Source organism: Acidimicrobiales bacterium (genome assembly GCA_035547835.1).
Taxonomy (GTDB): Bacteria; Actinomycetota; Acidimicrobiia; order Acidimicrobiales; family Iamiaceae; genus DASZTW01.
Map to the genome: position 1 here is coordinate 57,672 of DASZTW010000012.1, position 57,671 is coordinate 115,342.

45 protein-coding genes (2 of these 45 cut by a window edge) are annotated in these 57,671 nt (G+C 70.1%); 26 read left to right on the forward strand and 19 right to left on the reverse strand.

Annotation, left to right across the window (positions count from 1 at the left end; translation table 11 throughout):
* The 3 genes in view from VHA73_10735 to VHA73_10745 are tightly spaced (at most 14 nt apart) and all read right to left on the reverse strand, a layout consistent with a single transcriptional unit that may run on beyond the window.
* Positions 1 to 661: the beginning of a CoA transferase gene (locus VHA73_10735; protein ID HVX18495.1), read on the reverse strand. The gene continues 854 nt to the left of window position 1, outside the view; the window shows 661 of its 1,515 coding nt (coding positions 1–661); it begins with the start codon at positions 659 to 661; its stop codon lies off the left edge, out of view.
* The gene (locus VHA73_10740) at positions 654 to 1,481 is read right to left on the reverse strand and encodes an enoyl-CoA hydratase (protein HVX18496.1); all 828 of its coding nucleotides are present in this window, start codon (positions 1,479 to 1,481) and stop codon (positions 654 to 656) included. Before VHA73_10740 ends, VHA73_10735 begins: the two co-directional genes overlap by 8 nt.
* A gap of 14 nt (positions 1,482 to 1,495) precedes the next feature.
* On the reverse strand, positions 1,496 to 2,677 hold the full coding sequence (locus VHA73_10745; GenBank protein HVX18497.1) for an acyl-CoA dehydrogenase family protein: 1,182 nt from the start codon (positions 2,675 to 2,677) through the stop codon (positions 1,496 to 1,498).
* A gap of 187 nt (positions 2,678 to 2,864) precedes the next feature.
* On the opposite strand from VHA73_10745, the gene VHA73_10750 reads away from it, so the two are divergent.
* From VHA73_10750 to VHA73_10810, 13 genes are all read left to right on the forward strand, one after another.
* Positions 2,865 to 3,956 carry an acyl-CoA dehydrogenase family protein gene (locus tag VHA73_10750; protein HVX18498.1) on the forward strand — a complete coding sequence of 364 codons (1,092 nt, stop codon included), beginning with the start codon at positions 2,865 to 2,867 and terminating at the stop codon, positions 3,954 to 3,956.
* 181 nt (positions 3,957 to 4,137) lie between these two features.
* A complete protein-coding gene (locus tag VHA73_10755) occupies positions 4,138 to 5,139 on the forward strand; it encodes an ATP-binding cassette domain-containing protein (GenBank protein ID HVX18499.1) in 1,002 nt (333 codons plus the stop codon).
* Positions 5,136 to 5,924 (forward strand): ABC transporter permease, encoded by a 789-nt coding sequence (locus VHA73_10760; protein HVX18500.1) that lies wholly within the window; start codon positions 5,136 to 5,138, stop codon positions 5,922 to 5,924. The genes VHA73_10755 and VHA73_10760 overlap by 4 nt, the downstream gene beginning before the upstream one ends.
* Positions 5,925 to 5,993: 69 nt before the next feature.
* Positions 5,994 to 6,842, forward strand: coding sequence for an acyl-CoA thioesterase domain-containing protein (locus VHA73_10765; protein HVX18501.1), 849 nt, complete (start codon positions 5,994 to 5,996; stop codon positions 6,840 to 6,842).
* An 89-nt stretch (positions 6,843 to 6,931) separates the two neighbouring features.
* On the forward strand, positions 6,932 to 7,942 hold the full coding sequence (locus VHA73_10770; protein ID HVX18502.1) for an acyl-CoA dehydrogenase: 1,011 nt from the start codon (positions 6,932 to 6,934) through the stop codon (positions 7,940 to 7,942).
* Positions 7,939 to 9,105, forward strand: coding sequence for an acyl-CoA dehydrogenase family protein (locus VHA73_10775; protein ID HVX18503.1), 1,167 nt, complete (start codon positions 7,939 to 7,941; stop codon positions 9,103 to 9,105). The genes VHA73_10770 and VHA73_10775 overlap by 4 nt, the downstream gene beginning before the upstream one ends.
* A 64-nt stretch (positions 9,106 to 9,169) precedes the next feature.
* On the forward strand, positions 9,170 to 9,610 hold the full coding sequence (locus tag VHA73_10780) for a VOC family protein (protein ID HVX18504.1): 441 nt from the start codon (positions 9,170 to 9,172) through the stop codon (positions 9,608 to 9,610).
* A 90-nt stretch (positions 9,611 to 9,700) separates the two neighbouring features.
* Positions 9,701 to 11,077: a MauE/DoxX family redox-associated membrane protein gene (locus tag VHA73_10785; protein HVX18505.1), complete on the forward strand. Its 1,377-nt coding sequence runs from the start codon at positions 9,701 to 9,703 to the stop codon at positions 11,075 to 11,077.
* Entirely contained in the window at positions 11,070 to 11,852 is a 783-nt protein-coding gene (locus VHA73_10790) for a phospholipase A2 (protein HVX18506.1), read from the forward strand. Before VHA73_10785 ends, VHA73_10790 begins: the two co-directional genes overlap by 8 nt.
* Entirely contained in the window at positions 11,849 to 14,671 is a 2,823-nt protein-coding gene (locus tag VHA73_10795; GenBank protein ID HVX18507.1) for an Ig-like domain repeat protein, read from the forward strand. Before VHA73_10790 ends, VHA73_10795 begins: the two co-directional genes overlap by 4 nt.
* A gap of 25 nt (positions 14,672 to 14,696) precedes the next feature.
* The gene (locus tag VHA73_10800) at positions 14,697 to 17,498 is read left to right on the forward strand and encodes an RHS repeat-associated core domain-containing protein (GenBank protein ID HVX18508.1); all 2,802 of its coding nucleotides are present in this window, start codon (positions 14,697 to 14,699) and stop codon (positions 17,496 to 17,498) included.
* Between the two features lie 135 nt (positions 17,499 to 17,633).
* Positions 17,634 to 18,029: a hypothetical protein gene (locus VHA73_10805; GenBank protein ID HVX18509.1), complete on the forward strand. Its 396-nt coding sequence runs from the start codon at positions 17,634 to 17,636 to the stop codon at positions 18,027 to 18,029.
* Positions 18,030 to 18,452: 423 nt separating this feature from the next.
* Complete coding sequence (locus VHA73_10810; GenBank protein HVX18510.1) at positions 18,453 to 18,959, forward strand: hypothetical protein; 507 nt, start codon at positions 18,453 to 18,455, stop codon at positions 18,957 to 18,959.
* 103 nt (positions 18,960 to 19,062) lie between these two features.
* On the opposite strand, the gene VHA73_10815 is transcribed toward VHA73_10810, so the two are convergent.
* From VHA73_10815 to VHA73_10825, 3 genes are all read right to left on the reverse strand, one after another.
* A complete protein-coding gene (locus VHA73_10815; protein ID HVX18511.1) occupies positions 19,063 to 19,548 on the reverse strand; it encodes a MerR family transcriptional regulator in 486 nt (161 codons plus the stop codon).
* The gene (locus VHA73_10820; GenBank protein ID HVX18512.1) at positions 19,545 to 21,332 is read right to left on the reverse strand and encodes an MFS transporter; all 1,788 of its coding nucleotides are present in this window, start codon (positions 21,330 to 21,332) and stop codon (positions 19,545 to 19,547) included. The genes VHA73_10815 and VHA73_10820 overlap by 4 nt, the downstream gene beginning before the upstream one ends.
* A gap of 62 nt (positions 21,333 to 21,394) precedes the next feature.
* On the reverse strand, positions 21,395 to 22,765 hold the full coding sequence (locus VHA73_10825; protein ID HVX18513.1) for a phosphotransferase family protein: 1,371 nt from the start codon (positions 22,763 to 22,765) through the stop codon (positions 21,395 to 21,397).
* A gap of 63 nt (positions 22,766 to 22,828) precedes the next feature.
* Here VHA73_10825 and VHA73_10830 point away from each other — a divergent pair, with 63 nt between their 5' ends.
* On the forward strand, positions 22,829 to 24,325 hold the full coding sequence (locus VHA73_10830; protein ID HVX18514.1) for an MFS transporter: 1,497 nt from the start codon (positions 22,829 to 22,831) through the stop codon (positions 24,323 to 24,325).
* A gap of 51 nt (positions 24,326 to 24,376) precedes the next feature.
* On the opposite strand, the gene VHA73_10835 is transcribed toward VHA73_10830, so the two are convergent.
* Complete coding sequence (locus tag VHA73_10835) at positions 24,377 to 25,219, reverse strand: enoyl-CoA hydratase-related protein (protein HVX18515.1); 843 nt, start codon at positions 25,217 to 25,219, stop codon at positions 24,377 to 24,379.
* A 48-nt stretch (positions 25,220 to 25,267) separates the two neighbouring features.
* On the opposite strand from VHA73_10835, the gene VHA73_10840 reads away from it, so the two are divergent.
* A complete protein-coding gene (locus tag VHA73_10840) occupies positions 25,268 to 25,786 on the forward strand; it encodes a DoxX family protein (GenBank protein ID HVX18516.1) in 519 nt (172 codons plus the stop codon).
* Between the two features lie 70 nt (positions 25,787 to 25,856).
* Here VHA73_10840 and VHA73_10845 read toward each other — a convergent pair whose 3' ends face one another.
* Together VHA73_10845 and VHA73_10850 are read right to left on the reverse strand one after the other, a co-directional pair.
* Positions 25,857 to 27,047, reverse strand: coding sequence for an acetyl-CoA acetyltransferase (locus VHA73_10845; protein ID HVX18517.1), 1,191 nt, complete (start codon positions 27,045 to 27,047; stop codon positions 25,857 to 25,859).
* A 9-nt stretch (positions 27,048 to 27,056) separates the two neighbouring features.
* Positions 27,057 to 28,487: an OB-fold domain-containing protein gene (locus VHA73_10850; GenBank protein HVX18518.1), complete on the reverse strand. Its 1,431-nt coding sequence runs from the start codon at positions 28,485 to 28,487 to the stop codon at positions 27,057 to 27,059.
* Between the two features lie 69 nt (positions 28,488 to 28,556).
* Between VHA73_10850 and VHA73_10855 the strand changes: the two genes are divergently transcribed.
* Positions 28,557 to 29,807: a CoA transferase gene (locus tag VHA73_10855; GenBank protein ID HVX18519.1), complete on the forward strand. Its 1,251-nt coding sequence runs from the start codon at positions 28,557 to 28,559 to the stop codon at positions 29,805 to 29,807.
* 62 nt (positions 29,808 to 29,869) lie between these two features.
* Here the strand turns inward: VHA73_10855 and VHA73_10860 are convergent, their stop codons facing one another.
* A complete protein-coding gene (locus tag VHA73_10860) occupies positions 29,870 to 30,217 on the reverse strand; it encodes a hypothetical protein (protein ID HVX18520.1) in 348 nt (115 codons plus the stop codon).
* A gap of 113 nt (positions 30,218 to 30,330) precedes the next feature.
* On the opposite strand from VHA73_10860, the gene VHA73_10865 reads away from it, so the two are divergent.
* Positions 30,331 to 31,881, forward strand: coding sequence for a sulfatase (locus VHA73_10865; GenBank protein HVX18521.1), 1,551 nt, complete (start codon positions 30,331 to 30,333; stop codon positions 31,879 to 31,881).
* 88 nt (positions 31,882 to 31,969) lie between these two features.
* Here VHA73_10865 and VHA73_10870 read toward each other — a convergent pair whose 3' ends face one another.
* Together VHA73_10870 and VHA73_10875 are read right to left on the reverse strand one after the other, a co-directional pair.
* The gene (locus tag VHA73_10870; GenBank protein HVX18522.1) at positions 31,970 to 32,608 is read right to left on the reverse strand and encodes a TetR/AcrR family transcriptional regulator; all 639 of its coding nucleotides are present in this window, start codon (positions 32,606 to 32,608) and stop codon (positions 31,970 to 31,972) included.
* The gene (locus VHA73_10875) at positions 32,605 to 33,807 is read right to left on the reverse strand and encodes a family 1 glycosylhydrolase (GenBank protein ID HVX18523.1); all 1,203 of its coding nucleotides are present in this window, start codon (positions 33,805 to 33,807) and stop codon (positions 32,605 to 32,607) included. Before VHA73_10875 ends, VHA73_10870 begins: the two co-directional genes overlap by 4 nt.
* Before the next feature lie 262 nt (positions 33,808 to 34,069).
* On the opposite strand from VHA73_10875, the gene VHA73_10880 reads away from it, so the two are divergent.
* From VHA73_10880 to VHA73_10905, 6 genes are all read left to right on the forward strand, one after another.
* Positions 34,070 to 35,374 carry an ABC transporter substrate-binding protein gene (locus tag VHA73_10880; protein HVX18524.1) on the forward strand — a complete coding sequence of 435 codons (1,305 nt, stop codon included), beginning with the start codon at positions 34,070 to 34,072 and terminating at the stop codon, positions 35,372 to 35,374.
* Positions 35,375 to 35,383: 9 nt separating this feature from the next.
* A complete protein-coding gene (locus VHA73_10885) occupies positions 35,384 to 37,570 on the forward strand; it encodes an MFS transporter (GenBank protein HVX18525.1) in 2,187 nt (728 codons plus the stop codon).
* A 4-nt stretch (positions 37,571 to 37,574) separates the two neighbouring features.
* Positions 37,575 to 40,481 (forward strand): branched-chain amino acid ABC transporter permease/ATP-binding protein, encoded by a 2,907-nt coding sequence (locus tag VHA73_10890; protein HVX18526.1) that lies wholly within the window; start codon positions 37,575 to 37,577, stop codon positions 40,479 to 40,481.
* Between the two features lie 61 nt (positions 40,482 to 40,542).
* Entirely contained in the window at positions 40,543 to 42,330 is a 1,788-nt protein-coding gene (locus VHA73_10895; protein ID HVX18527.1) for a hypothetical protein, read from the forward strand.
* 19 nt (positions 42,331 to 42,349) lie between these two features.
* Positions 42,350 to 43,879 (forward strand): sulfatase-like hydrolase/transferase, encoded by a 1,530-nt coding sequence (locus VHA73_10900; protein ID HVX18528.1) that lies wholly within the window; start codon positions 42,350 to 42,352, stop codon positions 43,877 to 43,879.
* A 52-nt stretch (positions 43,880 to 43,931) separates the two neighbouring features.
* On the forward strand, positions 43,932 to 45,428 hold the full coding sequence (locus VHA73_10905; GenBank protein ID HVX18529.1) for a sulfatase-like hydrolase/transferase: 1,497 nt from the start codon (positions 43,932 to 43,934) through the stop codon (positions 45,426 to 45,428).
* A gap of 178 nt (positions 45,429 to 45,606) precedes the next feature.
* Here VHA73_10905 and VHA73_10910 read toward each other — a convergent pair whose 3' ends face one another.
* From VHA73_10910 to VHA73_10930, 5 genes are all read right to left on the reverse strand, one after another.
* On the reverse strand, positions 45,607 to 46,929 hold the full coding sequence (locus VHA73_10910; GenBank protein HVX18530.1) for an inositol-3-phosphate synthase: 1,323 nt from the start codon (positions 46,927 to 46,929) through the stop codon (positions 45,607 to 45,609).
* 44 nt (positions 46,930 to 46,973) lie between these two features.
* Positions 46,974 to 48,203, reverse strand: coding sequence for a phytanoyl-CoA dioxygenase family protein (locus tag VHA73_10915; GenBank protein HVX18531.1), 1,230 nt, complete (start codon positions 48,201 to 48,203; stop codon positions 46,974 to 46,976).
* 104 nt (positions 48,204 to 48,307) lie between these two features.
* The gene (locus VHA73_10920; protein HVX18532.1) at positions 48,308 to 49,822 is read right to left on the reverse strand and encodes a class I adenylate-forming enzyme family protein; all 1,515 of its coding nucleotides are present in this window, start codon (positions 49,820 to 49,822) and stop codon (positions 48,308 to 48,310) included.
* 58 nt (positions 49,823 to 49,880) lie between these two features.
* Positions 49,881 to 50,681 (reverse strand): enoyl-CoA hydratase/isomerase family protein, encoded by an 801-nt coding sequence (locus VHA73_10925; GenBank protein HVX18533.1) that lies wholly within the window; start codon positions 50,679 to 50,681, stop codon positions 49,881 to 49,883.
* Positions 50,682 to 50,697: 16 nt separating this feature from the next.
* Positions 50,698 to 51,891 carry an amidohydrolase family protein gene (locus VHA73_10930; protein HVX18534.1) on the reverse strand — a complete coding sequence of 398 codons (1,194 nt, stop codon included), beginning with the start codon at positions 51,889 to 51,891 and terminating at the stop codon, positions 50,698 to 50,700.
* 114 nt (positions 51,892 to 52,005) lie between these two features.
* Here VHA73_10930 and VHA73_10935 point away from each other — a divergent pair, with 114 nt between their 5' ends.
* The 3 genes from VHA73_10935 to VHA73_10945 all read left to right on the forward strand — a co-directional run bounded on the left by VHA73_10935 (position 52,006) and on the right by VHA73_10945 (position 56,330).
* Positions 52,006 to 53,985 carry a glycoside hydrolase domain-containing protein gene (locus tag VHA73_10935; protein ID HVX18535.1) on the forward strand — a complete coding sequence of 660 codons (1,980 nt, stop codon included), beginning with the start codon at positions 52,006 to 52,008 and terminating at the stop codon, positions 53,983 to 53,985.
* 72 nt (positions 53,986 to 54,057) lie between these two features.
* Entirely contained in the window at positions 54,058 to 55,662 is a 1,605-nt protein-coding gene (locus VHA73_10940; protein HVX18536.1) for a FadD3 family acyl-CoA ligase, read from the forward strand.
* Entirely contained in the window at positions 55,662 to 56,330 is a 669-nt protein-coding gene (locus VHA73_10945; protein ID HVX18537.1) for a TetR family transcriptional regulator, read from the forward strand. The genes VHA73_10940 and VHA73_10945 overlap by 1 nt, the downstream gene beginning before the upstream one ends.
* A gap of 53 nt (positions 56,331 to 56,383) precedes the next feature.
* On the opposite strand, the gene VHA73_10950 is transcribed toward VHA73_10945, so the two are convergent.
* Both VHA73_10950 and VHA73_10955 read right to left on the reverse strand, forming a co-directional pair.
* Positions 56,384 to 57,076, reverse strand: a complete 693-nt coding sequence (locus VHA73_10950; GenBank protein HVX18538.1) for an acetoacetate decarboxylase family protein — start codon at positions 57,074 to 57,076, stop codon at positions 56,384 to 56,386.
* A 37-nt stretch (positions 57,077 to 57,113) separates the two neighbouring features.
* Positions 57,114 to 57,671 carry the 3' portion of a TIGR03619 family F420-dependent LLM class oxidoreductase gene (locus VHA73_10955; GenBank protein HVX18539.1) on the reverse strand. Its footprint extends 330 nt past the window's final position, so only the last 558 of its 888 coding nucleotides appear in the window; the start codon falls outside the window, past its right edge — the gene reads right to left on this strand; the stop codon is at positions 57,114 to 57,116.

Consider the following 57,671-nt stretch of genomic DNA (forward strand, 5'->3'; position numbering starts at 1 on the left):
GGTCGCAGTCGTCCGGGCCGACGTGCCACCGCTCGACGGTGCCGGGCCGGAAGTTCTCGCACACGACGTCGGCCGTGGCGGCGAGGCGACGGAACAGCGCTTGACCTGCGGGCTCGCGCAAGTTCAGCGTGACGCCCTTGCGGCCGCGTCCCTCGACGGCCCACCACAACGAGTACCCCACCTCGCCCGCGCCGGCCGTCTTGCTCGCATCGCCTGCGTCACCGGACGCGGAGTCGGTCGCCGGCCGGTCGCCAGGGGTGACGAACGGGCCGATCGTGCGCATGAAGTCGCCGCCGGACGGGTCTTCGACCTTGATCACCTCGGCGCCCATCTCGCCGAGCAGGCCGGCGCAGAACGGCGCGCCGATGCGCGTGCCCACGTCGATGACCCGCAAGCCCGCCAGCGGCAACTCGCCGCCGGCCGTTGCCGCGCCGCCGGCCGTCGCCGCCGGCCGCGCGCCGGACGCCGGGCCCGGGCCTGGGCCGGACGCGGTTGGTGCGCCGGACGCGGTTGGTGCGCTGGACGCCGGCCCCGGGCCCGGGCCGGACGCGGTTGGTGCGGCGGACGCGGACCCCTCGCCGCCGGCCGTTGCCGCGCCGCTTGGCGTTGCCGCCGACGCGATTGGTGCGCCGGACGCCGGGCCTGGCTGTGGCTCAGCCATCGCGGTGCTCGGCGAACACGTCCTTCATCGACGTCTTCGCCTTGCGGGCCTCGAGCGCCTGCAAGGCGGTCGACGTGTTGTGCATCCAGTGATGCGCCATGAAGTGGTACTTCCACGACGCTTCTTTGCCCATCAGCGTGGCGGTCTGGTTGATGGTGTCCTTCACGACCTGCGCAGTGGTGGGCGGCACCAGGGCCACCCGCTCGGCCAGCTCCGCGGTGCGCTCGCGCAGCTCGGCTGCCGGCACCACCCGGTTCACGAGCCCGAGCCGCCAGGCCTCGGCGGCATCGATCTTCTCGCCGGTCCAGAGGAACTCCTTGGCCTTGCGGATGCCGAGCTCCCACGGCTCGACCAGCAGCTCCACCCCGGCGCCGGTCATCCGCAACACCGGGTTCTGGAAGACGGCGTCGTCGGCTGCGACGATCAGGTCGCACATGCAGGCGAGCATGAGGCCGGCCGCCACGCACGAGCCTTGCACCGCGGCGATGGTCGGTTTGCGGAAGTGGTACAGCCGCTGGCACCGCTCGAAGTACATGACCTGCTCGTGGCGGAACTTGCCTTCGGGTGTCTCGCGCAGCTTGCGCCACTCGTCGGGTTCGGTGTCGCCCACCAGCGCCTTGAGGTCGTGGCCTGACGAGAAGTGCCTCCCTTCCGCAGCCAGCACCACCACGTGGATCTCGTCGTCGGCATCGGCGCGGTCGAGGCCGGCGTCGAGCTCGTTGATCAGGCCGGTGTCCTGCGCGTTGGCGACCTCGGGCCGGTTCAGCGTGAGCCAAGCGACGTTGCCGTCGACCTCGTAGCGCACTTTGGGATCGGTCATGACAGGCCCTCCGGTCACTTCGGGGGTCGGGGCAGGCCCAGCACCCGCTCACCGATGATGGTCCGCTGGATCTCGTTGGTGCCGGCGAAGATCGACGACGCCTGGTAGTAGAGCCACGAGCGCTGCCACGTGCCGTCGGCCGGGTTGCCGTCGGCGCCCCGCCACAACGGTGCGGACGGGCCGAGCACCGACATGGCGGTGGCGTGCATCCGCTTCGACATCTCGCTCCAGTACAGCTTCAGCGCGCTGCCCTCGGGCCCGAGCGCGTCGCCCCTTGCCAAGCGGCTCACGCTGCGCAGGTTGTGCAGCTGGAACAGGCGCACTTCGGTGTACGCGTCGGCGAGCCGGGCGGCGAGCACCCTGTCGTAGAACGCGCCGTTCGACTCGGCCAGCGCCAGCAGCTCCTCGAGGAGCTGGATGTGGATCACGAGCTGCCGCGGGTTCATGCCCCGTTCGTGCGACAGCGTGGAGTTCGCCACCCGCCAACCCTCGTTCTCCGGCCCGACGAGCTGGTCGTGGGGGACGAACACGTCGGTGAAGAACACCTCGTTGAACTCGCGATCGCCGGTGAGCTGGCGCAGCGGCCGGACCTCCACGCCGGGCGCGTGCAAGTCGACCACCAGGTACGAGATGCCTTTGTGCTTCGGCGCGTCGGGGTCGGTGCGGGCGAGGCACACACCCCAGTCGGCGAACTGCGCGTAGGAGGTCCACACCTTCTGCCCGTTCAACAGCCAGCCGCCGTCGGTGGGGGTCGCGCGGGTGGTGACCGACGCGAGGTCGCTGCCCGCTCCCGGCTCGCTGAACAGCTGGCACCACAGCTGGTCGGCCCGCAGGATCCCGCCGAGCCACCGGGACTGCTGCTCCGGCGTGCCGTGCGCCATGATCGTCGGCCCTGCCAGGTTCACCCCGATGCGCCCGACCAGCTCGGGTGCCCGTGCCCGGGCCAGCTCCTCTTGCACCAAGAAGTGCTCGACGGGCCCTGCGCCCCGACCGCCGTGCTCGGCGGGCCAGGCCACTCCAACCCATCGACCGGCCGCCAGCTTCGCCTGCCACTCGCGACCGAAGGCGACTTCCTCGGCCAAGTCGTCAAAGCGCGGCGGCAGCCCCTTGCCGTACTCCCAGGGCAGGTGCTCGTGCAGCCACGTGCGCAGCTCGTCGCGGAACGCCTGCTCATCGGCGGTGGGGCTCAGATCCACGGCCTCACGATAAGGGACCCGCTCACGGCCAGTCGGCGCCCCCACCTCAGGGGCGGCGCCAGAAGCCCGTTCTGGGCTGAGAATTACGCGCTCCAGCGCGTAAAAACCAGCCCAGAACGGCGGGGAGGGGGGGTGGTGGGGTGACGCACCCGGTGGTGACGCGGTCGTCGTACAATGCGCCGCCGACATGGACTTCGCCCCCTCCGCCGCGCAAGACGAGCTGGCTGCCGCCGCTCGCCAACTGCTCGAGGGTCACGCGTCGCCCGCGCAGGTCCGGGCGCACGTCGAGTCGGGCGAGCCGTACGACGCCGGCCTGTGGGACGCCATGGTCCAACAGGGCTGGGTCGGGGTGGCGTTGCCCGAAGCGGCCGGCGGACTCGGCCTGGGGTGGGTCGAAGCCGCGTTGTTGCTCGAAGAAGTCGGGCGCGCCAACGCGCCGGCGCCGTACCTCCCCTCGCTGCTCGCGGCCGCCGCCCTCCATGAAGCCGGCGACCACCAGTCCGACGTCGACGCGCTGGTCGCCGGCGACAAAGTGGCTGCCATCGGTTGGTCGCCTGACCCGGGCGCGGTGGTGGCCCGGTCCGACGGCGACCGGTGGCACCTCCAGGGTCGGCCCGACCTGGCAGAAGGCGCGGCGGTCGCCGACTTGGCGGTCGTGGCGGCCGACGACCCCGACGGCGACCTCGGTCTGTTCGTGGTGGATCTCCACGCCAGCGGACGGCCAGCCGCGCAGCCCGCGATGGACCACACCCGCTCCGTCGCCTGGTTCGATTTCGCCGACACCCCGGCGGAGCGGATCGGCGGCTTCGACGAATGGGCCCGGCTCGCCGATCGCGGCGCGGTGGCGACGTCGGCGGAGCTGCTCGGCGGCGCGGCCCGAATGCTGGAGCTGGCCACCGCGTACGCCACCGATCGCGTGCAGTTCGGCCAGCCGATCGGGTCGTTCCAAGCGGTGAAGCATCGCTGCGCCGACATGCTCGTGGACGTCGAGGGCATGCGCTCCGCGGTCTGGCACGCAGCCTGGTCGCTCGACGCGGGCGACGACCCCGCCGTCGCGGCGTCCACGGCCAAGGTGTGGTGCGCCCCTGCCGCGGCCCGCACGATGGCGTCGGGCCTGCAGGTGCACGGCGGGATCGGCTTCACGTGGGAGCACGACGTGCACCTGTACCTGAAGCGCTCGCAGCTCACCCAGCAGACGTTCGGCGACGCCGACCACCACCGGGCGCGCCTCGCCGCGCTGTTGCGGGCCAAGGTCCGCGACGGCGAGCGCGTCATCTGACGCCCCCCGCCCCGCCCCGCCCGGCCGGCGGCCCGCCAACCAGCCGCGCGCCCCCGAGTGTGACATCGGTCCCGTGCCGGTTAATGGGTGGGTCGCGAGACGGGGCCTTCCGTAGTGTGGTCCGTCGATCTGGCGCGATGAGATCAGCGGCTGGGGTCCGTCTCTGTCGAGGATGAGCTCAATGACGAACTCGTACGGAATCGAAGCGCGCGGCCTCGTGAAGCGGTATGGCGGCAAGGTTGCGGTTGCCGGGATCGACGTCGTGGTCCCCACCGGCACGGTCACCGCAGTGCTCGGTCCCAACGGGGCCGGCAAGACCACGGCCGTGCGGATGCTGACCACGCTGACCCGTCCCGACGAAGGCTCGGCCACCGTCGCGGGCTTCGACGTGCTCGCCCAACCCACCGAAGTGCGGCGGCGCATCGCGCTGGCCGCGCAGGACGCCACGGTCGACGAGCTGCTCACTGGCCGCGAGAACCTCGTGATGTTGGGCGAGCTGCACCAGCTGCGGCGCCGCGACGCCAAGCGCCGCGCCGGCGAGCTGCTCACCGAGTTCTCGCTCGACGACGCCGCCGACCGGGTGGTGTCCGGTTACTCGGGCGGCATGCGCCGCCGCCTCGACTTGGCGGCCACGTTGGTGGCTGGGCCCGAAGTGCTGTTCCTCGACGAGCCCACCACCGGTCTCGACCCCCGGGCGCGAGCCGAGCTGTGGGGCGTGCTCGACCTGTTGGTCGACCGCGGCACCACGCTGCTGCTCACCACCCAGTACCTCGAGGAGGCCGACCGCCTCGCCGACGACATCTTGGTCGTCGACCACGGCCGGATCATCGCCCAAGGCGACGCCCGTGGCCTGAAGCGCCAAGTGGGCGGCGATCACATCGCGGTGGTGGTCACCGACGCCAGCCGTCTTCCCGACGCGGCGTCGATCCTCGCGTCGGCCGGGTCCGCTGAGCCGACGGTCGACGTGGCCGCGCGCACCGCCGTGGTGCCGACCGCACTCGGCGTCGCTGCGCTCGGCGAGGTGGCGCGCGCAATGGAAGCGGCCGGCGTCGAGGTCGAGGACCTCGGCATGCGGCAGCCCACGCTCGACGAGGTGTTCCTCACCCTCACGGGCTCACCGCCCGACGACGAATCCATCGACGGGGCCTCGGTCGCGTCGCGGTTCGAGGAGGTGCCGGCGTGATCCACGACTCCTGGGTCCTCGCCCGGCGAGGTCTCATCCACATGCGGCGCCAGCCCGAGGCGCTGAGCGACGCCACCATCCAACCGATCATGTTCGTGGTGATGTTCGGCTATGTGTTCGGCGGCGCCATCCACGCGCCCAACGGCGGCAACTACCGCGAGTTCCTGATGGGCGGCATCTTCGCCCAGACCATCGTGTTCACGGCGTTCGGCGTGGCGATGGCGCTGGCCAACGACCGCAAGAACGGTGCGATCGACCGGTTCCGCTCGTTGCCGCTCGCCCGCGGCGCGGTGCTCGGCGGCCACGCCTTGGCCAACTTGCTCAAAGCCCTGCTGCCGATCGCGCTGATGTCGATCTGCGGGCTGCTGGTGGGTTGGCGGATCCGCGGCAACGTGCTCGACACGTTCGGCGGCTACGTGCTGCTGGTCGCGTTCGCGTTCGCCATGATCTGGATCGGCGTGCTGCTCGGCAGCATCGTCGAGACGCCCGAAGGGGTGCAGGGCATCGCGTTCGTGGCGCTGTTCCCGATCACCTTCGTGGCGAGCACGTTCGTGCCGGTCAAGAGCATGCCGGCAGGACTGCGCACGATCGCCCAGTGGAACCCCGTCACCACGTTCTCCGACGCGGTGCGGATCCAGTTCGGCAACCCGACCACCGCCGTGGGACCCCATGCGCCCTGGCCGGCGGCGCACCCGCTCGCCTACACACTCGTGTGGATCTTCGCCATCGTCGGCATCGCCGCGCCGCTGGCCGTGCGCGCGTACCAACGCTCGATCGATTCCTGAGGAGTCGGTCGGGTCCTGGTCCCCATCGATTGCTGAGGGAATGGGCGGGGGAGCTACGGTCCCCCGACGATGGCAGAGCAGCTCGACCAGGTCGTCGCCACGCTCGACGTCGCGCCCGGCGCCGACGGCCGGTGCCTCGCCCAGAACCTGGCGTCGCCGGGCGCCGTGGTCTTCGGCGGCCAGATGATCGCCCAGGCAATTCTGGCCGCCACCCGCTCGTTGCCCGACAAGTCCGTGCGCTCGGTCCACACCGTGTTCGCGCGCGGGGCCGCGGTCGACACCCCGCTCGAGCTCACCGTCCAACCGCTCCACAGCGGCCGGGCGGTCGGCAGCGTCAACGTCACGTTCGCCCAAGGTGACCGGCTCTGCGCGCAGTCGCTGTTGTTGCTCAGCGCGGAGGAGCCCGACTTCGTACGCCACGACGCGCCGTTCCCGTCCGGCACCGCATCGGCCGCCGACTCGCCCGAGGGGCACGACGAGGGTTGGTGGCAGACCCGGATCGTCGGGGGTGTCGACTTCAACGACCCCGCCCTGGTCGGACCGCCCGAGCTGCAAGTGTGGTCGCGGGTCGCGGGCACGCCCCCTGACGACCAGGCGTTGCACCAGGCGTTGCTGGCGTACGGCACCGAGGGGTTCCTGATCGCCACGGCCATGCGTCCCCACGAGGGAGTGGGCCAGGCGCTCGCGCACCGCACGGTGTCGACCAGCGTCCTCACCCACACTGTGACGTTCCACGAGGCGGTGCGCGCCGACCAGTGGAACTTGCTCGACATGCAGAGCACGCACGCCAGTCGCGGCCGCGCGTTCGGGCGCGGCCAGGTGTTCGACTCGGACGGCAACCACGTAGCGTCGATCCAGCAGGAGAGCCTCTTGCGGGCGGCGCCGGAGCGTTCGGGTGATGCGCCGCTGAAGTACTGAGAGGTCGGTCGACGAGGTGCGGCTGCGCCCGAGCAGCATCCCGTCGACCGTCTTGGAGGCATCGACCGGGGGAGCCAGTGGACTTACGGATGACCGATGAGCAGGCCCAGCTCGTCGACGCGTTCTCGGCCTTGTACGCCAAGGAGTCGGGCACCGAGGCCGTGCGCGCCGCGGAGCCCGACGGGTTCGCGCCGTCGCTGTGGGCCAAGGTGTCCGAGCTGGGCGGGGTGGCCATGGCCGTGCCCGAAGCGGCGGGCGGCTGGGGTGCGTCGATGCTCGACCTCGGCCTGGTGGCCGAGCAACAGGGCCGGGCGCTGGCCTCGGTCCCCCTCATCGAAGGCCAAGTGGCGGCCCGTCTGCTCGCCCGCGCCGACCGTCCCGACGCCGCCCCGGTGCTCGCCGACCTGCTTGCCGGGGCCGCCATCGGCACCGTGGCGTTGCACGCGCCGGTCGGCGGCGAGGTGCGGATGTTGCCGGCCGGTCTGGTGTCCGACCATGTCGTGGCCCTCAACGGCGATCGCTTGGTGCTGGCACCTGTTGCCCACGGCCAGCGCACCCGCGTTGCCAACCTCGCGGCCATGCCGGTTGCCGACGTGCGGCTCGACAACCCTGTCGAGCTCGGCTCGGGGACGGGCGCGGTCGAGGCGCACGGGCGCGCGGTCGACGAGTGGCTCGCGCTCACCGCGTGCGCGCTCGTGGGAGCCGGCGCGCGGGGGCTCGAGATCGGCGTCGACTACGTGCAGCACCGCGAAGCGTGGGGGGTCCCGATCGGCTCGTTCCAGTCGATCGCCCACCGCCTGGCCGACGCCGCGGCCGCGGTGGACGCCGCCCGCTTGCTGGCTTGGGAAGCGTGCTGGGCCTTCGACGAGGAACCCGACCGGTCGGCCGAGCTCGCGGCCATGGCGTTCGGGTTCGCGTACGAGACGGCCCGCGACGCCACGTACCTCAGCTTGCACTTCCACGGCGGCTACGGCTTCATGATGGAGCAGGACATCCAGCTGTACTTCCGGCGGGCCCGCGGCTGGGCCAACGTCTACGGCGACGCTCGGACGGCGTATCGAAGGGTCGCGGCGCACCGGCTGGGGGAACGTGGGGCATGACGATCGACTTCAGCCTCGGCCCGGAGAGCGACGACCTGCGCGAGGAAGTGCGGTCGTTCCTCGACGAGCACCTCACCCGCGAGATGGAGCAGCGCATCGACGAGACCGGCGTGCACCACGACGCCGGTTTCGTGCAGGCCATGCGCGAACGCGATTGGCTGGCGCCCGGCTGGCCCGCCGAGCTGGGTGGCCAGGGCATGGACCCGGTCGACGTGCTCCCGATCCGTGAGGAGTTCGCCCGCCGCAGCGCGCCGTACTACGGCATCGGGATCACGGCGATGGTGGCCAAAGTCCTCGCGGCGCTCGGCACCGAGGAGCAAAAGGCCGAGATCCTGCCCAAAGCGCTGAACGGCGAGGTGCTGATGGCGCTCGGGTTCACCGAGCCCGAGTGCGGCTCCGATGTCGCTGCGGCGCGCACCAAAGCCGTGCGCGACGGCGACGAGTGGGTGATCAGCGGCCAGAAGATGTTCACCACCAACGGTCACATCGCGGATTACGTGTTCCTGCTCGCCCGCACCAATCCCGACGCGCCCAAGCACAAGGGCCTCACGGTGTTCCTGGTGCCGGTCGACCAGCCGGGGTTCGAGGCGCAGGCGGTGTACACGCTGTCGGGCGAGCGCACGAACATCACTTTCTACAACGAGCTGCGCGTGTCGGACCGGTGGCGGATCGGCGGCGTCGACAAGGGGTGGGCGGTGATGACCCACTCGCTGCAAGACGAGCACTCCAACGGCTTCGCGTTCCGGTCGCTCGCCGTGCTCGACCACCTCGAGCGCTGGGCCTCGGCCGACGGGCCCGACGGCACCCGTCCGGTCGACGATCCCGTGGTGGCGGTGGAGGTGGGCCGCATGGCCGCCGAGATCGAGGCCGGCAAGCTGCTCCAACGGCGAGCGGTCTGGATGTCGACGGTGGGCGAGGTCCCCGAGGCCGAAGGCCCGATGGCCAAGCTGTTCACGTCGGAGGCCTTCCAGCGTCACGCCCAGACGGCCGCCGAGCTGCTCGGCCCCGACGGCCTGCGCCGCTACCTCGACCCGAGCGCGCCGGAGGACGGTCGCATCGAGGAAGCCGTGCGCTTCTCGCTCGGCACCACGATCTATGCCGGCACGTCGGAAGTGCAGCGCAACATCATCGCCCAGCGCGGCCTCAAGCTGCCGCGGTCCTGATCTGGCTGCGGGCCCCGTCGTAGCCGGCCGGGCTGGTGCACAGCGCCGGTGGTAGACCACCGGGATCGAGCCGTCACCTGCCGTCGTCAACCATGTCGGGCTGTGCACCGCCGACCTCGAGCGCTCCCGCGCGTTCTACGTCGCGGTGTTCGGCTTCGAGGTCGAGCGTGAGCTGACCGTCCCCGACCAGGCGGCCGCAGAGCTGCTGGCGGTCGTACCACCGGTGGGCTTGACCGCCGTGTACCTGCGCCGGGGCGAGCTCGTGCTGGAGCTGTTGTCGTTCGACCGGCCCGGCAACCCGCCGTGGGCCAGACGGGTCATGAACGAGCCCGGCCTCACCCACTTGTCGTTCTCGGTCGACGACCTGGCTGCCGCCGCGGCGTCGGTCGTCGTCCACGGCGGCGAAGTCGTGTACGAGTCGCTGCACGCGTACATGGTGCGCGATCCCGACGGCCAGCTCCTCGAGCTCCTCCCCATGTCCTACCGGGACCGGCTCCCCTCCTGACGGAATTTTGGGGGTACCCCCCTCATGCACGCGCGGTGAGTGGTGGCGTACTGATGAGGTGAGCGGTGCGACCCTGGAGGGAGCGGGCGAATGGACGTCTTGGTGTTGGCCAGCGCGGCCGTGGTCAGCGCGGTGGTGGCGGTGGCGGCGGCGGGCAAGCTGCGCGATCCCGACGGCCTGGTGGGGGCGCTACCCGGCCTGGGGATCTCCGATCGCCACGGCCGTCTGATCGGGAGGTCGCTCCCGGTGGTGGAGCTGGCGCTGGGCGCGGCGTTGTGGGTGCCGGTGACGCGGCGGTGGGCGGGTGCCGGGGCGACGCTGCTCCTGCTCGTCTTCCTGGGTCTGGTGAGCGCCGCGGTGGTGCGGGGGCGACGGGTTCGTTGCGCCTGCTTCGGTTCGCTGAGCGCAGCCGACCTGTCGTGGACGTCGGTCCTGCGCAACGCGGTCCTCGTGGGGCTGGCCGCGATCGTTGCGGCACGGCCGGCCACGTGGGGCGCGGCCGCCCGCTCCGTCGACGGCGGCGGCGTCGTGCTCGCCCTCGGTGGGGTGGTGGGTGCGCTCGCGGTGTCCACTGCGCTGCTCGCCCGCCTCCAACTCGACCTGCTCCGGCGTTACGGCGAGGTCCTGAACCGGCTGGACAGCGGAGCCGCTCCCGGCACGACCACGCTTCGGGAGCCCGACTCGTTGATCGAGGTCGGTGCCGTGGCGCCCGGCGTGACCGTCGGCGAGCTCGACCGCGGGCCGGTGGCGCTGCCGTCGCTGTGGGGCGCAGGCCGCGCCCTGCTCCTGTTCGTGAGCCCGAGCTGCGGTGCGTGCCGATCGATCATGGGGCGCGTCGCCGAGTTCGCGAGCCGGCACCAGGACGTCGCGGTGGCGGTGATCTCGCCGCACAGCCCCCGCAAGACGCGCGACTCGCACCCGGGCGCGCCGATCCGTTGGTTGGTCGACCGCACCCAAGCGGCGTTCGAGGCGTTCGGGGTCACCCGCACGCCGATCGCGGTGTTGGTCGACGAGCACGGTGAGGTGGTCGAGACCGCACGCGGATCCGCACAGGTGGTCGCGCTGCTCGACGAGGTGGCCGTCACGACCTTGTCGCTCGACGACATCGAGCTTTTCGACGAAGCGGGCAACCCGGCCGCGCTCCGCGACGTCGTCGGACCCGAAGGTGCGCTGCTGTTCTGGAACCCGGACTGCGGCTGGTGCCAGGAGCTCCAGCCGCAGCTGCCGACACACGACGGGGCGGTGGTGGGATCCACCGTGGCGATCGTGGCCGGTCCGATCAGAGCCGACGCGGGGCCGGGCAACGGCTGGCCGGTGTTGTTCGACCCGGGAAGGACCGCGGCCCGGGTCGCGGAGTCGCCCGGTACGCCGAGCTTGATCCGGTTGGCAGGCGGGCAGCCGCTCGGGCCCGCCGCGGCCGGCGGCCCGGCCGTCCTCGAAGCCTTGGGGGTGACCGTCGATGGCTGACGATCTCGACCGGCTCGCCCGCGCGCACGCGTCGGGCGACGTCAGCCGCCGCCGAGTGCTGGGGCTGCTGCTCGGCGCCTCGACCACGGCCGTGCTCGGCGGCACGGTGGGCGAGCGGATCCTCCGGAGCCGCAACGGCAACCAGGCCCTCGTGGCCACGACCCGAACCGCTGCGAAAGGAACCGCGCCGGCTCCAGTCGCGCCGCTGTCCGCGGCCAGCGGCGGCGACCCTGCCTGCACGTTGCCGAACATGCGTCGGCCCCTGAACGGCCCCGGCGATTGTCCCGACAAGCGGATCACCAAACAGAACTACACCCCGACCTTCAACGGCTGTGGCTCGGCCGGTCTCGCTGGCTACCTGGTCCCCGATGACTTCGACGGCTACTCGTTCACGCCCGCATGTGACGAGCACGACCGTTGCTACGGCACCTGCAACTCGAACAAGGACACCTGCGACCAGAACTTCCTCAGGGACATGAACCAGATCTGTGACAGCCACTTCCTCGACTACACGTCGGGTCACAAGGACTGCCGCGACAACGCGTACATCTACTACGACGCCGTGCACCTGATCGGCGGTGGGCCGTACGACGACGCACAAGTCGAGGCGTGCGACTGTTGCGAAGAGTTCGTCGAGTGCGTCTACTGCTTCTGCAACGACAAGTACTACGCCAGCGCGGTCGACTGCACCGGGGACTGTCACGCCTCGCTGTCGTGCTTCACCGGCATCTGCGTCCCCGCCGACACCCAAGACTGCTTGCAGGCCTGGCGATGACGCGCGCACGACGCATCCCGGTCGCGGCCATGGTGGTCGTCTTGGGCCTGGCCGTGGCCATGCCCATCGGCACGGCGCTGATGTCCACCGCCACCTCGGCGCCGACGCCACCGCCGACCAACCACCCGATGCCCGTTGCCTCGAACGACCCCGCGGTCGAGACCCCGGCGATGAGCGCCGACGGACGCTACGTGGCGTTCTCGTCACCGCTGCAGACCTTGGTGGCTGGTGACACGAACGGCGCGAGCGACGTGTTCGTGCTCGACCGGACGACCGGCGGGGTCCAGCAGGCCAGCGTCGACAGCTCCGGCACGGAGGGCGACGGCGACTCATACGCGCCGTCGATCAGCGCCGACGGCCGGTACGTCGTGTTCACGTCGACCGCCACCAACCTCGTGTCGGGCGCGCCCGGTGTGCGGGCGGTGTACCGCCACGACCTGCAGACCGGCGCCACGGTGCTGGCGAGCGTGCTGCCCGGCGGTGGCCTGCCGACGCTGCTCCCCGGGGCGAGCACCGGCGGTGCGCAGCAGGCCATCTCTGACGACGGTCGCTACGCCGTGTTCGAGTACGGCAACCCCCGCGGCGTGTACGTGCGCGACCTCGTCGCGGGTACGACCGCGCAGCTCGACGTCGGCAGCGGCGGCGCGGCGCCGGACGGCGCGAGCTTCGATCCGGTGATCAGCGGCGACGGCTCACACGTCGCGTTCGAGTCCGTCGCCACCAACCTCGTGGCGGGCGACACCAACGGCGTCGAGGACGTGTTCGAGCGACCGACGGGTTCCACGTCGATCCAGCTCGTCAGCCAGCAGACGGGGGGCGGCCAGACCACCGACGCGGCCAACCGCCCGTCGATCAGCCAGACCGGTGACGTGGTGGCGTTCGAGTGGGGTGACGCCGTCTTCGTACGTGACGTCGGTGCCGGTACCACCACACGCGTCGCGCCCACCGGGGTGACGCCAGACCTGCGGTCCGGCGACCCGCACGTGACCCGTGACGGTTCCGCGGTGTTCTTCTCGTCCGACGCCACCAACTTGGTCGGCGGCGACGCCAACAGCGCGCAGGACGTGTTCCGCTACGCGCGGTCGTCCGGCGCGGTCACGCGGGTGAGCGTCACGTCGGCCGGCAGCTCGGCCAACGGCTCGAGCGGTGCGCCCGCGCCCGACGGCGACGGAACGATCGTGGCGTTCATCTCTGCGGCCACCAACCTCGGCGGCGGGGTGGCGGGCCGTCCCAACATGTTCATCCGTGACATCGCGGCGGGCACCACCCAGGTCGCCACGCCGGCGGGGTTGCCCAACTTGGTGCAAGACGGCAGCTTTGAGCCCCCGGGCCTCCCGCACGAGAGCTACTTCGACAGCTTCGGGCTCCCGAGCACGACCCACTTGGGCGCCTGGCAGATCGACCGGGGTGGCGTCGACGTGATCCACGACGTCGATGTCCCCGATGGCCTGCAGTTCCTCGACTTGAACGGGAACGGGTACGACCCGGGGAAGATCTCCCAGACCATCACCGTGCAGGAGCACCACCTGTACCTGGTCGGGTTCACGCTGTCGGCGAATACCAACGGCGGGCCCACGATCAAGACCGTCGACGTGTCCTTCGGTGGCGTCACCCGCTCGTTCAGCGCGGACCTCACCGGTCACACCAGCTCGAACCTCGGCTGGACGGGGCATACGTTCGAAGTGGCCGCGTGCGGGCTCACATCGAGCCCTCTGGTGTTCGACTCGACGACGCCGAACGTCGACGGTGGCCAAAAGGGCCCGCAGCTCGACGCCGTCACCGTGTACGACATCACGCCGCCGAGCGGGTTGTCCTCATGCTCGCCGCCGAACCAGGGTGGTGGGGCGACCACCACCTCGGTGACGTCGTCGGCCAACCCCTCGGTCTCGGGGCAGTCGGTCGCGTGGACGGCCACGGTGGGAGCCGACGGCGGCCCGGCCGCGGCCGGCAGCGTCCAGTGGAAGGTCGACGGAGTCGGCTCGGGTCTGCCGGTGGCGGTTGGCGCCGACGGCACCGCGACGCTCGTTCGTGGCGACCTCCAACCCGGTTCGCACCACATCGAGGCCGACTACCTCGGCACCGACGGGATCGATCCGAGCCAAGGCGACCTGACCCAGACGGTCAACAAGGGCGCCACCACCACCGTGGTGACGTCGAGCGCCAACCCGGTGCCGTGGGGCCAGTCCGTCACATTCACCGCGACCGTGAGCCCCCACGCGCCGGCCACGTCGGCCGCCGGAGCCCCCGGTGGGTCGGTGTCGTTCTCGGTCGACGGCGTGGCAGCCTCGTCGGCAACCCTGGCGGGCGGTCAGGCGACCTTTGCGGTCGACCTGCCGCCGGGCACGCACCACGTCGCGGCCACGTACGCGGGCGACACCCGCTTCACCGGCAGCCAGTCCTCGGCGTACGCCGAATCGGTGACGTGTGATCGCACGTACACCGGCAACGTGAGCTCGGTGGTCGTCACGAGCGGCACCGCTTGTGTCGTCGGCGGCACGATCGCGGGCTCGGCGTCGGTCGTGGGCACCGGATCGCTCGCCCTCGTGGGCGCCACGGTCAACGTGTCGGTGTCCGACAACCGGGGTGCCCGGTTGCTGGTGTGCAACACCCACGTGGACGGTTCGGTCGTGGTCCAGGCGTCGCCGGGCCCGGTCACCGTCGGCGACCCGGCGAGCGGATGCGCGGGGAACACCATCGTCAACAGCCTGGTGCTGGTGAACGACACCGGTCACGTGGTGGCCGTCGGCAACCAGATCGGTCGTTCGCTCGTGAACTCCGGCAACCACGACGCCGACGTGCGCGACAACACGGTGGGCTGAACCGGCCCTCGATCCGCACAGGCTCTTGACAGGGATCTCTCCGCGAACCGCACCGCAAGCCGGCCATCGCGCTTCATTCGGCAGCCGGCGAGACCCTGAGCGCGATTCCCGGCGGCCTCGATGGCGTAGAGCGGCGACTCGCCTCGGGCGCACCAGGTCGAGGCCCACCGCAGCCACCGCAAGAGCGGGCAACATCATGGACGCCGACTTCGGGACGCTGCGCCCGCCGGGCATGGCCGCGGGCGGCGACTTCTCGGTGCGCTGGACCGGCGACATCCAGATCCCGACGACCGGCACCTACGGGTTCGGCACCCCGATCGCAGGGTCGAACACCGGCTGGGCCGAGGTGTACATCGACGACCGCGGCGTCTCCGCCGGCCAGGTCACGTCCGGCCCCAAGGGCACGATTGCGTTGACAGCCGGCCGCCACCGCATGACCGTCATGTTCCACACCACCAAGTCCGGGTCCACCACCCAACCCGCCGGCGTGTACGTGCGTTACACGCCGCCGGGCGTGACGGGCCTGTACGCGCCGACCGGCATGCTGGTGCCCCGCTACAACCTGGCGACCTCGTCGAGCGTGGATGACTCGACGGCGGGTTCGCCGCCCGGGTCGACCCGGACGTCATACCAGAATCCGTCGAACCTGTTGGCTACCAGCCAGGCCGTCGACCCCACCGGGTTGGACCTGGTGTCGGGCAGCGACTTCGGGGCGCGTGGCGACGGGAACTTCTACCGGTTGAAGTCGTCGACCATGCCGAGCGGTGAGGCCACGACCTACGGCTATTACGGCGCGTCCGAGACTGTGGCGGCGACGGGTTGTGGGGGCACGACGGCATGGCCGCAGCGTGGCGGCCTCGACACGACCACCAACCCCGACGGCCGGGTGGAACGCCAGATCCGCGACGACCACGGCCGGCAGATCGCGTCACGGACCGACGGCGACGCGGGATGGGTGTGCACCAGCTACGACGACCGCGGCCGACCGACGTCGGTGACCTACCCGGACCGCACCGTCACGTCTGACTACGCGGTGGCCGGCGACCCGTTGGTGACATCAGTGAGCGACCCGGCCGGCACGATCACCACCCGTGTCGACCTGTTGGGCCGCACCGTGTCCTACACCGACGCGAAGAACCAGACGTCGACCACAACCTATGACCAGGCCGGCCGGGTCACCGCGACCGCGGGACCCCAAGGCCCGGTCGCGTTCACCTATGACGCCGGCGGCCGGGAGACATCGCAGTCGTGGGACGGCGCCGTGGTCGCCCAGGTGACCTACGACGCGCACTTCGACCTTGCCTCGGTCGCCTACCCCACAGGGGCCGGTAACGGCGGCAACGGCACCACGCTCACGGTCGGGCGCGACGCCGACGGCCGCACCGACTCGTTGACCGCCACAGGCCCAGGCGGGGTCATCACCTCCGATCAGGTCGCGTCCGCGTCGGGATCGGGATACTCCCAGTCAGGCCGAGTGGTGGCCGAACGAGTCGACGCCACCTCGGGCGCGGCGACCTCCACGTTCGCGTATGACACCGCTGGCCGCCTGACCGACGCGTCGGTCACCACGGGTAGTGGTGGGGGGTCTTCTACGCTGCATTACGTGTACGGCACGACCCCGGGGTGTGGCGCAGGCGCGATGGCGGATCCGGGCGCGGACTCCAACCGGTCGTCGGTGACCATCGATGGCGCCACCACCGACTACTGCTACGGGCCCGGTGACCGCCTCGCCTCCACGTCAGGCGCCACGCCGGTCGGGACCGTAGGCTATGACGGGCACGGCAACACCACCACGCTCGGTGGCGACACCTACAACTGGGACGACGCAGACCGCCACACCTCCACCACCGCCGGGGCCACCACCGTCACCTACCAGCGCGACGCCACAGACCGGGTGGTTGACCGCACCGCCGCGGGCACGACGGTCGCCTACAGCTACGCGACCGGTGGTGACAGCCCCGTCGCGGTCCTCGACAACACCGGGGCGGTCACCGCCCGGATGGTCGGGTTGCCGGGCGGCGTGACCGTCACCCGCCAAGCCAGCGGTGACACGTGGAGCTACCCGAACATCCACGGCGACGTCACCGCCACCACCAACAACACCGGCACCAAGGTGGGCGCGACGCTGCGGTATGACCCGTTCGGCAACCCCCTCACCGGCGTCGCCGACGATCTCCCCGGCGACTACGACTACGCCTGGCTCGGCACCAAAACCCGCCCCGTCGAACACCAAGGGGGGCTACGACCCACCATCGAGATGGGCGCCCGACCGTATGACCCGCAACTCGGCAGATTCCTCACCGTCGACCCCATCCCCGGCGGCTCCGCCAACAACTACGACTACACCAACCAAAACCCAGTCAACGGAACCGACCTGACCGGCATGTACATGCCATGCGGCGCCACCGGCACCGCCAACTGCAACCACGGCCACCAAGGCGCCATCGCCGGAGTTGCTCGGCAGAACGCTCGACTACGCCGCGAGGGAATTGAGAAGTACGTCGGACATCAGGGCGCGCCGTCGCTCCGTGTCGCCGCGATCAGTGCATACACCAGCCCTCACGCCGGCCTGCTGAGCACATCGCGCACAGTAGGGAAGGCAGCATGGGACATGGTGAAGGTCGGAGCGTCGACTATCAGACCGCTGGCCAATCTCATCATCGAGGCGCACGAAATGGCCATCGCCTGCCAAACAGGCGGCGCAGCGGGTGCATATGTAGGACTATACACTGCACTCTATACGGGCCCAGAGGCACCGGTCATAGGCGGAGGTGTCGGCTGTATCGCTGGCGCCGGTTACGTTGTCATTATCCATCGAACGAGGTAGGTCAGCGTGGCCCCACGAACGCGAGGGTGGATTCGAGATTTTCGCAAGGCGACACCACTCCAGGGGCAGGCTGCGGTCCTGGCTTGGTTCGCACTGATCTGCCTTGCGGCAGGCGTCGGGATCTTCGGACTCGTCGTGGGCGTCTGGATCGTTGGTGTCATCGTGTTGCTCATGGCGGTGGCCACGGCAGCGTGGTCGCTCTTGGGGCTTCGCCGGTACGTGGTCGGACTTCGCGCCGAGCGTTCAACCGGGCCGAAGCCGTTCGTCGCTCCCGCAGACCTGGTCGCCTCAACCTCGGAGTCCGTGTCAGACTTCGGCCCTCCCCCGGGACCGCGCTTGAACTCTCCGTCGAGGTTCATCGCCGTGCTGGTGTGCGTTCTCGGCGTCCCATCGATTGTCATCTTGATCGCCCGGCTGGTGAGCGGCGAGCACATCAGCGCAAGCCTGATCGCGCAGGTGGTCTTCACGGTGCTGCTATTCGTGACGATCCTCAGGTGCGTTACCGTCGGCCGACCGGCCCGGTGGCGCTGATCGGCATCGCTGAGCCGGCGCGGGCTCGCTGGTTGAGCCAGCAGGGCGGGATTGCAGTCTGTTCCGTTCGCGGCAGCACTGTTCCTCGGGACCGCGCCGTCCTTCTTCACGAATCGGACCGTGCGGTCGATAGCCAGGACCGACGGGGTGTCGTGGGTGATCGCTCTCGTCCTCCTCGGCGTCGGCACTCTCTGGGGCCCGTCCTGGCTCCGAGTCGGCTGCAACGCCTTCCTCTGGATCCCTGCCACGGGCCTGGTTGTCAGCACCTGCCGCGCCCCACGCCAAGCCTGATCGGCGGTGATCCGGCGGCGGCCACGCTCCCGGCACGGATCTCCTTCTCTTCGGTCAATGTCGACGGCCCGGTTGGCATGGTCTCGAGGCCGCCACTCGACGGGCGGGTGCGGGTGCGGTCAGCCTGGCGAGGTGCGCGACCACATCCTGTTCCTCTGCACCGGCAACGCGGCTCGCTCGGTGATGGCTGGCGCGGCCCTGCGCGCCCACCTCCCCGACGCCGAGATCGAGACCGCCGGCACGCTCACCATCGACGGTCAGCCGATGAGCTGGCGTACCCGCAAGGCGCTCGAGTCGGTGGGACTGACGGTGCCGCGCCACCTGAGTCGTCAAGTGGCACCGGGCGACCTGGCGCGGGCCGCGCTGGTGGTGGGACTGGCGCCGGAGCATGTGAGCTGGGTGCGCCGCGAGCAGCCGTCGGCCGCGGCGCGGACCGCCACGTTGAAGCGATTGTGTCGCGACCTTCCCGGCACGGCCGGGCCGCTCGGCAAGCGAGTGGCGGGCCTGCACCTCGCCGAGGTCGAGCTCGGCGGCTGGGAGGAAGTGGTGGATCCTGGTGGCGGCGACGCCGACACGTTCTCGGCGTGTGCCCGCGAGATCGTGGGGCTGGTCGAGCAGTTGGCCGCGACGTTGCGTTGAGCGGCTGGCGGTGGCGGGCGGTCGAGCAGCTGGCCGCGGCGTTGCGTTGAGCGGGTGAGCAGGTGGCGGTGGTGATCGACCGGGACCACCGCCGCCACGGGCGTCAGGGCTCGACGATGGTGACGCCGAGCTCGTCGGCCTTGGCTCGGTAGCGCTCGGCGGTGGCCTCGAGCTCGTCGTTGAAGGCCTGGAGGAGCTGGAGCTTCTCGCGCACCAGCTCGCGCTGGTGGTGGTTGAGCTCGATGGCCTCGTGGACGATCTCGCGCCGGCGGGTCTGCGACACACCCGCCCGCACCTCCGAACGGAGCTCGAGGATCCGGTCGTCGGCGGCGAGGATCACGCGGATGCGATCGAGGTCGAAGCCCATCACGTCGCGCAGTCGCAGGATCCGGGCGAGCCGTTCGAGATCGGCTTCGGAGTAGCGACGGTCGCCACCGGGGCTGCGGCCGGACGGTTCCAGCAGGCCGACTTCCTGGTAGTAGCGCAGGGTCCGGGTGGAGACGCCGGCTCGCTCGGCTGCGGCTCCGATGCGGAGCGTGGGGTCGGCTGCGGTGACGTCGGGGTCGACGGCGTGCGTGTCGCGGCTCACGCGGGCACCCACTCGTCGGGCAACGACTCGGCGAGGGCCTCCCCGGTGGACTCCTCGTCCTCCGAGTGCACGTACTTCGCGCCGCGCATCCACGACGCCCATGCGGCGATCAGGCACATGATCAGCGACGCGGTGAACGCGATGCGCAGACCGTTCAGGAACGGCTTGCCGATCAGCTTCGGGAAGAACTTCTTGCCGGTGAGCACGGCGAGGTCCTTCGGGTGGTGCTGGTGCATCCACTCGTACGCGGTGGGCGGCGCAGCCTGCCCGGCCACAGGCTTGGTGGCCGGCACCTGCTCGAGCATGGATTCCACCGGGTTGTAGCCGAGGAACGCAGCGAACAGCGATCCGACAGGTGGTTCGCCGCTGATGACCGCGGTGGGCACGGCCGGGACGTTGTGGGCTTCGAAGCCCGCACGGATCGCGCCGGGCAGCGACGCCGCCATGCCCACGATCATCAGGGAGAAGAACACGCCGATCGACAGCACCATCCCGGTGTTCTGGAAGGTGGCGCGCATGCCGGAGGCGGCGCCGCGCTGGTTCGCGGGCACGCTGTTCATGATGCCGGTGGTGTTGGGTGCGGCGAACAGGCCCATGCCGGTGCCGTTGAGCAACAACAACAGGGCGAACACCCAGAACGTGAAGTCGGTGGGGAGCAACATCAGCAGCCCGAAGCTCGCCGCCGCGAGGAACATGCCGCCGGTTGCGAACGGCCGCGCGCCGTAGCGGTCCGACAACCAGCCCGACGCCGGGCCGGACACGAGGAAGCCAGCCGTCAGGGGCAGCATGTAGATGCCGGCCCACAGTGGCGTGTCGACGAAGTTGTAGCCGTGCAGCGGGAGCCAGATCCCCTGCAGCCAGATGATCAACATGAACTGCAGGCCGCCGCGGCCGATCGACGACAGCAGGCTGGCGGCGTTGCCCATCGCGAACGCGCGGATCCGGAACAGCTTCAAGTGGAACATCGGTTGCGCGACGCGGGTCTCGATGTAGCAGAACACCAAGAGCACGGCGGCGCCACCGATCAGCTCGAACAGGACCCACGGGCCGGTCCAGCCCATGTCGCCGCCACCGTGGGGCATCAACCCGTACGTGAGGCCGATCAGGATCATCACGAGCCCGACGCCGAACGTGAGGTTGCCCCACCAGTCGACTTTGGCCTCGGTCGTGGTGCCGACCTCGCGGAGCTTGAGGTACGCCCACACGGTGCCGAACAGACCGATCGGCACGTTGATCCAGAACACGGCTCGCCAGTCGACGTCGGCGAGCAAGCCGCCGACGATCAGACCCACGAACGACCCGGAGATGCCGGCCACCACGTTGATGCCCATGGCCATGCCGCGCTCCGCCACCGGGAAGGCGTCGGTGAGGATCGCCGTCGAGTTGGCCATCAACAACGCACCGCCGACGCCTTGCACGATCCGAAAGACGATCAGCCACATGGCGCCACCGCCGCCGGTCCACGGGCACAACGACAGCGCGAGCGAGGCCACCGAGAAGATCAAGAACCCCGCGTTGTACATGCGGACCCGGCCGTAGATGTCGCCGAGGCGCCCGAACGTCACCACCAACACGGCCGTGACCACCAGGTAACCCATCAGCATCCACAGCAGGTAGCCGATGTTCGAGGGCTGCAGAGGATCGAGGTGGATGCCACGGAAGATCGCCGGCAGCGAGATCAACACGATCGAGCTGTCGAGCGCGGCCATGAAGATCCCGAGGGTGGTGTTCGACAGCGCCGTCCACTTGTAGCGGTCGGCTGGCTGGGCTGCGTCTTGGTGCACGGGTGGCTCCGGGGAGAAAACTTTACGTCGACGTAAAGCTACCGGAGAACTTCACGTGCGCGTCAAATTCGCTCGTAGTCGGGGTGCGCGACGGCGAGCTTGTCGCGCACCGACGCCCACACCGCGGCTTTCACCTCGTCGAAGCGGTCGTCGAGCTCGCCGGCCCGGATCGCGGCGGCGAGCGCGCCGTCGTCGGCGAACCCGAGCGCCGCCAGACGATCGCGGTGCGCGGCAGCTTGCGACGAGCCCATCTCGATCTGGCGGCGGACCTGGTCGACCACGTTGGCGGCCACCCGGGTGTGGAACTGCACCCGGCCGCTGGTGGCGCCCATCACGTCGTCGCGCAGGAAGCCTGCCACTGCGTCGAGGAGCTCGACCGCGCTCGGCACGTCGTGCGGCGCTTCGGGGTGGCCGACCGTGGCGGCGGGGGCGGGCAGGTCCGTGAGGGCCGGGCCGGGCAGCAACGCGAGGAGGTCGTGTTCGTTCTCGCAGACCCGTCGCCCGATCGCAGCCAGCTCGACCGATCGCACGTATCCGCTGCGGTGGCGCGAGGCCTGCGCGATGCACATCACCCCCCACGCAAGCGTCCCGTACGCCTCCCACCACCGCAGGTCGTCGAGCGTGAGGGGCAGCCCGCCGGCGGCCAGGTAGGAGTCGAGGAGCTGCTCGTGGCTGCCCAACCCCGCGGCGGCACCGGCGCCCCCGAACCGCCACGCCCGCACGCACATCCAACCCAGGTCCTCGCCTGGGTCGCCGAGGTGCGCGAGCTCCCAGTCGACCACGGCAGCCAACCCGTCGTCGTCGACGATCCAGTTGCCGAGCCGGAAGTCGCCGTGCACGACACACGGCCCGACTTCGCCGGGCCGGTGCTGGTCGAGCCAGCGCAGGCCCAACTCGAGCGCGGCATGCGGCTCGCCGAACAAGTCGAGCGCGCTGCGGAAGCGGGCCACCGGGTCGGTGATGGTCTGCTGTGGCGCCGTCTCCGTGGGCAGGCGGTGGATGCGCGCCAGCGCGTCGGCCGCCTGGTCGACGACACGCGTCCGGGCCGTGGCGTAACGGTCGTCGCGCAGGATGCGCCGCGCGATCGTCTCTCCGTCGACGTGGTCGCACAGCGCCCACGACGTGCCGAGCGCGCCCGCATCCGCCGGCAGGTCGGGGTCGCCCGACGCGGCGAGCACCTCGGCAGTGGGCACCCCTGCGGCGTGCGCGGCCCGCACCAGCGCCGCTTCGCCGGCCATGTCGACGCCCTGGGAGCTCATGCCGCTCGGCGTGCTCGTGCGCTGCAGGATCACCCGGCGATCGCCGCTCGCGGTGCGCACCGTGGCGGACCAGGTCTCGCGCGACGCGCCACCGGTGAGGCGTGCGAGGCCGGTCACCTCGCCCTGCATGAGCGCGGCGAGCGCGGCGGTGAGCGGGGCGGTGTCGTCGGCCATGGTTTGCAGCGTAGGCATGTCGCGAGTTCCGGCGGCGGTGCCCGAAATGGCACACTTTCGCCCGTGGGGACTCGGGGGAGGGACACCAGCGTCGACGCGCCGTGGCCGATGTGGCTGCTCGGGCTCGTCATCATGATCGACCAGGTCGACCAGAACATCGTGCGTGGCGTGGTGACGCCCCTGCAGAAGGATCCGCGGCTGCACGTCACCGACTTGCAGATCGGCTTGTTGCTGTCGTGCTTCGTGGTCGTCAACGGGCTGATCACCGTGCCGGCTGGCTACCTGGCCGACCGTTGGAACCGCAGCCGCACGATCGGCCACACGATCATCGGGTGGTCGGGCCTCACCGCGCTCACCGCCGCGTCGCCCAACTACGGGGTGCTGCTCGGCGTCCGCAGCGCGCTCGGCTTCGGCCAGGCCATCACCGAACCGTCGGCTGCCAGCCTGCTCGGCGACTTCTACAGCGCAGAGAAGCGCGGGCTCGCGTTCTCCGTGCAGCAATGCCTGTTCTTCGTCGGGTTCGCGCTGGGCATCGGCCTCGGCGGCATCGTCGGCAACACGCTGGGTTGGCGCTGGGCCTTCCTGCTGGTCGGCACGCCAGGCGTCGTGATCGCACTGTTCGTCTACCGGCTGCGCGAGCCCAAGCGGGGCGAGTCCGACCGAGCCCACGTCGGCGCGCACCACCTGCACGACGAGCCTGACGAGCCGCTGTTCGAGGACGGTTTCCGGGCGTTCACCCGCGACATGGTCGGCGGGCTGCGCGCGGATGCCCGCACGATCCTCGGGATCACCACGATGCGCTACGCGCTCGTGGGCGTGGCGTCGCTGTTGTTCACCATCACCGCGATCGCCGCGGCCATGCCGCAGTTCTACGAACGCCAGCTCCACGTGAAGACCGGCTCGGCGGAAGCGTTGGTCGCGCTGCTCGTACTGCTCGGCGGCATCCCCGGCGTGCTGCTCGGCGGCCGGTTCGCCGACCGGTACATGACCAAGATCCGCGGCGCCCGCATGGCCATCCCCGCCTACTGCCTGTTCGTCGGCAATGCCCTGTTCGCGATCAGCTACCTGCGGCTGCCGTTCAAGTTCGCGTACCCGCTCGAGATCGTCGGCTTCTTCATCATCTGCATGGCGATCCCCGCCCTGCGCGCGGGGCTCACCGATGCGGTCCCGGCCAACTTGCGAGGCTCCGGCTTCGGGTTCTTCAACCTCACGTCGGTGATCCTCGGCCAAGGCGTGTCGTCGCTGGTCGTGTTCCCGCTCGCCGGCGCGTTCGGCGGCAACTACCGCGTGGCGTTCTTGTTGATGAGCCCACCCGTGTTCATCGGTGCGTTCATCTTGTTGCGGGCCCGCGAGCACCTCGACGCGGACGCCGCCAAGATCTTCGAGGCGATCGTGACGGCCATGCAGGAGCAGCAGGCCCGCGAGGCCGAGCACGAGGCGGCCCGGGTCCACGACCACGCCGCCGACGGGTCGGACTCGATCGAGGCCGGCCTCGACGCTGGTGTGGGGGCCGGCGGCGGTGACGAGCCCGACTCTGTGGGCACCACGGCGCCGCGCTGACCTCTGGCCCCGGCAGGTAGGTGCGTCCCCCGGCTGGCTGACGTCGGGTGGCTACCAGCCCTGGTACGTCGGCGTGCGGCGCTCGATGAACGACTGCACGCCTTCTTGCGCGTCGACCGAGCCCATGTTCATCTCCTGCGCCCACGCTTCTGCCGCGAGCGCCGTGTCGCGGTCGGACTCGAGCGACCGGTTCAACAGCCACTTGGTGAGCGCGATGCTGTGCGTCGGGCCGTCGGCGAGGCGGTCGGCCCATTCGCTGGCGGCAGCATGGAGCTCGCCGTCGGGCACGACCCGGTTGATCAGGCCGAGTTCGAGCGCCTCGGTGGCGCGGACGCTGTCGCCGAAGAACATCAGCTCCTTCGCCTTGTGCATGCCGACGAGACGGGGGAGCAGGTACGCGCCGCCGCCGTCGGGAACCAGCGCGCGGCGAACGAAGACCTCGATGAAGCGGGCCGACTCGACCGCGATCACGAGGTCGGCGGCCAATGCCAAGTGCGCGCCGATGCCGGCGGCGGTGCCGTTGACAGCGGCGATCACCGGCTTGTCGCAGTCGAGGACGCTGGTGACGAGGCGCTGCGCGCCGGTTCGGATCATGCGCCGGACGGTGCCGACCGGCTGTTCGGGGGCGTGATCGGGCTTGGGGACCGTCGGCTGCGATGCCCGGAGGTCGGCGCCGGTGCAGAACGCGTCGCCGGTGGCCGTCAGCACGACCGCTCGCACGTGGTGGTCGCCGCTCGCCGCGTCGAGCAGGTCGATCACCCGGTTGCGTTGGTCGGGCGAGATGGCGTTCTTCACGTCGGGCCGGTCGAGCGTGATCCACGCCACCGCGCCATCGAGGCGGTGTCGGACCTGCTCGTCGAGCGGGCGGTCGGCGGAAGGGGTCTGGTCGGTCACGGCGGCCGATCGTACCGACCAGGTGGCGACGGCTGACAGACTGCGGGCATGAGCGATCTCGATGCTTTGAACCTCGGCCTGCTGATCCTGCGGGTCGTGATCGGCCTCACGTTGGCCGCGCACGGCTACAACAAGTTCTTCGGCGGCGGGCGCATCCCGGGAACCGCCGCGTGGTTCGACTCGATGGGCATGCGACCCGGCAAGTTGCAAGCCGTGATGGCCGCGTCGATGGAGATGATCTCCGGCATCTTGCTCGCCGTCGGGTTGCTCACCCCGTTCGCGGGCGCCGGGTTCGTCGGCCTGATGTGCGTCGCGTACTACACGGTGCACCGGCCGAACGGATTCTTCATCGTGAAGTCGGGCTACGAGTACAACGTCATCCTCGCCACGATCGGCGTCGCCCTCGCCGTCACCGGCGCTGGCCAGTGGTCGCTCGACGACAAGCTCGGCATCTGGACCTCGCTCAACGGCTGGCCCGGCCTGCTCATCGCGGTGGTCGGAGGTGTCGGCGGCGCCGTCGCCCTCCTCGCTGCCTGCTACCGCCCTCCGGCGAAGTCCACCGACTAGATCCCCGAACTGCGCGTGAAAACCGACCGTGGCAGCGGGAATGCAGGCGCGGAAGGGTCCGCGCAGGTCCTCAGCTCAGCTCCGACCCCCAGATGCCGACGAAGCTGACCATCTCGCCGGGGTAGCCGCCGAGGTTGTGGGTCAGCGCGAGCGTGCGGTCGTTGCGCACCGCCCGCTCGTCGGGCACTTCCTTGCGGAGCTGGAGCCACACCTCGTACAGCATGCGAAGGCCCGACGCTCCGACGGGGTGGCCGAAGCTCTTCAGGCCGCCGTCGGTGTTCACGGGCAGCTCGCCGGTGAGGTCGAACACGCCGGCGGTGACGTCCTTGTAGGCCTGGCCGCGCTCGGAGAACCGCAGGTCCTCCATGAGCACCAGCTCGGTGGGGGTGAAGCAGTCGTGCACTTCGGCCAGTGCGAGCTCGTGGCGGGGGTCGGTGATCCCGGCTTGCGCGTACGCGTCGTCGGCCGCAGCGGCGCACTCGCTGAGCGTCGTGTAGTCGTAGTCGGGGTCGAGCATGCCCGAGCCGTTGCCGGCCACCATCGACAGGGCTTTGATGTAGATCGGCTTGTCGGTGTAGCGGTGCGCATCCTCGGCCCGCACCACGATCGCGGCCGCCGCGCCGTCCGCGACGCCGGCACAGTCGAACACGCCGAGACGCCCGGCGACCGCGGCCATGTTGCAGATCGCGTCGACCGACATCTCCTTGCGGAACTGGGCCAGCGGGTTGCGCGCTCCGTTGGCGTGGTTCTTGGAGGCGATCCGGGCCACCACCCGACGCAGCTCGTCCTCATCGACGCCGTAGCGCTGCGAGTACGCCGGAAGGATCAAGCTGAACATCGCCGCCGCGGTGAGGCTGCGGGCCGTGCCGTCGTTCGGGATCGGGAAGGCGTTGAGGCCCTGGTAGCCGCCATCCTTCACTTTCTCGGCGCCGACGGCCATCGCCACGTCGTACGCGCCGGACGCGACCGCGTACGCCGCTTGGCGCAGCGCCTCCGAGCCGGTGGCGCACATGTTCTCGACACGGGTGACGGGCTTGTTGTGCAGCTTCAGCGGTGACCCGAGGGCGAGGCCGCTCATGGCCGACTGTGCGGTGCCGAACCAGTACGCGTCGACGTCGTCCTTGGCGACCCCGGCCGACTGGTAGCACCCTTCGGCCGCGTCGATGATCAGGTCGTCGAGGCCTTTGTCCCAGTGCTCGCGAAACGGCGTGCAGCTCGCGCCGACGATGGCGACTCGGTCTCGGATGCCATGCGATCCCATGGATGCTCCTCAGTCGCCGGCCGGTGTGGTGGTCACCGGGTGCGCCTTCCAGAAGTAGTTGGCGATGGTGTCGCCGGTGTTGAGCCGGCGGAAGGTCATCTCGACACGGTCGCCGACCCGAACTTCGGTGGCGGCGACATCGGTGAGCTCCATCGGCAGTCTGCCGCCACCGTCGAAGTCGACCACCGCGAAGACCACGGGCGGGCTGGGGGAGTACACCAGCCGGTCGACCGTGAACGCGACGATCGTGCCCTCGACGTCGGCCATCGGCGCAGGCTCCATGTCGTCAACCCCCCCGCCCTGCCACGACACCCGGGCCGGCGGGAGGTGCAGCGCGCCGCTCTGGCGGTCGCGCGATCCGACGAAGCCGTACTTCCAGTCGAAGCTGCGACCGGCGGCCGAGGCGGACATCCGTGCAGGCTCGGGGCGGCGGGGTGGCTCGACGGTCACCATGCCCCGCCACGAGAGGAACTTGGCGTAGGGGAGACCAGCGTCGCCGGTCGCGATCTGCGCGGCCACGGTGCGAGCCGGCCGCCAGGAGGCGATGGCGGGGGTGGCTCGGAAGATCAGCACGTCGACGCCGTCGGCCAGCGACACCAGCGCGAGCACGTCGCCCGGCCCGCACTGCTCGAGCTCGTTGGCCAGCAGCAGAGCGGCCTGCGCGGTGGCCGGGTTCCCGACGCTCGCGGTGAGGTCGTCGGCGACCTTCGCGGGCTCGGCCCCGAGCTTGCGCTGGGCGGCCTTCACGGCGCGGGTGTGCGAGCCGGCGACGATCAACGTGGTGACGTCGGCCGGGGCGAGCCCGGCGTCCTTCAGCGCGTCGTACCACGCCAAGTCGACGAGCGGCCCGTACTGCGTCTCGGCGAAGCGCTCCTCCCAGTGCCGGGGGCGGCTGTCGCCCGGCGTGCGCCACTGGTCGAGGAACTCACGGGTGGCCGATCCCTGGCCGACCAGCTCGGCGATGACCGGCCTGGCCGAGTCGTCGCCCACCAGCAGCGCGGCCGCCGCGTCGCCGCCGGCCGCTTCATCGCCGGAGGTGGGCAGGCCCGTGCGGATGTCGCTGGCGACGACCAACGTCGCCCCCCCGGGCCGCAGCGCGGCCCGCAGCGCGCCGACACCGGAGCGGATCCCGCCCCCGAGGTCGTACGCTGCCGTGGCGCTGTCGAGTCGCAGGGCAGCGTGCACCACCCCCGCGTTGGTCTTGTCGAGGTACACGGGGCTCGAAGTGGCCAAGGTGAGCGCTTCGAGCTGTGAGGCGCCCGCGGGCGCGGCGGCCAGCGCGAGGCGTCCGGCGGCCACGGCAAGCGTGGTGGTGTCCTCGTCGTAGCTGGCCACGGCGCGGGTGCCCTTGCCGCCGCCGGTCCCCATGACCTCGGCGATCTTGGCCCGGTCGAGGCGGTGGTGGGGGACGTAGCCAGCGGCGCTGATGATGCCCTGCATTCCGTTCAGCTTAGGGTCCCGTCTGACGGTCCGTCAGATTGGCGGAGGCGGTGAATATACGATCCGGGCATGCGTCTCGGAGACATCGCCAACGCCGAAGCAGCACCGTTCGGCAAGCCGCTCGACGGTGTGCGCGTGCTGGCAGCGGAGCAGATGCAGTCGCTCCCGTTCGCAACGCAGCTGCTGGCACGACTCGGCGCCGACGTGGTCAAGGTCGAGTCGCCCAAAGGCGGCGAGTCCGGACGTGGTGCAGTCCCGTTCATGGAAGCGCCGACCGGCGAGAAGGTCGGTGCCACGTTCTTGCGCAACAACTTGGGGAAGCGGTCGGTCACGCTCGACTTGAAGAGCGAGCGCGGACGGGACCTGTTCCTCGACCTCGCCGGGCGATTCGACGTGGTGGCCGAGAACTTCAAGGCCGGGACCATGGACCGCATGGGTCTGGGCTACGAGGCGGTCTCGGCGCGTTGGCCGGCCGTGGTCTACGTGTCGGTGTCGGGGTTCGGGAACACCACCGAGTCCCCGTATCGCGACTGGCCGGCGTACGCGGCGATCGCCGAGGCCATGTCGGGCATCTACGACTACAAGGCCGAGCCGGGTCGCCCGCCGGTCGTCAACCCCGTCGGCGGCCTCGGCGACATCGGCTCCGCGCTGTTCGCGGCCGTCGGCATCCTGGCTGCGCTCCGCCATCGTGACGCAACCGGTCGCGGCCAGTACCTCGACGTCGCGATGTACGACGCCATGGTCTCGATGACCGATCTGGTGACGAACTTCTGGTCGATGGGCCTGCGCCCGCAGCCGGGGCGGCACCTGCCGCTGATCATGGACGGCTTCCGCGCGGATGACGGCTGGTTCATCGTGCAGGTCGGCCGTGAGCACCAGTTCGAGCTCCTGGCGCGAACGGTGGGATGCCCCGAGTGGCTCGACGACCCGCGCTTCGCCACGCGGCAGGGTTGGGCCGACCACCTCGACGACGTGATCCGCCCGGCCGTCGAGGCGTGGGCGCACGGCCGCTCGAAGGGCGACGTGTGCCGCGAGCTCGCTGCGGTGGGCCTGGCCGCCGGGCCTTGCAACGCCGCGCCCGACGTGATCGCCGACCCCCACGTGCGCGACCGCCACATGCTGGTCGAGTGCGAGCGCAGCGACGGCGTGGCCGATCCGGTGCTGGTGCCGGGCAACCCGATCAAGTTGTCGAGCGTCGCGGAAGGTCCCGAGACTCGGGTGCCGTGGTTGGGGGAGCACACCGACACGGTGCTGGCGACCGAGTTGGGTCTCGACGAAGCCGCGCTGGCCGAGCTGCGCGCGGCAGGCGTCATCGCCTGAACGCCCGCGCGGCGCGATCCTCGCCCGCCGACGCGGTCGTCGGCCGGTTCCGTGGTCGGGGGCTACGGCGGTGGGCTGTCGTCGACCTTGACGCCGTGCTCCTCCAAGATTCGCTGTACGGCAGCAGGATCCTTCGGCGTGATCGCCGGCCGGAGCCGGTTCCCCTCGACGTCGAGCACGAGAGCGGTCGACTTGCGGGGCCGGCCGGTGTCGAGGTTGTACCAGTGGGTGAGGTCGCCGGAGCCCCACAGCCGCCACTTGCCCCGCACCACGCCGAGCGGCCACTCACGGACCCACTTGATCGACGAGTACCGCACCCGCTTGGGACCCCAGAGGTAGTACCAGCGGATCAACACGCCGTCGTCGTCACACGCGATGTTGCCGTCGTCGTAAAGCATCGCATCGCCCATTGGCCGCGAGGCTACCGGCCCCGAACCCGCCACGTCTGTCGACGACGCCCAGCTCGACGCCGTCGATCTCGCGCCTATAATTCTAACGATCGTTCGGATATTGGGGGCGACCGATGCGGATCATCTACTTCGACATCGACACGCTGCGGCCGGACCACCTCGGCTGCTACGGCTATCACCGCGACACCAGCCCCAACATCGACGCGCTCGCCGCCGCGGGGACTCGCTTCGACAACGTCTACGCCTCCGACGTGCCGTGCCTGCCGAGTCGCACGGCCTTGATCACCGGCCGGTTCGGCATCCAGACCGGTGTGGTCAACCACGGTGGTCGGGGCGCCAACCTCGACCTCGCTCCTGAAGGCGCGCAGCGCAGCTTCCTGTCCGAGCTGTCCGTGCAGTCGTGGGCCGCACGGTTCTTCTGGAAGGGCTACCGGACCGCGTCGTTCTCGAGCTTCCCGATCCGGCACGCGGCCACGTGGTGGACCGTCGGGTTCCAGGAGATGATCGACGCGTCGCGGGGCATGGGCGGCGAGACGGCAGACCGAGTCGTGCCCGACGTGCTCGGCTGGATCGACCGCCACGGCCGCGAAGACCACTGGTTCTGCCACGTGCACCTGTGGGACCCGCACACGCCGTACAACACGCCCCCGGCGTTCGGAAACCCCTTCGAGGGCGACCCGATCCCTGCCTGGTACACGGAGGACGTGCGCGCGCGGCATTGGGGTCTGCCGGGGCCGCACTCGGCGCAAGAGCCGTTCGGCTTCCGTCCCGATGAGTTCGGTGACGCCGGCGCGCGCCAGCCGATCGACCTTGCCGACCTCCCGGCCGTGAAGGTGATGTTCGACGGTTACGACGTCGGCATCCGCTACGCGGACGACCACGTCGGGCGCGTGCTGTCGAAGCTCGACGAGGTCTCTGCCCTCGACGACACGCTCGTGATGGTCGCGTCAGATCATGGCGAGGGGTTCGGCGAGCTCGGTGTGTACGCCGACCACCAAGCGGCCGACGAGGCCACCGCGCACATCCCGATGATCCTGCGCGGGCCAGGCGTGCCGGTGGGCGTCGACCGCTCGCTCCACTACCACCTCGACGTGGGCGCCACCGTGACCGAGCTCGCCGGTGCGACCCCGCCGGCGGTGTGGGACGGCACGTCGTTCGCGGCGGCCCTGCGCGACGGGCGCGAGGAGGGCCGCGAGTTCCTGGTGACCTCGCAAGGGGCGTGGTCGTGCCAGCGGGGATTGCGCACCGGCGACCACCTGTACCTCCGCACGATGCACAGCGGCTACCACGACTGGGCCGACGAGATGCTGTTCGACCTCTCGACCGACCCCCACGAACAGCACGACTTGGCGGGGGAGCGCCCCGAGCTCGTGATGGCGGCGTCGCAGCAGCTCGACCGATGGATCACCGAGCAGCTCGCAGCAAGCGTCGACCACGTCGACCCGCTCGTGATCGTGATGGCCGAGGGCGGTCCCTTTCACACCCGGGGGAGGCTGCGTGCCTACCTCGAACGGCTGCGCACCACCGGCCGCGGCCAATGGGCTGACCTGTTGGCCGAGCGTTACGCCGCCGATCTCGACGTGCGGCCCGCGATCTCCGACGCGCTCATCGAAGCGTTCGCCAGCCTCAACCCGAAGCTCGCCGGCAAGCTGAAGCCCGCATGAGCCGTGCTCGGCGCGCTCCGGCAGTGCGCGCGGCTGCCTCGCCGAAGCAAGCGATCCTGGGTTGCGGGGCCACGACGGCCTGCGAAGGTCAGTCGCGCTCCAACTCGCGGCTGAGGCGATCGATGTAGGCGTCGACGGTCGCGACCAGGTCGACGTTGGCGGGGTCGACGAGCCACTGGATCTCCAGCCCCATGAGCACCGCGAGGATCTCCGCGGCCAGCAGGTCGACGTCGATCGTGGCATCGATGACGCCGCGGCGTTGCTCGGCGAGCAAGGTCTCGCGCGCCACGGCACGACCCGCCGCATAGCGCTCGGTGAAGAAGTCGTGGAGCGGGTCGTCGCGATCGAGGTTCTCCGCGCCGAGCACCACGTACAGCCGCGTGAACACGGCCGTCTCCACGTTGTGGCGCGCGATCTCCCTGATCGTGTCGAGCGTGAACTCCTCGATCGACGGCAGGTCCTGCCCTTCGGCACGCTGGCGTTCCTCCATGACTTCCTGGAGCAGCCGTTCCTTGGTGCCGAAGTAGTAGAGGAGCCCGGGCGCGGTCATGCCCACCTTGTCGGCCAAGGCTGCGATCCCCGTGCCCCGGTAGCCGTTGGCGGCGAACAGCTCCACCGCGCTGTCGAGGATCTGCTGGCGGCGGGCATCGCCGCGCGGTTGGCGGCTGCGGTCGTCGGCTCCGGCCGTCGCCCGGCGCCGCGTCTTGCGTGGGCGGTTCGTGGTCATGAGCTCGCCGCTGCGGTGAGGCGGCGAGCTCGGGCCACCTGGCCGAGCCACCGGGCCGACGGCTTCGCGGTGCGGTCGAACGTGTTCGGATCCCAGCTGACCAGCCCGAACGTGGGTCGGTACGAGCCCCACTCGTAGTTGTCGAGCAAGCTCCAGTGCAGGTAGCCGCGCACGTCGGCACCGTCGGCCATGGCGGCGAGCAGGCTGTCGAGCGCGCCTTGGGTGTAGGCGATGCGACGGTCATCGTCGTCGGTGGCGATGCCGTTCTCGGTGATCAGGATCGGCACGTCGCCGACCACGTCGCGGGCTTGGCGCACCGCGTCGCCGGCTGCGGGCGGGTAGTACTCCCAGCCGGTGAGCGTCCGCTCGTCCTCAGGGTCGTCGCGAATCTCGCCGTCTGGCCCGAACACCGTGCGGGTGTACGACTGCACGCCCACGAAGTCGTCGTCGCGGCTCACCTCGAGGAAGGGGTCGTTCACCGTTGCGGAGTACCTGGCCGCGAGCTGCTCGCCGCCCGGCCGCGCGTGCACCACCTGGTTGGCGATCGACCAACCGACTTTCATGTCGGGGTGATCGCGGTGGAGCACGTCGCGTGCCGCGCGATGCGCCGCGATGGTGGCGTCGCGCATGGCGGGGTCCGGTGGCGGGAGGGGTCCGACGAACCCTTCGAGGTCGTCGGAAGAGCCGCCGGTGATGAAGCGGCCCATGATCGCCACCATGTTCGGTTCGTTGATGGTGACCACCCAGCGCACGCCGTCGAGGATCGGTCGCAGGGCGTGCACGTAGGCAGCGAAGCGGTCGGCCACGGTGTCGGCGCCCCAACCCCCCTCACCCGTCAGCCAATGCGGGCTCGTGAAGTGGTGCAACGTGATCACGGGTTCGATGCCGCGCGCGCGGCACCCGTCGACGATGCGGCCGTAGTGCAGGAGCTCGGCTCTGGAGAACACGCCTGGCTCCGGCTCGATCCGCGCCCACTCGATGCTGAAGCGGTACGCGTTGAAGCCCAGGTCCGCGACCAGATCGAGGTCGTCGCGCCAGCGGTGGTAGCTGTCGGCGGCGTCACCGCTGGGCTCCTTCATCGGGCTGTTCGGCTGGTGCTCGATGCGCCAGAAGTCGCTGTTGACGTTGCCGCCTTCGATCTGGTGCGCGGCGGTCGACGCGCCGAACAGGAACCCTGCTGGGAACTGGTCGCTCGTCATGAGGCATCCCCCGGTGTCGACGTGTGCGCCTTGCTCGGGACAACGAATTCTTACGAGTGTAAGAATATAGCGCAGACCGTGCCAGCCCACGATGTTTTCAGGCTGGCACGAGGCCACCGGCCCGCGATCCGTGATCGCCGCACCCGCGGAGACGCTTGCCAAACGAATTCTTATAGATGTAAGAATATCGGCGGACCAGGTTGGACGCGGGACTCACCTCGTGGGGGGACACATGCACGGTTCACGATCCAGGATCGGGGGCGTGGTCGCCGTCGCCCTGGCGGTCACGCTGATGGCTGGCTGCTCGGTGTCGAGCGACAAGAACGCCACGAGCAGCGACAGCGGGTCCGCTACCGCCGTCGCCGCGCGGCACTTCGCCACGACGCCCAAGCAGGGTGTCACCAAGGACACCGTCACGCTCGGCGTGGCGATGATCGACTTCGAGAAGGTGAAGGAGCAGTACGGCGTCGATCTCGAAGGCGCGCTGCCAGACGGGATCTTCGACGCACTGGCCGCTTCGGTGAACAACAAGGGCGGCATCCACGGTCGCAAAGTCGTGCTGAAGAAGCGCCTCTTCATGCCGATCGGCACCGAAGACAGCGAGAAGAGCTGCCGCGAGCTCACCGAGGACGACAAGGTCTTCGCCGTGATGGGCGCGTACCTGGGCGACAACGCGCTGTGCGTCACCGAAACCCACGCCATCCCGTACTTCAGCGCGTGGGGCCTGAACCCCGAGCGTCAGCAGCGCTCGAAGGCCCCGTACCTCACGACCGGCAATGGCGACGCCAACAACGCGTCGGTCGCGATGAAGAAGCTGATCGACAACGGCACGCTCGAGCACAAGAAGGTCGCGGTGTTCTGGGACTCGGACACCCCCGACTCGGTGATCAACACGAACCTGTTGCCCACGCTGGAAGGGGGCGGTGTCAAGGTGGTCTCGAAGGCCAAGCTGCCCCAGACCACCGATGCCGTACAGGCCGGTAGCGACTTCGACCGCATCATGCAGCGCTTCCAAGCCGACGGTGCCGACACGGTGGTGTTCTGGTCGGGCATGGGTGTGGTGGTTCCCGGGTTGCAGCGGCTCACCAGCTACCACCCCAAGATCATCTTCACCAACGGTCAGGCGATCGGCGCCGACGCGCTCACGAACTTCGGTCTCACCAAGGCCTCCTCGCTCGACGGGGCGATCCTCGTGGTGTCGTCGGGCGACTCGGCAACGCTCGAGCGTGACCCCGGCTACCTGGTCTGCATCAAGGCGATCAACGACAACTCCAACTTGAACGTGAAGCCCAGCGACACGGAATCGAAGAAGGAGAACCCGAGCTCCAAGGGCTACGGGCAGCTCAGCAACGTGTGCCAGATCTGGCAGCTGACGGTCAAAGTGCTCACCGCGGCGGGGCCCAACCTCTCATCGCAGTCGATCGTCGACGGGCTCGCCAAGCTCAAGTCGTTCTCGGTCACTGCCATCCCGCACGCCTCGCTCAGCCCAACCAAGTGGACGACCGGGGCGCCGATGCGGACGTGGCACTACGACCACGCGAGCACCTCGTTCGTGCTCGACAAGTGATCGGCTGAGATGGACGACGCGAGCGGGCTCTCGACCCTGACCCACGGCCTGCTCGACGCCGAGGACGAGCGTCTCGGGTCAGCAGGTGAGGTCGACAGGGACATCGACGAGTCCGTCCTGCCGGGAGTCGGGGAGCAGGAGCGCTCGCTGTGGGCCGGGCTCGCCGCCGGTGGCGGGGCGTTCACGTTCGTCGTCTTGGTGCTGATGAACAGCCTCGACCAGCTCGAGGCCGCGGGCATGGCCGTGCTCGGCCCCGACATCGGCAAGTCGCTGGGCGTCAGCGAGGGCGTGATCGTGTTCGTCACGTCGGCGTCGGCCGCGTTCGTGGTACTCGGCGTGGTGCCGATGGCCTGGCTCGCCGACCGGGTCCGTCGGTCCCCGCTGGTGGGCATCTGCGGATTGGTCTTCAGTGCCATGGCCGCGCTGTCCGGCGCGGCGGTCAACGCGTTCATGCTGTTCTGGACGCGCTTCGGTGTGGGCGTGTCGCAAGCGCACACGATCCCGGTGCACTCGGCGATCCTCGCCGACGCCTACCCGATCGGCATCCGCGGCCGCATGGCGTCGTTCAACGGCACGGTCGGTCGTATCGCCGGCGCCGCCAGCCCGGTGCTGGTCGGCGGCATCGCGGCCCTGTTCGGCGGCGCGGCCGAAGGCGGATGGCGATGGTCGTTCATCTTGCTGGCGATCCCCGTGGCCGCCGTGTCGTTGCTGGCGTTCAAGATGAAAGAACCGGTGCGGGGCCGGTGGGAACGCGAATCGGTGATCGGGGGCGCGCCCGCCGCCGACGTCGAGGTGCCGATCTCGATCGAGATGGCGTTCGCCCGCCTCAACCAGATCAAGACGCTGCGCACCTTGGCGTTGGCGTTCGCCGCCATCGGGTTCCAGCTGTTCCCGATGGTCTCGCTCACCAACTTCTTCTTGCGCGACAACTACGGGCTCGACGCGTTCCATCGCGGCTTGGTCGCGTCGTGCGGCGGTGCGCTGGTGATCTTCGTGCTGCCGTTCACCGGCAAGCGGTTCGACGCGCTGTACCGCGTGAGCCCGCCGCGGGCGATGCGGATCCTGGCCCTGTTGATCTTGCCGGCCGCCTTGCTCACGCCGCTGCAGTTCAACATGCCCAATGCCGTGGCCTTCACGGTCGTGATGGCACCCGGCACGGTGCTCACGGCAACCGCGTTCGCCATGGTGGCCCCGATCGTGCAAGGCGTGATCCCGTACCGGTTGCGCTCACTCGGCATCGCGTACGCGGCCATCTACATCTTCTTGTTCGGCGCGGTCGGGGGCTCGCTGATCGGCTCGGCACTGGCCTCGTCACTCGGCGACGGTCCCGCGATCATGATCTGCGCCATCCCGTCGGCCGTCGTGGCCACGTTGCTGTTGCTCCGCGGTTCGTGGTCGATCGACGCCGACTTGCAGATGATCGTGGCCGACATCCGCGACGAGCAGGCGGAGCGCGAGCGTCAGCTCGCCGACCCGGAGACGATCCCGGCCCTGGCGCTGTCGGACATCGATTTCAGCTACGGCAACGTGCAAGTGCTGTTCGGCGTCGACTTGCAGGTCGCGAGAGGCGAGACGCTCGCCCTGCTCGGCACCAACGGCGCCGGCAAGTCGACCATCTTGCGCGTGGTGGCGGGCCTGGGCACGCCGTCGGCCGGCGCGGTGCGCCTCAACGGCCGCACGATCACGTTCACGTCGCCCGAGCAACGCATCGCGATGGGCATCCAACTGCTCCCGGGTGGCAAGGGCGTGTTCCCGTCGCTGAGCGTGGCCGAGAACCTCGAAGTGGCGTCCTACGTGCTCGACCGGCCGGTGCGTGCGGCGCGCGTCGAGCGCGTGTGGGAGCTGTTCCCCGACTTGCGCGCGCACGCCAAGCAGGGCGCCGGCACCCTGTCGGGTGGCCAGCAGCAGCAGCTGGCCCTCGCCCGGGTGCTGCTCCACGACCCCGAACTGCTGCTCATCGACGAGCTGTCGCTCGGCCTCGCTCCTGCGGTGGTCGAGGACCTGCTCGGCGTCATCGAGCGTCTCAAGGGGTCGGGCCAGACGATGGTGATCGTGGAGCAGTCGCTGAACATCGCGTTGCAAGTAGCGGACCGCGCCGTGTTCCTCGAGAAGGGCGCGGTGCGTTTCGACGGCGACGCGCGCGAGCTGGCCGCGCGCGACGACCTGGCCCGCGCGGTGTTCCTCGGAGGCCGGTGAACCCGTGCTGGCGGCGATCGCCCCGACGCAGGTGCTGGCCGACGGCCTGATCAACGGCCTCGTGTACGGCCTGGTGGGTATGGGCGTGGTGCTCGTGTACCGCTCGACGAGAGTCATCAACTTCGCGGTGGGCGCGATGGGCCTGCCCGGCGCCGCGCTGGTGATGCTGCTCGGCGTCCAGTACCACTTCCCGTACTGGTTGTCGGTGGTGGTCGCGCTGCTCGCCGGCACGGCGTTCGCACTCGCGGCGGAGCTGATCGTGATACGGCGGTTGTTCCACGCGCCGCGCGTCATCTTGTTGGTGGCCACCATCGGGCTGGCCCAGCTCGCCCTGGCGCTCACGATGGCGCTCCCCGACATCACCGAGCTGCACGCGGCATACCCCACCGCGTGGGGTCGGTCGCTCCACCTCGGCAGCGTCGAGCTGTCGGGCCCCGACCTCATGACGCTGGTCACCGTGCCGTTGGTGGCCGGCGCCCTCAGCTGGCTCATGGCGCGCACCCGGTTCGGCCGCTCGGTGGCCGCGTCGGCCGACAACCCCGACCTGTCGCGCATGTCGGGCATCAACCCCAAACTCGTGTCGAGCGCCGTGTGGGCGATCGCGGGCCTGATCTCGACCGTGTCGCTGATCTTGATCGCCGGGCGAACCGGCCAAGTCACCCAAGTCGCGACGCTCGGGCCGGCCACTCTGACGCGGGGTCTGATCGTGGCGGTCTTGGCGGGCATGGCGTCGTTCTCGCGCTCGCTGCTCGCCGGGATCGCGGTCGGCCTGGTGGAAGCGGTCGTGCAGTTCCACGCAGTGACCGACCCCGGGCGCTTCGAGTCGTGGCTGCTGCTGGCCGTGCTCGTCGCGGTGTTCTGGCAGGCGCGCCGCCAGGCAGCCGACACGGGCGCCGTGTTCTCGTTCGCGCCTCGCTCCAAACCGATCCCGATGGCGATCCGCGACCGCTGGTGGGTGCGGTACCACGGCCGCATCTTGTTCATGGTGGCCTTGGCGATCGGTGTCGCCGCGCCCCTGATCGCGACGGCGCCCACGCGTTCGTACCTGTACGCGTCGATCCTGTGCTTCGCGCTGGTGGCGTTGTCGGTCTCGGTCATCACCGGCTGGTCGGGCCAGCTGTCGCTGGGGCAGATGGCGTTCGCCGGCGTGGCGGCGCTCGGCACGGCCACGCTCGTGCGCGGCGCGACGTACCACATCGGTCTGCCCGGCGGGCAGGTGCTGAAGATCCAAGTACCGCACTTGTCGATGCCGGTCGCGGTGTTGATCATGACCCTGGTCACTGCCGCGGTGGCCACCCTCATCGGCGTCGGCGCCTTGCGCATCCGCGGCTTGCTGCTCGGCGTCTCGACGTTCGTGTTCGCGTATGCCGCGCAGCAGGACCTGTTCCACTTCGCCGTGTTCACTGGCGGGTTGCAGCCTCCGATCCGCGCGCCGCGCGGGACGTTGTTCAGCCTCGACCTCACCGAGCAGCGCACCTTCTACTGGGTCGTGCTGGGCGTCTTCGCGGTGGTGATGTCGGTGGTGGCGCGGCTGCGTCGCCGCGGACCTGGTCGCGCCTTGGTGGCGGTGCGCGACAACCAGGCCACGGCCTCGGGGTACACCGTCAACCCCACCCGCACGAAGCTCGCCGGCTTCGCGGTGTCGGGGGCGATCGCTGCGCTCGGCGGCGCGTTGCTCGGCCTGCTCAGCCAGAACATCAACACCAACCAGCTCTTCGTGGTCGGCGACTCGCTCGACGTGGTGGCGATCGCGGTGATCGGCGGGCTCGGGTCGGTGGCGGGGCCGCTCCTCGGGGCGCTGTGGGTCAAGGGTCTTCCCGCGTTCTTCCCCGACAACGACCTGGTGCCCCTGTTCAGCTCGAGCATCGGCCTGCTGTTGCTGTTGCTGTACTTCCCCGGCGGCCTGGTGCAGATCGGCTACTGGGCCCGCGACGCCGTGTTCGCGTGGGCGGCCAAGCGTGCTCCCGAAGTCGAGCGCGTTCGCGCACCCGCGGTGCCGACGCGCCGATCGCCCCGGCTGGCGGCCGGTGACGCAAGTGACGCGGCTGGCGCACCTGGTGCACCGGGCGAGCGCGGGGAAGGGGAAGCGGCCGAGGCGACCGCCGCCCTGGCGGCGAACGAGATCAAGGTGCACTTCGGCGGGGTGCGGGCAGTCGACGGCGCGTCGATCACGGTGCGACGCGGAGAAGTGGTCGGGCTGATCGGCACCAACGGCGCGGGGAAGTCGACGCTGCTCAACGCGGTCGGCGGCTACGTGCGCGCCGAGGGCGAGGTGTGGGTGCACGGCACCCGCGTGGACGGCATGGCACCGCACCGCCGGGCTCGTCTTGGTTTGGGGCGCACCTTCCAAGCCGCCAACCTGTTCCCCGAGCTCACCGTGCGCGACACCGTGATGGTCGCCCTGGAAGCCCGCAGCCGCACGAGCATGTTGGCCACCGCGTTCGCGTACCCGCCGGCCGGTGCCGCGGAGCGCCGCAAGGCCGCCGAAGCCGCCGAGCTGATCGACTTCCTCGGGCTCGGTCGCTACGCGGACTCATTCGTCTCGGACCTGTCGACCGGTACGCGCCGGATCGTCGAGCTGGCCGGCGTGCTCGCCCTCGATCCCGATGTGCTGTGCCTCGACGAGCCGACTGCGGGCGTGGCGCAGCGCGAGACGGAGGCCTTCGGGCCATTGCTGTTGGCCATCCGGCGCGAGCTCGGGGCGTCGCTGCTGATCGTCGAGCACGACATGCCGCTGATCATGTCGATGTCGGACCGGGTGTACTGCCTCGAAGCCGGCCGTGTCATCGCCGAAGGTCCACCGGCGCGCGTGCGCGAGGATCCGCGGGTGATCGCCAGCTACCTCGGCACCGACGCGCGTGCGATCGACCGCAGCGATGCCGCTCGACCGCAGACCGCAGGCACCCGATGAGGTACCCGGCGGTGACCCGGAGGTCGGCCGCTCGGCCGGCACCTGAGCGGGGGGACCGCTGATGCACGCCGACGACTTGTTGCTCGTTCCCCGCCCGCGCTCGATCGAGTTGCTCGACGGCGGCGCACCGGCGGGCGGCACGAGCTCGTTCCAACAGGACCGCGATCTCGAAGCCGAGGGCTACACCATCGACGCCGGGCCGGGCGGGGTGGCGGTGCGCCACGGCTCCCGTGCCCGGCGCCACGCGGTGGCACTGCTCGAGCAGTTGCGTGCCCAGTGCGACGGCGCCGTGCCGTGCTGTCATGTGGTCGACGGTCCTGCCATCGCGGTGCGCGGCTACATGCTCGACGTGAGCCGCGACCGAGTGCCCACCCGCGACACGCTCAGCCGGCTGGTCGAGTTGTTGGCGTTGGCCCGCTACAACCACTTCGAGCTGTACGTGGAGCACCCGTTCGAGTTCGCGGGGCACGAGGTGGTGTGGAAGGACGCTTCGCCGCTGACCGGCGACGACCTCGAGTGGCTCGACCACCTCTGCGCCGAGCACGGCATCGACCTGGTGGTCAACCAGAACACGTTCGGTCACATGGGCCGATGGCTGGCACACGACGAGTACCGCTGGCGCGCGGAGTGCCCCGACGGGTTCGAGATCGTCGACGGGGTGGCGATGCCGCCGTCGCTGCTCGCGCCGACACCCGACAACGCCGAGTTCGCCCTGGGCCTGGTCCGCCAGCAGCTCGCGCACGTGCGCAGCCGCCAGGTCAACATCGGCTGCGACGAGACGTTCGAGCTCGGGCAGGGGTACAGCGCGCAGGCCGTGGCCGAACGTGGCAAAGGTGCGGTGTACGGCGAGCACCTCATGCGCCTCGCCGAGCCGCTGATCGCCGACGGCCTCCACGTGTTGTTCTGGGGCGACATCGCCGGCCGCCACCCCGAGGTCCTCGCCGCCTTGCCGGCCGACTCGATGACCGCGCTGGTGTGGCAGTACGAGGCGCCATCTGACCGCGACCACGCCGGGCCCCCGGCATCGCTCGCCGAGATCTTCGACCGCCTCGACATGCATCTCCCGAGCCCTGCGGGTTTCGTGGAAGGGGTGCGACCGTTCGCCGACGCGGGCTTCCCGTTCTGGGTGTGCCCGGGCACCTCGTCGTGGAACTCGATCGTGGGGCGCATCGACAACGCCAAGGCCAACCTGGTCGACGCAGCGACGATCGGCGTTGCCCGCGGCGCGGGCGGGCTGCTCGTCACCGACTGGGGCGACAACGGGCACTTCCAACCACCGTCGGTCAGCTTCGGGCCGTTGGTGTACGGCGGCGCGCTCGCTTGGGATCCCCGGGCCAACGTCGACCTCGACCTGGCAACGGTGCTCGATCGGTACGTGTTCGCCGACGAAGCGGGCGTGCTCGGCGCCGCGCTCGACCGGCTCGGCCGCATGTGGGCCCAGACCGGTCAGAAGGGGTCGAACGGGAGCCCGCTGCTCGCGGCGCTCTGCCCGTCGCAGGTCCACTTCGTGTCCGGCGAGCCCGACGCCGCCAAAGTCGGCGCAGTGGCCGACGACATCGACGAGTTGCTCGCTCAGCTCGACCAGGCCGCGCCCGCATGCGCCGATGGCGAACTCGTCGTGCAGGAGCTCGCGGTGGCGGCCCGCATGGCACGCCACGGCGCCTGGCGCCTTCTCGCGAAAGCCGGAGGCCCGGCCCGCTCCAACGCGATGCTTGCGGCCGACCTCGACGACCTGATCGCCGACTACGAACAGGCGTGGCTCGCACGGAGCCGGCCCGGTGGGCTCGCCGACAGCCGTGCCCACCTCGAAGCCACCCGAGCGCAGTACGACCGCAGCGCCCCGCGCTGACGCAGCGAAAGGAGCTCTCATGTCCGAACCGGCCCAAGCCGCGCCAGCGATGCCGCGCAACGTGGTGGTGGTGCTGCTCGACAGCCTGAACCGCCATCTGGTTGGCCCGTACGGTGCCACCGAGTTCGACACGCCGAACCTCGACCGTCTCGCGGCACGGTCGCTGCGCTTCACCCGCCACTACACGGGGTCGTTGCCGTGCATGCCCGCTCGGCACGACCTGCTCGTGGGCGCGCTCGACTTCCTCTGGCGACCTTGGGGGTCGGTGGAGATCTGGGAGGACGCGATCACGTACGAGCTGCGCCGCAGCGGCGTCACGTCGATGCTGGTGTCGGACCACCCGCACCTGTTCGAGACGGGCGGCGAGAACTACCACACCGACTTCTCGGCGTGGGACTACGTGCGCGGCCACGAAGGCGACCCCTGGCGCACCTGTCCCGACCCGTCGTTCGTGGGTGCACCGGTGTCGCCGACCGGGTTCCGTCACCCTTACGACGACTCGCGGACGTGGTTCCGCAGCGAGGACGACTTCCCGGGCCCCCGCACCATGGCCACCGCAGCCGCCTGGCTCGAGACCGAGGCCCCGCACGCGGATCGCTACTTCCTGCTCATCGACGAGTTCGACCCCCACGAGCCGTTCGACACCCCGGAGCGGTGGGCGACCCGCTACGACGACAGCATCGAGCCGCGGATCATCTGGCCGCCGTACGTGACCGACGCCCTGGCCGAAGGTCGCGTCACACCCGAGGACGGCCGCCGCATCCGAGCCGCGTACGGCGCCAAGCTGTCGATGATCGACCACCATCTCGGCCGCATCCTCGACCAACTCGACCGTGACGGCGCGTGGGGCGACACGGCGGTGGTGCTGTGCACCGACCACGGCCACTACCTCGGCGAGCACGACGCGTTCGGTAAGCCGGGGCTTCCGCTGTACGAGACGATGAGCCACATCCCGCTGCTGGTGGCCTGGCCGGGCGCGGCACCCCGCGACGTCGACGCCCTCACCACGACCGTCGACATCTTCGCCACGTTGTGCGACGTGTTCGGCGTGGTACCCCAGCACCGGACCCACGGCCGCTCGCTCGTGCCGCTGCTCACCGGCGAGGCCACCGCCGTGCGCGACTGGGCGCTGATGGGCGTGTGGGGCCGGCAGGTGCACGTGACCGATGGACGTCGCAAGTACGCGCGGGCGGCGAACGAGGAGAACCGGCCCCTGTCGATGTGGTCGAACCGCTGGTCGACCATGCCCGTGCACGCCTTCCCCGAGTTCCGACTGCTGCCGCGTCCCGACCGGCGAGCGGTGCTCGACTTCATGCCCGGCTCCGACGTGCCGGTGATCCGTCAGCCGTACGCGCCCGGCGACCTGGTGCCCATGTGGGCGTCGGGCACTCCCGGCCACTCCCACGTGTGGAACGTCGACGACGACCCCGCCGAGGAGCACGATCTCGCTGGCACGTCGGTCGAGCGCGAGTTGGAGGAGCTGTTGCGCACCGCCCTCGACGACGTCGACGCGCCGCACGACCAGCTCGAGCGGTTGGGGCTGGCATGAGCGCGCGGCACGGTGCCGAGCGGAGCGTGACGCGACCAGAGGAGGACGACCGGTGAGCCGACCGAACATCGTGGTGTTCATCCCCGACCAGCTGCGCTACGACGCGCTCGGTTGCTCGGGCAATCCGGTGGCGAGCACGCCGAACATCGACGCGCTCGCGGCCCGGGGCACGCGCTTCGCCAACGCGTTCGGGCAGCACCCGTTCTGCTCGCAGAGCCGGGTGTCGTTCCTCACCGGTTGGTACCCGCATGTACACGGGCACCGCACCCTCACGCAGCTGATCAAGCCGTGGCACCCCGACTCGCTCGGGCTGCTGAAGGCGTCGGGCTACCACGTGGCCCACGCAGGGATCCGTGGCGACACGTACGCGCCGGGCGGCACCAAGGCGTCGACGTCGCGGTTCGGCTGGACCGAGATGCCCGAGGCCCTGTACTCACGGAGCCCGTACGGCCCAGATCACCGCTTCGGTCGGGCCTTCTACCACGGGCAGCGCCCCGAGCCGCTGGTCGACATGGACGAGGCCACGGTCCGCACCGCCCTGGCATGGCTGGCCGAGGGCCTGCCCGAGCCGTGGGTGCTGTACGTGCCGCTGGTCTTCCCGCACCCGCCGTTCGAGGTGGCCGACCCGTGGTACTCGTTGCACGACCGCGCGGATGTGCCGTTGCCGGTCGCGCCGCCCACGTCGACCGACGGCGAACCGGTGTTCAAGCGCGAGATCCGCGCCCGTTACGGCCTCGACCGGCTCGACGAAGCAGAGTGGCGGGAGCTGGTGGCCACGTACTACGGCATGGTCTCGCGCGTCGACGACATGTTGGGCCGCGTGCTGGGCGGGGTGGCGGCGGCGGGAGCAGAGGACCGTACCGCGGTGTTGTTCTTCCCCGACCACGGCGAGTACCTCGGCGATCACGGCCTGATCGAGAAGTGGGTCTCCGGTCAGGACGAGTGCTTGTTGCACAACCCGCTGATCGTGCACGTGCCTGGTGGGCGCGAGGGGCAGGTCGCCGAGGGCATGGCGGAGCTGATCGACGTGGCGCCGACCCTGCTCGAGCTCGGCGAAGTCGACGTGCCGCACCGCCAGTTCGGTCGCAGCCTCGTGCACCTCGCCCATGACGCCACGGCTGACCACCGCGACATCGCGTGCAGCGACGGGGGGCTCGCGCTCGAGGATGCGTCGAGCTCCGGGCCGCAGCCGTTCCCGTACGACCTCAAGCACGGGCTGGAGCGCGAGGTGCCGCTCACCGCAGGAAAGGTGTCCACGTTGCGGACCGACCGGTGGACGTACGTGCACCGCTCCCACGAAGGCCCCGAGCTGTACGACCGCATCGCCGACCCGCACGAGACGCGCAACCTCGCGGGCGACGACGCCCACGCCGCGGTCGCCGACGAGCTGCGCGGTCGGTTGCTGTCGTGGTTGGTCGAGACGGCCGACGTGATCGGGCCGACCGACCCCCGCAACGACCTCGACGGCGCGCAGCTCCCGGACGCGGCCTGGGAGTTGTTCGCCCGTCTGCTGCCCAAGGAGTACTTCTCGAAGGCCGACGACGACTGATGCCCTGACCACAAACGTTCGACGCGCTCAGGGCGGCCAGGCTTGCCGTTCACGGCGTTCCCCTCCTCACCGCAGCTACGGCCGCGGTGCTGCGCGGCGCGGTGGCCGAGTTCCGCCAGCGCGACGTGGTCGCCACCACTGCTCGCGTCGAGCGCTGAAGGGCGAGCCGGCCCCGCGTTCAGTCGTAGTACTCGGCGCCGAGGTGGGTGATCGGCTCGTCGCCCTTCAGGCGGCGCAGGGTGTTCTTCAGCTTCATGAGCTGGATGAACAAGTCGTGCTCGGGATACACGCCTGAGGCGACCGGCTGCGGGCTCTTCCAGTAGAAGCTGAGCCACTCCTGCACACCGCTCATGCCGGCGCGGCGGGCCAAGTCGAGGAACAGCGCGAGGTCGAGCACGATCGGCGCCGCGAGGATCGAGTCGCGGCACAAGAAGTCGACCTTGATCTGCATCTTGTACCCGAGCCACCCGAAGATGTCGATGTTGTCCCACCCCTCCTTGTTGTCGCCGCGGGGCGGGTAGTAGTTGATGCGCACGACGTGGGTCATGTCGCCGTACAGGTCGGGGTTGCGCTCGGGCTCGAAGATCGTGTCGAGCACACCCAGCTTCGACACTTCCTTGGTCTTGAACGACTCGGGGTCGTCGAGTACCTCGCCGTCGCGGTTGCCCAAGATGTTGGTGGAGTACCAGCCCTCGACGCCGAGCATCCGGGCCTTGAAGCCCGGCCCCAGGATGGTCTTCATCAGCGTCTGGCCGGTCTTGAAGTCCTTGCCGGTGATCGGCACGTTGTTCTGGCGGGCCAGCTCGAGCAACGCCGGCGTGTCCAGCGCCAGGTTCGGCGCGCCGTTGGCATACGGGATGCCGAGCTTGAGGCAGGCGTACGCGTAGATCTGGCTCGGCGCGATGTCGGGGCTCGACTCCTTCAGCCCCTGCTCGAACGCGGCGAGGTTCTCGTGGACCGCGGTGGGTTCGCGGTACACCTCGGTGGAGCCGCACCAGACCGCCACCAGCCGGTCGCACCGGTTGTCCTCGCTGAACTTCTGGATGTCGGCGACGAGCTGTTCCGCCAGCTCCCACTTCGATGCATCGGGCTTGATGTTGTCGCCGTGCAGGTTGCGGACGAACTCCTGCTCGAACACCGCCGGCATCGGTTGGATGGCCCGCAGCTCCTCGCCGAGGTCCTCGAGCAGGTGCTTTTCGAGCACGCCGGCGCGGCTGGCGGCCTGGTACGCGTCGTCGGAGAAGACGTCCCAACCGCCGAACGCGAGCTGGTCGAGGCCGGCCAGCGGCACGTAGTCCTTGATCATCGGGACGTTGTTGTCGTCGCGGCGCCCGAGGCGGATCGTGCCCATCTGCGTCAGCGAGCCGATCGGCTTGGCGAGGCCCTTGCGCGCGGCCAGCACCCCTGCGATGAACGTGGTGCCCACAGCTCCCATCCCCGGGAGGAGCACGCCGAGCTTCCCTTCGGCGGGTGCGATCTCGACGTTGTTCTCCAGGGGCACGGTGGTTCTCCTCGGGTCGGGGGGCGGTCTCGCAGGTTACCGGGTCACCGGCGCGCCGCCGGCTGCGAGACCGTGGTGGGCGCGCCTTCGCGGATGCGAGCCAGCTTGGTCTCGCCGGGCGCGCGGCCGCCGTCGCGCGACGGCATCGAGAAGTCGGTGTACAGGACCCGGCGTTCTCGCTGCACGGGCGGCTGGCTCATGTGCAGCGTGCAGCTGAGGTGCACGGTGACGTCGCCGGTAGAGGTGGGCAAGTCGATCTGCGGCAGGTCGAGGTTGTCGCGCACGAACCCGGCCTGGATCAGCGTGCGGTGCGAGCCCGCCACCACCCGCAGCTGGCCTGACGCGGCATCGGCGCCGGTGACCGAGATGCCGACGGTGAGCGAACAACACCGGTAGGAGTGGCTGCCCAGGCTGCAGTCCTTGTGCCAGGGGACGTCGGAGATGCCCTTCACCACTCCGAGCGGTTTCACGAGCGCTTCCACCAAGTTGCGGTTCGGGCCGGGCTTGGCGTTGCGGTGGCCGTCGGTGGTGAGGCGAGCGATCGACTGGAGGCGGTCATCGGTGAGCATTGCAGCGGTGGCGGGTGAACGGTCCTGGAAGTACTGCATGCGCACGAGCCGGTTGGTGCCGTCGTCGGTCTCGGCCCACCAGGAGCGGTTGTCGCCAGGGGAGTAGTCGGCGGCGGCGCGGTCCATGTCGGCACTGATCTCGGCCATCTCCTCAGGATCGAAGACGCCTTCGAGGTGCAAGAAACCGGCCTCGCCGAGGAAGTGCGCGATGTCGTCGGGGTCGTCGCCGATGCGAAAGGCTCGGTGCAGGCCGAGCGGCGAGCCGTCGCGGTCGTGGAACTCGACCGATCCGGTCGTGTGCAGCGGCCGCCCGTCGATCACCGACCGCAGCACCACCGTCCAATCGAGGAGGGCCTGGAACGGGCCGCGCACCAGGTCGAGGTCGCCGCCGGTCATCAACCCCACCGGAGTGCACGTGTCGTTGACGAGGTCGGACAACGACTCGGCGTCGAGCCGCCAGTGGGTCCTGGCGCTCGCGGCGTCGTGGGCGCGGCCGACGGTGAAGTGCTGGCCGTCGAACGCGAGCTGCCAGATGGTGCCGTCGACCTCGACGGCGATCGGCCGCAAGTCGAGCTCGCGTGCCCCCGGCGCCGCGAGCGCGGTGTTGGCGTCGAACCGCGCGGGGAGCGTCTGGTCGAAGAACTCGCTGGGGTCCACCGATTGCTCGTCCGCTGCCGTCCGGGTGCGCTGGTCGACCGAGATCACGCCCGGGAGCCTACGACCATCCCCGTTCTGGGCTGCTTTCTACGCGTCCCAGCACGTAATAATCAGCCCAGAACGGGAGGGGTCAGCCCAGAACGGGAGAGGGGTCAGGTGGTCGGGTCGGTGTGGGGCTGCTCGTGGGCGGCGAGGCGACGGCGGTCGAGCTTGTGGACCGCCGTCAACGGGAGCTCGTCGACGACCCGCATCGCCTCGGGCAACTTGTGGTGGGCGAGCCGGTCAGCCGCGAACGACCGCAAATCGTCGAGCGACGGCGACGCGACGCCGGGCCGCGCCACCACCACGGCTACGCCGATCTCGCCCATCACCGGGTCGGGCCGCGGCACGATCGCCACCGACGACACGGCCGGGTGCTGCTCCAGCACCGCTTCCACTTCGAGCGGGAACACGTTGTAGCCGCCGCGGATGTACATCTCCTTGCTGCGCCCGGCGAGGTGCAGCAAGCCTCGCTCGTCGATCCAGCCGAGGTCGCCGCTGTGCAGCCAGCCGCCGCGCAACGTGCGGGCCGTCTCCTCCGGTGCGTTCCAGTAGCCGCGGAACATGGCGGGGGAGCGCAGGCACACTTCGCCGGTCTCGCCGAGCGGGACGGCTCGATCGGACTCGTCGCGGATCTCGAGGTCGATGCCGTCGCGCGGCCGGCCGACGCTGTGGAGCGCTTCGTCGTCGTCGGCGTCGAACGCGGTGCCGGTGCCGACGCCGCCCGACTCCGTCGACGAGTACCGGATCGAGTACGCCGCGCCGAAACGGCGTCGGGCTTCGTCGACCAGCGCCGGCGACGACGGCCCCGCACCGGCGATGAGGGCCTGCACGCACGACAAGTCGCGCTGGTCGAAACGGGGATCGCGCAGCATCAGCGCCACTTGCGGGGCCACGGTCCCGATCACGGGCATCCGGGTGCGCTCCACCAGGTCGAGCACGTCGGCGGCCCGCCAGCGGTGCAGCAAGTGGGTGGTGCCGCCGAGGCGCAAGTACCACGGCAGTTTGGTCATGAAGCCGATGTGCGCGAACTGGGTGGATGCCAGCATCGGCGCGCCCCCGCCCCATCTGTCACCGACGTCGAACGCGGTGATGGCCGCCAGCTCCCGATTGGTGAACCAGGCACCTTTCGGTGTGCCGGTGGTGCCGGACGTGAGCACGATCGCCACCGGACGGTCCACCTCGTCGGCCGACGGCGGTGGGGCATCGCCGCGGTGCCCGCGGCGGAGCCCGGCGAGGATCTCCGGCGCGGCGGCGGCGGGTGCGACGTCGACCACCGCGAGGTCGCCGGGCAGCGACGGCGCCACGTCGGGCGACGCCAGCGCCAACTTCGGGCCGACCACGCTGAGCGCGGCCGCCTGCTCTGGCAGGGCGAGTCGGGGGTTCACACCCACCGTCGTAGCCCCGAGCTTGGCCAGCGCCGCGTACGCCACCACGTAGTCGGGCGTCGACGGTAGCAACAGCGCCACGACGTCGCGGGCGCCGACGCCGCGGGCGGCCAGGCCGACCGCAGCTTCGTCGGACAGCTGGTCGAGGTCGCGGAACGACACGTGCCAACCGTCGGCCGCCGCGAACGCGATGGCGCCGCCGAACCGCCGGGCCGCTTCGGTGACCGTCGACGCCAACATCAAGACAGGCGGCGCCGCTGCGTGGGCGCGGACCCCGGCCGGGGGTCGTTTCGCGCGGTCATCGGGTGCGCCACTTGGCGCGCTCGCCCGACGTGAACGCCTCGGATCCTGCTTCCATCGTGTCTTGGCGCATGCCGAGGTTCAAGAACACGTTGCCGAGCTCGGTGGCTTGCGCGGCGGAGAGGTCGCGGGCGGCCCACAACGTGCGGACGGTGGCCTCCACCGGCCCTGGTGGTTGCGACGCGATCCGCTCCGCTGCCCACATCGCCGCGTCTTCGAGTTGGTCGGCCGGCACGACTTCGGTCACCAGCCCGATCTCCCGCGCGGTTGCTGCGGTGATGCGTTCGTGGTTGCCCAGCAACGTCATCCGCATCAGGTCGCCGAACGGCATGCGCGGCATCAGCGCGACCGGCTCGAACACGGCGGGCATGCCGTACGTGACGTGGGGATCGAAGAACGTGGCGTGTTCGGCTGCGATGAGAAAGTCGGCTTCGGCCAACAAGTAGAAGGCCCCGCCGCACGCCATGCCGTTGACCGCGGCGATCACCGGTCGCCAGTAGCCGTTGCTCCGCGGGCCGAGCTGCTTGCCCGGGTCCTCATACGTGTACGGCGAGAAGTCGTAGACCCGCCCGCCCTCGGCCGGCACGACGTCGCGGTCGATGCCCGTGCAGAACGCCTTGTCGCCGCTGCCGGTGAGCACCACGGCCCGGACGGAGTCGTCGTGGCGCAACCGCTGCCACAGCCCGGCGAGTTCGTCGCACATCTTCAAGTCGAACGCGTTGTGGCGGTCGGGCCGGTCGAGCGTGACCAAGCCGACTGCGCCGCGCTGCTCCCACCGGATCGTCTCGAGCTCGGCCATGGCCTGGAGTCTGCCGTCAGTCGGGGTCGAGCGAGAGCATGCGGATCGCGTTGCCTCGCATCACTTTGTAGATCTGCTCGTCGGTGAGGCCCTCGGTGAGCTGCTCGGCAACGGCCAAGGTGTCGGGCCAAGTGGAGTCGGTGTGCGGGTAGTCGGTCTCGAACGTGATGTTGTCCTCGCCGATCTCGTTGATCGACACGAGCCCGTGTCGGTCGCGGAAGAAGCAGCCGAAGACGCTGCGGAAGTAGTACGTGCTCGGGGGTTCGGGGATCAGGTCTTTCACCCCGCCCCACGCCCGGTGCTCGCGCCACACGTCGTCGGCCCGCTCGATGATGTAGGGGAGCCAACCGATCTGCCCTTCGCTGTACGCGAGCTTCAGGTCGGGGAACTTCACCAGCTTTCCGCTGAACAGCCAGTCGGTGAGCGACGCCATGGCGTTGTTGAAGCTGAGCGTGGCCGCCACGGCAACCGGCGCATCGCCCGATGTGGCCGGCATGCGCGACGACGACCCGATGTGCATGTTGATGGTGGTGTGGGTGTCTTCACATGCGGCGAGGAACGGGTCCCAGAAGTCGGTGTGGATCGACGGCAGGCCGAGGTGCGCGGGGATCTCGCTGAAGCACACCGCGTGGACGCCCCGCTCGGCGTTGCGCCGCACTTCGGCGGCGGCCAGCTCCGCGTCCCACAGCGGCACAATGATGAGCGGGATCAGTGCGCCGTCCGAGTCGCCGCACCACTCTTCGACCATCCAGTCGTTGTACGCCTTGACGCATGCCAGCCCCATGTCGCGGTCGGGATGCTCGGTGAACGTCTGGCCGCAGAACCGGGGGAACGTCGGGAAGCACAGTGACGCTTCGACGTGGTTCATGAGCTGGTCGTCGATGCGGGCTTTGGGGTCGTAGCAGCCGGGACGCATCTCGTCGTACGTCATCGGCGTCATCGTCATCTCGTCGCGTGAGTAGCCGACTGCGGCGACGTGGCGTTTGTGGATGTAGACGAGGTCGCCGAAGACCCAGCAGTCGGCGGGTTGGCCGTCGGGGTCGAACGCCTGCTCGTACGCGCCACCGCCGATGTGCTTCATGGCGCCGATCCCGCGGCGCTCGACCCTCGGTCCGTCAGCCCGGAACTTCTCCGGGAGCCAGTTCTCCCACACGTGGGGTGGCTCGACGACGTGGTCGTCGACGCTGATGATCATGGGCAGGTCCGGCATGACCCACATTCTGACACCCCGTCAGATTTCGTGTCGAACGTGTGCGTGCGCGACCTGGCCGACCGCAGAGCGTGGGATGATGGTTCCTTCGTCAGCGGGTTCTGGGGAGTCACGATGGGTTTCGGTGCGCGTGCGGCGGCCGCGCTGGTGCTGTTCGCGTTGTCGGTTGCCGGGGCCGTGGTCGGTCCGGTCGCGGACACGTCGTCTCCGGCCTCGGCGATGAGCGCGACGTCCGCGCTCCAGACGGTCGAGTACCACGGCTACCGCTTCCGAGTGCCGTCGTCGTGGCCGGTCATCGACTTGGACGAGGACCCGACGGCGTGCGTTCGCCTTGACCGCCACGCCGTGTACCTCGGCGAGCCGGGCGACGTGCAGGACTGCCCGGCACGGCTGCTCGGCCGCGTCGCGACCGTGATGGTCGAGCCGGCCGCCCCCACCCGCGCAGGCGACGTGCTCACCTCGGTGGTGGCCACGGCCGGATCGCTCCCCGTGCTCGATTCCACGGCGAGCACCACCCACCAGCAACGGCTCGAGATCCCCGGCGCCGACGTGCTGGTGACCACCACGTGGGCGGACGCCGACCGCTCGGTGGTCGAGTCGATCCTCCGCAGCGGTGAGCTGCTGGCCGATGCGGCTGCGCCGCTCGCGTCGTCGGCGCCGTCGGGGTCGTCGCCCCGAGCCGGGCTGCGCGCCGACGCGCAAGCCGCGCCGCAGGCGTCGGCGCAGGCGACCCCCGTGCCGAGCACCAACCTCCAGCACGTCACCGGCGGAGGGTTCGATGCGTGCAAGTTGCCGTCGGACCCGGCGACCATGGCCGGCATCAAGAACCGGACGGGCTGGGTGGCGGCAGGCTTCTACCTCGGCGGCGTCAACGCCAGCTGCCCCCAGGCGGACTTCGGGCCCAGCTGGGTGAAAGCGGTGGCACAGCAAGGCTGGACGCTGATCCCGATCTGGGTCGGCCTCCAGTTCGGGCACTGTGGTCCGCCGACCTCGTTCCAGTGTGCGGCCGCCGGCGATGGCAACCAGGCCTACCAACAAGGTGTCAACGAAGCGAGCGCCGCCGTCACCGTGGCGCGGTCAGTCGGTCTCGGTCCGACCAGCCCGATCTACCTCGACATCGAGGCGTACGCACGCAACGCCACGATCGACGCGTCCATGCAGTCGTTCACGCGGGGTTGGACGCTCCAGCTCCACGCGCTGGGCTACCGGTCGGGTTACTACTCGAGCGCCGAGTACGGCATCGACGTGCTGTCCAAAGCCGCGCAGAAGGGCGCGAGCGGCCTTCCCGACAACTTGTGGATCGCCCGTTGGAACTGCTCGGCGTCCACGTCCGACACCGTGCTGCCGTCGTCGCTGTGGGTGGGGCACCGGATCCATCAGTACGGCACTGGCAACCCGCCTTGTTCGGGGTTGCCGGAGATCGGTTTCGAGTACGACGCCGATTACGTCGACGCGGAGACGTCGGGTAGCGGTTTGCGCGCGTTCATCGAAGCGTTGTTCACCGACTTCCTCGGTCGGGCGCCCACCGAGTCGGAGATCGCGGCGTACGTGGGTGCCGCGCAGCATTACTCACGCACCGACTTGGCGCTGCAGCTCGCTCGGCAGCCGGCATGGGTCGCGCACATCGTCGCGGACCTGTACCAAAGGACCCTGCACCGCAACCCGGACGCAGCCGGCTTGAACTACTGGACGTCGCAGATCTCCAGCGGCCGCATGAGCGTGGCCCAGGTCGCTGCCAACTTCTACGGCTCGCAGGAGTACTACTTGGGTGCCGGCGGATCGGACATCAAGACGTGGGTCACCGACTTGTACCGCCAGATCCTCGGTCGCGCGCCGGACAACGACGGCTTGTGGTTCTGGGCGGTGACCGCGGTGCGCAACGGCCGCGTCGCGGTCGCATACGACTTCTACCAATCGACGGAGTCGGCGCTCGACCGCGTGTCGTCGCTGTACCACACGCTGCTGGGCCGGTCGCCCGACGCGGTCGGGCAGCGGGCGTGGGTGCCGGCGGTGAAGCTGTTCGGCGACTTGGCGCTCGCCGCCACCTTGGCCGGTAGCACCGAGTACTACGCCCGCGCCCAGCTGCGCTTCTGAGGCGTCCGGCCCGGCGCTGGTTCGCAGGACGCAGCCGAGGGTGCCTGACGAGGTGTCAGATAGGGTCACGAGATGACCGACGACCCGCAGCGGGCTGACCACCGGTGGGGCACCACCGGCGCGCTGGTGCGCGACGCGGTCGACCGCTTCGGTGCGGCAGAGGCTGTGGTCGACGGCGAGGTGCGGCTGAGCTGGGATGACTTGGGCGAGCGGGTCGATGCCGCCGCGCGGGCGTTCCTCGCGGCGGGCGTCGAAGTCGGCGACCGGGTGGCCATCTGGGCGCCGAACATGTGGGAGTGGCCGGTCGCACTGCTGGGGTTGCAGTCGGTGGGCGGCGTGCTGGTGCCGCTCAACACCCGTTACAAGGGAGACGAAGCCGCGTACATCCTCGGCGCCAGCCGGGCGAAGATCCTGCTGACGGTCAACGGGTTCCTCGGCTACGACTACGCCGACATGTTGCGCCGCACCGGCGTCGATCTGCCTGCGCTGGAGGGCACGGTGATCCTCCGCGGCCACGCGCCCGACGGCGCCCAGACGTGCGAGGAGTTCGTGCAAGCGGGTGCCGCGGTGGGCGACGACATGCTCGCGGCCCGGCAGGCGTCGATAGGTCCCGGCGACTTGAGCGACATGCTGTTCACCTCGGGCACCACCGGTCGCCCCAAGGGCGTGCTGGCCGAGCACGGCCAAGCGCTGCGTTGCGTGCAGAACTGGGCGGAGGGCGTGGGCTTGCGGGCCGACGACCGCTACTTGATCGTCAACCCGTTCTTCCACTCGTTCGGGTACAAGGCAGGGATCCTCGCGTGCCTCGTCACCGGCGCCACCATGGTGCCGCTCGCGGTGTTCGACGTGGCCCGGATCACCGAGCTGATCGAGGTCGAGCGCGTGTCGATGCTGCCGGGGCCGCCCACCTTGTACCAGACCATGTTGAACGACCCCGACCTCGCCCGGCGCGACCTGTCGTCGCTCCGGTTGGCGGTGACGGGTGCGGCCGCCATCCCCGTCGAGCTCGTGCGGCGCATGCGTGACGACCTCGGTTTCCAGACCGTCGTCACGGCGTACGGGCTCACCGAAGCCAACGGCTTCGTCACGATGTGCCACCACGACGACGACCCCGTGGTGATCGCAACCACGTCGGGTCGGGCGATGCTCGACGTCGAGGTGCGAGTGGTCGACGACGACGGGCGGGAAGTGCCGCGCGGCGAGCCCGGCGAGATCGTGGCTCGTGGCTACAACGTGATGCGCGGCTACTTCGAGGACCCCGTCCGCACCGCCGAGGCCATCGATGCCGAGGGTTGGCTGCACACCGGAGACATCGGGGTCATGGACGAGCAGGGCAACATCCGCATCACCGACCGCAAGAAGGACATGTTCATCTCGGGCGGCTTCAACGCGTACCCGGCCGAGATCGAGAACACCTTGAGCGAGCACCCGGGCATCGCGCAGGCGGCGGTGGTCGGCGTGCCCGACGAGCGACTCGGCGAGGTGGGCGTGGCGTTCGTGGTGGCCCGCACCGGCGTCGATGTCGATCCGGCCGAAGTGGTCGACTGGAGCCGCGAGCGCATGGCCAACTACAAGGTTCCCCGCCGGGTGTTGGTCGTCGATTCGTTGCCGACCAACGCATCGGGCAAGGTCCTCAAGTACGAGCTGCGCGGGGCAGCGACCGAAGGAGCGAGGTGATGGGCGACGCGGCGGCCGACGAGGAGGACTTGCGGGCCGTCGACGGCCGGGTGCCGGGCCGGCGCGGGCGGGCCACCCGTCAACGTCTGCTCGAGTGCACGAAAGACATGCTGCGCTCGTCGTCGTACCGCGACTTGAAAGTGGTGGAGATCGCCCGTGAGGCCGGCACGTCGCCGGCCACCTTCTACCAGTACTTCCCCGACGTCGAGTCGGCCGTGCTGGCCTTGGCCGAGGAGATGGCCGAGGACAAGGTCCGCTTCGCCCGCATCGTCCGCGACGGGAGCTGGAAGGGCCGCGGCGGGTTCGACCGCGCGCTCGCGCTCGCCGATGAGTTCCTGGCGTTCTGGGACGACCACCAGCCGATCTTGCGGGTGGTCGACCTGGCGGCCGAGGAAGGCGACCTGCGCTTTCGTCGCATGCGCACGATGATGCTCAACGAGGTGTTCAACTTGTTGACCGACGCCGTGTCGCAGATGAAGGCCGACGGCCGCCACCCTGACGAGGTCAGCCCCGAGGCGACGGCGGCGACGATGGTGTCGATGCTGGCGCACGTCTCGGCGCATCGCTACGGCCTGGAGTTCTGGGGCATCCCCACGCGCGACCTCCGGGTGAGCATGGCCCGCACGCTGTACTGGTCGGTCACCGGCCAGAAGCCCCCGCAAGCCTGATCCGAACTTCGCAGAGTTGGGGGCGCCATGGCCCCACCACTCTCCGAGAGTCGTCAGAGCGGGGTGGCCTCGCCGAACGTGCCGTGCATGTGCTCGGTCCACGTCGACAGGACGGCGGGCGCGGGGAGGCCGAGGCCGGCCAGCGCCCGGGCGATCGGGTGGTCGCCCAACTCGAGTCGCACGCCGTCGCCGCCGACCACGACCTGGGAGCCCTTGCCGCCCTGGGTGAAGGGCGTGGTGTGCGGCGCGCCGTCGAGGTACGTGTACGTGGCCATCTCCATGTCGGCCTGCTCGTCGCTGCCGCCACGGGGCACGGTGATGTCGAGCACGAGCTGGCCGTCCATCTCGAGGCGCCACCGCGACGCGTCGTCGGTGACGTCGTTCACGATGTGCTCAACGGTCTTCGGGAACCCCCAGATCCGGCAGCCCGCCTCGCACGTGAACTCCTGGTCGACGGGCAAGTGCACGATGAACGTGCCGGCCGCGTCGTCGCCCGCGCCGCGGGGCCTGGCGAACAGCGTGAGGCCGATCTCGAGGTAGTCGCCGAGGTCGTTGTCGCGGTAGTCGATGAGTGCCACCGCGAGTTGGGCGCGCCCGGGCGCCGACTCGACCACCTCGAACGCGTCGCCGGGCAGCCACGCCTGCGCCGTCGCGGCGTCGACGTCGAAGATGGCGGTGCCGGCCGACGCGTCGCGCACCTCGACGGGCATGGCCACCGTGCGGCCCTGGATCTCGTACGTCTTCATCGGTCCCTCCCGTACCTCGGTCCGTCCCGCCGGTCGGTCAGCGGTTGACCTTGGCGATGATCTGCTCGGCGAAGCGCTCGATGCTGGTGCGCACGTGCTCTGCGTCGTAGCCGTAGCCGTCCTTGGCGGGCGCTCGGCTGAGCCACGGCGCGCACTGCACGCCGGTCACGCCGAGGTCGCCGAGCCGCTTGTACAACTCCGCGTCGGGCATGGCGTGCACGGCTGCCACGATCTCGAAGGGCTTGCTGTCGGTGCCCGCCGCCTTGCGGCGCCGGGCCATGTCGTGCAGCAGCGGTTCGAGCTCCTCGGGTCGCTTGGCGCTCGGTGGCAGCCAGCCGTCGCCCACCTGTGCGGCCCGTTCGAGCGCGCGGTCCGAGTCGCCCCCGATGTACAGCGGTACCGGCCGGGAGGGGACGGGCTCCATGCGCAGCTCGTCGAAATCGAAGAACTCGCCGTGGTGCTCGACCCAGCCTCCGGCCAAGAGGCGGGGGAGCACCTCGAGGAGCTCGTCGAGCCGGCGACCGCGGGTGTGGAAGTCCTGCCCGGTCTGCACGAACTCGTCCTCACACCAGCCGGCCGCGACACCGAGCGTCAT

Excerpts from the sequence above, each read along its gene's own strand:
- VHA73_10740 (HVX18496.1), bottom strand. The coding sequence starts at position 1,481 with ATGACCGATCCCAAAGTGCGCTACGAGGTCGACGGCAACGTCGCTTGG.
- VHA73_10750 (HVX18498.1), top strand. The coding sequence starts at position 2,865 with ATGGACTTCGCCCCCTCCGCCGCGCAAGACGAGCTGGCTGCCGCCGCT.
- VHA73_10755 (HVX18499.1), top strand. The coding sequence starts at position 4,138 with ATGACGAACTCGTACGGAATCGAAGCGCGCGGCCTCGTGAAGCGGTAT.
- VHA73_10765 (HVX18501.1), top strand. The coding sequence starts at position 5,994 with ATGGCAGAGCAGCTCGACCAGGTCGTCGCCACGCTCGACGTCGCGCCC.
- VHA73_10770 (HVX18502.1), top strand. The coding sequence starts at position 6,932 with ATGACCGATGAGCAGGCCCAGCTCGTCGACGCGTTCTCGGCCTTGTAC.
- VHA73_10775 (HVX18503.1), top strand. The coding sequence starts at position 7,939 with ATGACGATCGACTTCAGCCTCGGCCCGGAGAGCGACGACCTGCGCGAG.
- VHA73_10785 (HVX18505.1), top strand. The coding sequence starts at position 9,701 with ATGGACGTCTTGGTGTTGGCCAGCGCGGCCGTGGTCAGCGCGGTGGTG.
- VHA73_10790 (HVX18506.1), top strand. The coding sequence starts at position 11,070 with ATGGCTGACGATCTCGACCGGCTCGCCCGCGCGCACGCGTCGGGCGAC.
- VHA73_10795 (HVX18507.1), top strand. The coding sequence starts at position 11,849 with ATGACGCGCGCACGACGCATCCCGGTCGCGGCCATGGTGGTCGTCTTG.
- VHA73_10825 (HVX18513.1), bottom strand. The coding sequence starts at position 22,765 with ATGGCCGACGACACCGCCCCGCTCACCGCCGCGCTCGCCGCGCTCATG.
- VHA73_10840 (HVX18516.1), top strand. The coding sequence starts at position 25,268 with ATGAGCGATCTCGATGCTTTGAACCTCGGCCTGCTGATCCTGCGGGTC.
- VHA73_10845 (HVX18517.1), bottom strand. The coding sequence starts at position 27,047 with ATGGGATCGCATGGCATCCGAGACCGAGTCGCCATCGTCGGCGCGAGC.
- VHA73_10850 (HVX18518.1), bottom strand. The coding sequence starts at position 28,487 with ATGCAGGGCATCATCAGCGCCGCTGGCTACGTCCCCCACCACCGCCTC.
- VHA73_10855 (HVX18519.1), top strand. The coding sequence starts at position 28,557 with ATGCGTCTCGGAGACATCGCCAACGCCGAAGCAGCACCGTTCGGCAAG.
- VHA73_10860 (HVX18520.1), bottom strand. The coding sequence starts at position 30,217 with ATGGGCGATGCGATGCTTTACGACGACGGCAACATCGCGTGTGACGAC.
- VHA73_10865 (HVX18521.1), top strand. The coding sequence starts at position 30,331 with ATGCGGATCATCTACTTCGACATCGACACGCTGCGGCCGGACCACCTC.
- VHA73_10870 (HVX18522.1), bottom strand. The coding sequence starts at position 32,608 with ATGACCACGAACCGCCCACGCAAGACGCGGCGCCGGGCGACGGCCGGA.
- VHA73_10875 (HVX18523.1), bottom strand. The coding sequence starts at position 33,807 with ATGACGAGCGACCAGTTCCCAGCAGGGTTCCTGTTCGGCGCGTCGACC.
- VHA73_10885 (HVX18525.1), top strand. The coding sequence starts at position 35,384 with ATGGACGACGCGAGCGGGCTCTCGACCCTGACCCACGGCCTGCTCGAC.
- VHA73_10895 (HVX18527.1), top strand. The coding sequence starts at position 40,543 with ATGCACGCCGACGACTTGTTGCTCGTTCCCCGCCCGCGCTCGATCGAG.
- VHA73_10900 (HVX18528.1), top strand. The coding sequence starts at position 42,350 with ATGTCCGAACCGGCCCAAGCCGCGCCAGCGATGCCGCGCAACGTGGTG.
- VHA73_10920 (HVX18532.1), bottom strand. The coding sequence starts at position 49,822 with ATGTTGGCGTCGACGGTCACCGAAGCGGCCCGGCGGTTCGGCGGCGCC.
- VHA73_10925 (HVX18533.1), bottom strand. The coding sequence starts at position 50,681 with ATGGCCGAGCTCGAGACGATCCGGTGGGAGCAGCGCGGCGCAGTCGGC.
- VHA73_10930 (HVX18534.1), bottom strand. The coding sequence starts at position 51,891 with ATGCCGGACCTGCCCATGATCATCAGCGTCGACGACCACGTCGTCGAG.
- VHA73_10935 (HVX18535.1), top strand. The coding sequence starts at position 52,006 with ATGGGTTTCGGTGCGCGTGCGGCGGCCGCGCTGGTGCTGTTCGCGTTG.
- VHA73_10940 (HVX18536.1), top strand. The coding sequence starts at position 54,058 with ATGACCGACGACCCGCAGCGGGCTGACCACCGGTGGGGCACCACCGGC.
- VHA73_10945 (HVX18537.1), top strand. The coding sequence starts at position 55,662 with ATGGGCGACGCGGCGGCCGACGAGGAGGACTTGCGGGCCGTCGACGGC.
- VHA73_10950 (HVX18538.1), bottom strand. The coding sequence starts at position 57,076 with ATGAAGACGTACGAGATCCAGGGCCGCACGGTGGCCATGCCCGTCGAG.